We start from the raw sequence: 54453 nt of genomic DNA, 5'->3' as shown, positions 1-54453 counted from the left end.
CACCGGATCAACTTGACGCTCTACAAGCTGGATCAGGTCATGCAGGGGGACCTGGATGAGGTCATTGATGCGCTGACGGCAGATGCTCAGGCGCGGATGATGGCCGAAATGGGCACATGACGACCGCCGCTGAAGCCATGGTTGCCGCCACTGCGCGGCTGCGCGCTGCAGGTGTGCCGGACCCGGCGCGGGACGCGCGCATTTTGCTGGCGCACGCTGCACAGGTCGATGCGGCGCGGGTCACCCTGATTGCGCCCGAAGACATCGCGCCGGATATCGCAGACCGCTATGATCATTTGATCGCATTGCGCGCGGTGCGCGTGCCGGTCAGCCACCTGATTGGAGAGCGGGAGTTCTATGGTCGGCGGTTCAAGGTCAGCGCGGAGGTTCTGGATCCACGACCCGAGACTGAAACACTGGTCGAAGCCGCCCTGTCCGAGGATTTCGAACGCCTGCTTGACCTTGGCACCGGGTCTGGTTGTCTGCTGGTGACGCTGCTGGCAGAACGGAGCGATGCAAAGGGTGTCGGCATCGATTTGTCTGAGACGGCATGCCTGCAAGCCTCGGCCAATGCCGTGTTGCACAAGGTCGCGTCGCGCGCACAAATCCTGCAAGGCGACTGGTTTGATCCAGCCGAAGGTCGTTTTGATCTGATTGTCGCAAACCCACCTTACCTGTCGGCCTTCGAGATGGAGGAAGTGTCTCCTGAACTGCGTGACCATGAACCGCGCATGGCGCTGACAGACGAGGGGGATGGCCTGTCAGCTTACCGGATCATTGCGGATCAAGCCGGAAGTTACCTGACAGCCGAGGGCCGGGTCCTGTGCGAGATTGGCTCACAACAAGGGCCAGATGTTCGTGCGATTTTTGAACGTCGGGGATGGGGCACAGTGGACGTCATGCCCGACCTTGATGGCCGCGACCGTGTGGTTCTTGCGCGGAATCCGGCGTGATCTGATCAAAAATACCGAAAATGCCCCTTTAACCCTTGTCGTCGGGGCATGTCCGTGCTTATTCATTCCTCAGACGCCGATGTAGCGGCCCCGGCCAAGCGCCAGCGTCCCATCCACAAGATCGCCAAGAGACTGTGACACGCAACCAAGATGATGCGGCACGGGCGATCCAAAAGAATTATGCCAGAGAGCTGAACACATTCATGAAGTCTTCGAGATCACGGTCCCGGTCAAAGAACAACCGCAACCGCAATTCCGGTGGGGGTGGCGGTAACGTCGTCAACCGGGTGTTTGACAGTTCGGGTCCAGAGGGCAAGGTGCGCGGTACGCCGCAGCAAATCATAGACAAATACAACCAGTTGGCGCGTGATGCGCAATTGGCCGGGGATCGCGTCGCGACCGAGAACTTCCAGCAGCACGCGGAACATTACCTGCGCATGCTGAGCGAGGCGCAGCGCGAGATCGACGCGCGCCGGGAAGAACAGGACCGCCAGAACCGTGAACGTCAGGCTGAACGCGACCGTGAACGCGCGGCCCGGCAAGAACAGGAAGGCTCGCCGCGGCAGGAGCACGACGGCACTGCGGCTGATCCCGCTCAGGCCCCGCAGCCCGACGTGGTGGAAGCGGATGGGGACAGCGGTCTGGTGGAAACACCAGAGAGCCAGCCCAAGCCCAAACCAAAATCCACGCGCAGCCGGTCGCGCAAACCCAAGGCTGAGCCTGCACCCGAACAGGCCGATGCGCCGCAACCGGATGCTGATGGGTCTGCGCCGGAAGCTGCCGAATAAGATCAGTGCATTGCTGCGAACGGGCGTGCCAATGGCGCGCCCTTTTTCGTTCAGCCCTTCGCGACTTCACGTGCAAGGGCGCAGAAAGCTTCAATTGGAACCTGTTCGGCCCGGTCCGTGGGTTTGATGCCCGCGGCGATCAACCTGTCTTCGATATCGGGTGCCGTGCCTTTGAGCGCCGCCCGCAGCATCTTGCGGCGCTGATTGAATGCGGCAGCAACAACACGGCTGAGCACAGCCGGGTCAGCGTCAAACTTTGGTGCGGGAAGTGCTGTCAGATGCACAACCGCGCTTGATACCTTTGGCGGCGGCGTGAACGCGTCTGGCGGCAAGGACAGAACAATCCGCGCATCTGTACGCCATTGAGACAGCACGGCGAGGCGGCCATACGCCTTGGAGCCCGGCTGCGCCACGATGCGTTCTGCCACTTCGCGTTGGAACATCAGCGTCAGGGATTGCCAGAAGGGTGGCCATGTGGGCGGTGTCAGCCAGCGCACCAGCAATTCGGTTCCGACATTGTAGGGCAGGTTCGCTGCCACCCGGATCGGCGGTGTGAGGTGTTCCAGCGGGTCGATATCAAGCGCGTCCCCCTCGATGACCTGCAACTGACCCGGATAGCGGTCCGCGATCTCTGCCAGTGCGGGCAAGCAGCGCGCGTCTTTTTCGATGGCAAGCACCTTGCGTGCACCTTCGGACAAGAGGCCGCGTGTCAGACCGCCGGGGCCGGGGCCAATCTCCAGCACGTCCGTATCGCTCAGGTTGCCTGCTTGCCGTGCGATCTTGGCTGTCAGGTTCAGGTCCAACAGAAAGTTCTGGCCAAGCGATTTGCGTGCACTCAGCCCGTGCGCCGCAATGACGGCACGCAGAGGCGGCAGATCGTCGATGGCACTCATGTCTGCGTTGCCATCTTGTGCGCCAGCCTGATGGCTTCGATCATACTGGTCGGGTTGGCAATGCCACGTCCCGCAATGTCAAAGGCTGTGCCATGGTCCGGCGATGTGCGGATGATCGGTAATCCCAGGGTCACGTTCACGCCCCTGTCAAAGTCGAGGGTTTTGATCGGGATCAGCGCCTGGTCGTGATACATGCACACCGCGGCATCGTATCGGCTGCGAGCGGCGGCGTGGAACATCGTGTCCGCAGGCCATGGGCCGGTGACGTCCAGACCTTGTGCCGCCATGTCAGCGACAAGATCGGCAATCCATTCTGTCTCTTGTTTCCCCATGGCGCCCCCTTCGCCCGCATGGGGGTTCAAACCAGCGACGGCAATGCGGGGGGCGGACAGATGAAACTGGTCGCGTAATCCGTCTGCAGTAATCTCGATGGTCTCGCGCAGTAGGTCAGGGGTGAGCGTCGTAGAGACGTCTTCCAGCGCGATATGGATTGTTGTTGGCACGACCCGCAAGTTCTCTGACGCAAGCATCATCACGGCACGGGTCGCTTTGGTCAGCGCTGCGAGGTATTCGGTATGGCCGGGATAAGCAAAATCCGCTCCATCCATAAGCACTTTCTTGTGGATGGGGGCCGTGCAGAGCGCCGATGCCGCGCCCGTGCTTACGAGTTCTACGCCGCGCGCGATGACATCGATCACGCCTTGTGCATTTTCCGGGACAGGTTTTCCTGCTGTGACCGGCGCCGGGAAATCGTGGCGCAACACTGGCAGAGCATCGGCACCGATAGCATCGGCACAGTGTTCAACCTCGGTCCACGAAGTGCCATCCGGAAGATGCTTCGGGTCACCGATCCAGATCATGGGCACGTCGTGCCGCAACGCGTCCCACGCCTTTGCAGCGATTTCCGGGCCTATGCCCGCAGGTTCGCCACATGATATGGCGACGGGGGCTGCGGTCATTCGAAAATGCGCACGTCAGCTTCCGCGCGCAGATCCGCCAGCAGTGTTTCGGAGAATGCGTTCAGACGCTGGTTGCGCAGCTGGGTGGCGATGGCGTCCCGGTCGATGACCTGATCTTCCTCAAGCGCTGGCGTTCTGCCACACAGCATCAAAAGCACCAATGTGTTGCCGCCTGCACGGGTCAGCGCGGTCGACACCTCACCCGGATCCAGTTTTGCCAATTCGATGGCAATGTCGTCGGGAATTTCCTCTGGCGGCAGGCTGCCACGGTCCAGAACATTGTCGGGCTGACCCTTTGCAATTCCGAACAGGTCGTCGCAGCGGTCAACACGGGCCGAGATGGCGCGTGCACGTGCCAGCGCTTCGGGGGTGCGCCCGCCATCAATGTAGTAGGCCGCGTATTCAATAGCGGAAAAACTGCGCTGCGGCGCGGCCGTCTCGCGAATGTCGCGCAGCTGGAACAGGGCAACCGCATTCGGGATCTGCAATGGTGCAGTTACCTGACCCGGGCCAAGCGCCAGCAAAAGAGGGCGCAGGACCGGGGGCAATTCGCTGATCGGGGTCCACGGCAGCCGACCACCGGCACCACGAGATGCGGTGGCCGAAAAACGGCGCGCGAAATCCGAAAACTCGGCTTCTGTTGTGGCTTGTGAAATCGCTTCTGCTTGCTCAAGTACCTGCTCGGCCCGAGGGGGTGGGGCAGGGATGATAATCTCGGACACAAGCACTTCGATGCCCGAGTTGCCACGGGCGGAATCCACTGCGCGGTCCACTTCGCGATCATCGACGCGGACGCGGTTGCCGAAACGGGCACGGATGTAGTCGCGCCAAACAATCGAGACATTTACGAAATCTCGGAAGGTCTCTTCCGCGATGCCTTCGCTTGCCAACCCTTCGACGAACTCTTCGGTCGACAATTGCGCGCGGGCCGCAAAGTCACTGAGACCCTGCGCCAGTTCATCGGGGCCAAGTACGATGCCCGACTGTCGCGTTTCATCTTCACGCAAGCGGTCGCGGATCAATTCCTCTATCACCTCGCTCCGGCTTGAGCCGCTGGCACCGAGCACACGCAAAAAGCGCTGCCGCTGTTGCACTTCGAATTCAGTGATGATGCGCTGGTCAACTTGCGCAACGGGAGCAAAAAGATCCTGTGCCGAAACCTGAAACGAGCACAGCGCCAACGCGCATGCTGCGATCATGGTTTTTCTGAATGTCGTACCGCTCATTTCGCCTGCTTTCCGCATGATCGTGTTTCCACCCGGTCGCCGGTATTCACCGAAAACCCGCGCAAGGACACTGTTAACCCCAGACTGGTGGAGGGCTCAAGTGTTGTCGAGTCCGCGAAGCTGCGATTGACCGACAGACCCACGCGCACGCACTCGTTGCTATATGCAATCCCGGCGCCCGCTGTTGCTGCGCGCCCTTCTTCAAGGTCGTAGCGCCAGTTTGCGCTGGCTGTCCAGAACCGGTCGATCTTGTAGCTGCCGTCAAAGGTGAACTCACCAATAGGCGACGGCAATTCGATGGCCGGATCTTCGGAGATCCAGATATAGCTGCCGCTGATGTCCAGGCTTGCATTGCTCCAGTCTCCGCGCACTTCGGCTTTCGAAACGTCAAAGCTGTCGTTGAACAGGGTGCGTCCGGATACGGCAAGGCCGCCGTCAAATTCCAGTTGCCCTGCGAGAAGGAAGTCCGACGCCGTGCCCGACAGACCGGAGGTGTCATTGAAGTCCGGTTGCGCGTCCTGTCGCAAAACCTGCGCCACGGTCAGGCTGGCTGACCATCCATCGGGATCAAGCCGCGCCCACGTGCCACCATATGCAAACGCCCAGCCGCGTTCGCGTCGGTCCGGGGCTGGAAAACGGCTGAGCGACAGCAAATTGCCTTCGTCAAATTCGACGCGCGTGCTCTCGTCATTCGGTACATCCAGACCATCGCCGCCCGTCCACGCGAATTGCGCTATCGGCTCAATGAATTGCCGAACGCCGTTGTCGCCGCGCTTGACCAACGGATAGCGCAAGGTGATCCCGGCCTTCGGTGCAAGCCCGCTGTCACCGTCGTCAAATGTCGCATCATCGCTGACACGGATGACATCGCCTGCGATGCCCAGCTCAGTCTGCATCTGCAGCCCGCCGAATTGGAAGGTTCGCAGCCATCCCGCCTCCACATTGAAACGCAGGACGTCGCGCCCATCCACAACCCCGTCGCCATCGGCGTCAAAGTTCACGTTCGATTGGCGTTCATGAGCATGTGCTTCAGCGGACAAGCGGATTTCGCCACCAATCACGCTGGGGTGGAATCGCCGTTCGTACAGGGCATCGACAACGTCCGATGGCAAAAGGTCATCGTCTTCATCATCCCGCAGCGATTTGAAGTTGATGTACGACAACCGAATGAATTCGTCCCGGCGCGTGCGGCTTAACTGGATTGTACTGTCCAGGCGGTCTTTGCCGAAGAAGCCGTAATCATTCAAATATGCATCGTCCGAAACCGACTCGAGATCAAATTCGAGTACAAAACCACGGTTCAGTGCGAACTCCCCAGCGGCAAAAAGGTAGCCGCGGGTGTCATCCGGTTGCAGGTCATCATCGGAATAAGCGCCCTGTATGATGATCCGTCCCCGTTTGAAGGCCTGGCGATACCTGAACTCCAATGTCCGTGTGTCACCCGTTACGTAGGGGGTCAACGTCAGGTCCCGGTGGTCGCCGATCTTGATGAAATACGGCACGCGCAAGCCGGTGCCCAAACGCGAGTTCGACCGGATTTCAGGAATGAGAAACCCAGTGGCACGGTCGAGTGTCGGATCAGGAAGGCGAAGCCGGGGCAGATAAAGGATCGGAGTGTTTCGAATGCGCAGCTGTGCGCCGTCAAAGTAAAGCTGTCGCGCTTCGCGATCGTGCACGACGCGCTTGGCGCGAATCTGCCAGAGCGGCGGGCTCGGGTCGTTTTCGCATATGCGGCACGAGGTGACGGCTGTTTTGTAAAGCTGGGTGTAACGCCCCCCAACGCGGTTCATCTGCACAGATGCCAGTTGCAACTGATCGTTCAGCACCAAACGGGCACCGGTCAGCAGGCCGTCCTGAAGGTCTTGGCTCAGTTCGGCCTGGCTGGCCAGAATGACGATGCCTGCACCGTCATCGAGCACAATGGGACCGGTGATCGTCAGGGCACCGGTGTCTGGATTGTACTCGATGGCCTGCGCGCTTAGCCGCGTCGTGCCTTGAAACGCTTCAACGTTGCCGCGTGCCACCAAACGGCGGTCGCGCGTCACCTCGATATCGTCTGCAACCAAAACTGCGGGGGCTGGTTCATCTGGCGGTACATCGGGTTGCGCCTGCGCATGGGCATATCCCGTCCATACAATCGCGCAGGCAATAAAAAGTAGGTGTCGCAGGACCAGTCGCATGTCAGCCATCTTCTGCCTGCAACAAAAGTCCAAGTGCCAAGAGAATGGATGCAACCGGAGGCGCCCACGCGGCAAGCAGCACCGGAATCTGGCCGTTCTCGCCCAATATCTGTGCAAAGCTACGGATGAAATACAACCCAAACCCCAGCAACACTGCCGCCAGCACCGCCGTGCCGGTTCCCCCAAATCTGGTATGCCGCATCGTAAAGGCGGCGGCAACAAGAACCATCCCCATCAGAAAGATCGGGCGTGCCAATTCCGATTGCAGCCACACCACATGCTTGCGGGCCGAAAAACCGGCCTGCTCCAACTGCGTGATAAATTCTGGCATGTCCCAGATCGACACACCGGCGGGTGTACCCAGACGCTCTCGTATCCCGTCGAGCGTGAGGGTGGAGGGGATCTCCAGCACGTCATGTTGCACGGAATTGGCCTCAGGGTTCAGTCCGGTGGTCAACGGCCACGCCTTGGCGTTGCGCAGGGACCAGGCACCGTCCTGCAAGGCGGCACTGGCTGCTTCGATCCGGCGCACCGGGCCGCCATTTGGTGCGTAGGCAATAAAGGTGACGCCATAAAGAACCGAAGCGTCCGCGTTGGAACGCGTCGCCCGGATCACCGTTTGCCCGGTCTCACCTCCCTGACGAAGCCACAGCCCTTCTTCGGAAATGGACACCGCTGATACGCCACCGGAGCGGTAGGTCTCGGCCAGTGTTGCGTATTGCTTGGATGTCGCGGCCACGATGGGCCCAAGGGTGGTGGTCGCAAGAACACCCAAGACCAGCGACACCACGACAGGCCCCACCAGCGCACGAATGGCAGATCGTCCGGCGGCCCGCGTGACGACCAGTTCAGAGGACCGTGCAAGCGACACAAAAAGTGCGACTGTGCCGAGGATCATGATCAATGGCAGGATCTGGTTCAGCGTTTCGGGAACATTCAAAAGGGTCAGAACAACGCGCTGCCCGAACCCGACACCATAATCGGCGAACTTTCGGGTCTGATCGATGAGATCCACCAGCATGACCAGAGCCGCCAGGATCGCCGCGATTGACAGGATCGCGAGCGCAAACCGGCGCGCGAAATACATATGGAGGATCATGCCGCGCTCCTCCGCCATCGTCGCAGGCGAGCGCCGCCGCCAGAGGCATACCAGAGCAGCCCGGATGTCAGCAACAATCCTATGATCGACGGCAGATAGAGGATCGGCCACAGTCGCGCGTCCGCAAGAACTGGACCAGACAGCGCACTGCGCATGCCGTCCAGCGCGATAAGGATGAGAAATGCAATCACGACTTCGCGCCATACGCCAAAGCGGGAATAGCCCCCCACGAGCAGTGTGGCGAACCCGATCATCGCCGTGACAAAGCAAAAGGCCGCCCGCGCAAACCGGCTGTGCAACTCTTCGGCCACGGCGCCAACTGTTGAGCCAGTATCGCGCGCGACTTGCTCCCATTCCGTCATCAACGCATCGGTCCGCAGGTATTGCAAAGATGGCGCGATCTGATCGTCGGTTTCCATCAGAGGCGAAATATCGAAGGAAAAATCCTGAAACTTGCCGGTCGATAGCCGGTTGTCGGAAATCGCAAGGCGCTGCGCCAAGCCGTCAATCATAATGAGCGAGGTGCCGTCGCCATTGCGCACAAGGTATGCTTCGGCCGCCGTGTAGATGACCCGTTCTTCCGGCGCGCGACGATCGGCCAGAAACACGTCCTTCAAAACGCCGTCTTCACCAATTGCACGGGTATAGAACGTCACGCCTTTTGTGGGGCTGAGAAAGGTTCCCTCTGTCAGCAGGCGTGAGGTCACGTTGCGGGAGATTTCGACCTCTCGCTCTGACAGTTGCTCGCTGGCGGCAGGAACCAGAATGTGGCTCAGGACCGACATCATGAGCGCGGAGATGATCCCGAACACGGCAACGGGTCGCGCCAGACGCCACGGGGACGAGCCCGTGGACATCATCACTGTCAACTCGCTTTCATTGTTCAGCCTGTTTGTCACGTAAACGGCCGCTGCAAAGGTGGCGATAGGCAGGACCGTGGTGATCAGCCGTGGCAAGCCAAGCGCAGAGAATTCAAGAAACACCAACGCCGTTTGTCCGTCGCCGATCAGGCGGTCAAACAATTGCACAGCGCGATTGATCCAGAACACGGCAACCAGAACCAGTGCAAAGAACCCAAACAGCCACAGGAGCTGTGACAACATATAGCGGTCAAATCTGACCAATGGGCCCCCCGGTTGTGTCTTGCGTGCGATTTGGGACGCGGCAGCGTTGGTCGCGAACCTACCCCAAGGCGGGGCCGGGGAAAACTCCTAAACTGTCCAATGTGCTGGTCAGTTGGTCGGGGGCGCGTTACGTCTAGGCCAAACTGAACTCCGGAGCATGCCATGACCAACCTGACCCCCGTCACCTTCACTGCCACAGACCTTGATGCGCTTGCCGGGCACGAGGGCCGTGTGGCCGTGATCGTTTCGCCCGAGGGCAAGCTGGAACAGAGCGCACGCCGCGCGAACCGTCTGACAAAAGGGGCCGTACAGCGCTTTGTCGACAGCGAAGGGTTCGAAAAGGTGAAGGCCGGTCAGGTGACAACGTTCGCCTGGCCCGTTGGGATGGCGGCAGAAGCGCTTGATGTGATCTGTCTGCCGCGCAACCACTCGGTCGAGGATGCGCGCAAGGCGGGGGCCGCGTTGGGCAAGGTGCGGGGAGGCAAGGCGGTTCTGCTGGCCGCTGACGGTGCGCGGCGCATTGCCGACGTTGCCTTCGGCCTTGTGATGCGGGACTACGACTTTTCCGCTCATAAGACGGACGCGGAAGACAATGAGACCGGCGTGACGGTCATGTGCTCGAAACCCGAAGACGCTGAAATCGCTGCAGGCCCGTTGATGGCGATTGCTGACGGCGCTTTCATGACCCGCGATCTGGTGAATGAACCCGCCAACGTGTTGACCACGACCGAGTTCGCCAATCGTCTGGCCGAAATGAAGGATCTGGGCCTTGAGGTCGAAGTCCTGGAAGAGGCCGATCTGGAGAAGTTGGGCATGCGCACGCTGTTGTCCGTGGGGCAGGGATCGGACAGCCCGTCGAAGGTCGTCGTCATGCAGTGGAATGGCGGCGCCAAGGATGCGGCACCGTTGGCGCTGGTGGGCAAGGGTGTAGTCTTTGACACCGGCGGCATCAGCCTGAAGCCCGCAGGTGGCATGGAAGACATGACCATGGATATGGGCGGTGCCGGCGTTGTCGCGGGCACGATGCGCGCCATCGCCAAGCGCAAGGCAAAGGCGAATGTTGTGGGTCTTGTTGGACTTGTCGAGAATATGCCGTCCGGCAATGCGACCCGTCCGGGCGACGTGGTGACATCCATGAAGGGCGACACGGTCGAGATCATCAACACCGACGCCGAAGGGCGTTTGGTGCTGTGTGACGTGATGTGGTATGCGCAAGAGAGGTTCGAGCCTGCTGGAATGGTCGATCTGGCAACACTCACCGGCGCGATCATCATTGGTCTGGGGCACGAGAATGCGGGTGTGTTTTCCAATAATGACGACTTCTGCAATGCTTTCCTGAAGGCGGCAGAGAAAGAGCATGAGGGTGCATGGCGCATGCCGTTGGGCAAAGCCTATGACGATCTGCTCAAGTCACGGATTGCGGATATGAAGAATATTGGTGGCCGTCCGGCCGGGTCTGTGACGGCGGCACAGTTTTTGCAGCGCTTTGTAAAGGACGAAACGCCGTGGATCCATCTGGACATCGCTGGCGTGGCGTCGGTCAAGTCTTCGACCGCTCTTGCGCCTGCGGGCGCCACTGGGTGGGGTGTCATGGCCCTGAACCGGCTGGTGGCAGACGGATACGAGACGGAGTGACATGGGAGCCGCCTATTTTTACCATTTGACCCGGCGCCCGCTCGAAGACACGCTGACCATGCTGCTGGGCAAGGCCTTGCAGGCGGGTTGGCGCGTGGCCGTGCGTGGGCCGGATGCCGGACGGCTTGGTTGGCTCGACAAAAAGCTGTGGCTCGGTGCGGATGAGGGGTTTCTGCCGCATGGCATGGCCGGAGGTCCGCATGACGCGGACCAGCCTGTCTTGTTGACCACGGGCCCGGCCGCAAACGAAGCCACCTGCGTCATGACGATTGACGGGGCAGAGGTCACGGCGGAAGAAGTGGCCGCATTGGAACGGGTGTGCGTCTTGTTTGACGGCAATGACCCGGCTGCCTTGGATACGGCGCGGGCGCAATGGAAGGCGCTCAAAGACGCGGGCGCGTCGGCGCAATACTGGTCCGAAGAAAGTGGGCGGTGGGAGAAGAAGGCCGAAACCTAGCGGCTGAGCGTCATTTCCCCGCCCGCAATCTCGATCCGGCCCCAGCGTTGCAGATACCCCATGCCAAGCAGGGACTGATCCAGCGCGCCATCGTTCACGACGGCTGGCACATTCGTGTCCTCGTGTGGGCCAATCGCGACCGTATCCAAGCGGACGGGTGCGGTACGCACTTCGCCATTTGCGGTGGCTGCACGGCCCAGAAAGTTCAGGTTGGCCGGATCCAGGCCTGCCGTTTCCGCGTCGGATCGGTTCAGCACGATGTCGGTGGCACCGGTGTCCACGATAAAGTCCGTCGGTTCGCCGTTGATGTCGAGTGTCAGGTAGTAGTGTCCGTCAAAGCTGCGCGGGATGGTGATCGTGCCGCTGTCGTCGAACCGGGTCTGGTTCGCCATCAGGTCGCCCTGAATATCGTCCCAGAGGCCGACCACGGCGATGGCACCCAGAAAGATCAGGACCCAAGCCGATGCCATTTGCAGCGTTTTGCTGAGCTTGAGTTTGTTGGTCAGGAGAAACCCGCCGCCCAGCACCAGCGCGAAGGTTCCGAGATAGATCAGTTGTGCAATGTTATCGCTGCTCATGACGCTCATATAGGGCAATTGGGTTCGGGTTTCAGCCCGGCATCAGGCCAAAGTTGCGCAAACCGTCGAGAACGAACTGCACGGACAGGGCTGCGAGCAGCATGCCGAGAAGGCGGGTGACGACAGTGATGCCGGTCTTGCCCAACGCACGTTCGAGCAGGCTGGAGGCCAGAAACAGCACAAGGCAGACGCACAGGACCAGTGCTGTAATGGCGAGGACGAGGGCCAGACCTTCGACGCCCGGTTTCTGACCTGTCAGCAGGATCACGGACGCGATGGAGCCCGGGCCGGAGATCAGCGGGATGGCCAGCGGGAAGACGGACGGGTCGTCATGGTCTGTGTCCTCGGACTGATCCTCGCGCCGTTTGGTGCGCCGTTCGAACAGCATGTCGAGGGCAGTGAGGAAGAGCAGTATGCCGCCTGCGACCCGGAAGGCGGGCATGGAGATGCCGATGAAGCCAAGGACTGCTTCGCCGAAGAGGGCAAAGACGATCAGGATGATCATGCCGATGGCACAGGCGCGGACCGCGATGGCACGGCGCTGGCGTTCCGGCACACCTTGGGTGAGGGCCACGAACAGCGGGGCCAAGCCGATGGGGTCGATCACCACGAACATGGTCACGAAAGCGGTGATGAGGAAGGCGGTGTCGATCATGGCGTTTTCAGATTGAGCGCCTTTGGCGCATGCGATTCATTTTTGGGGTTGAGGGGCGCTGCCCCTCAATCTCCCCGGGATATTTTGAGCCGGAAGAAGGATCAGGCCCGTTCGGCGGTTTCGAGTTTTTCGAGGTCCTGCATCCACAGGCTTTCGGCGCGCCCCAGCGCATCCATGACTTCGGCGTATTTCTTTTGCCAGACCTCCATCTCGCCGATCTTGGTGTCTTCGTAGAGATCCGGGTCGGCCAGCTTGGTCGCGAGTTTGTCGCGCATCTGGTTCAGCTTTTCGACGCGGGCTTCGGATTTGCGCGCCTCGGACCGCAGGGCGAGGATGGCGTCGCGGCTGGGTTTCTTGGGTTTTGGCGCTGTTGGTTTGGCTTGTTTTGGCGCTTTGCCGTCGCTGAGCAGCAGCTTTCGGTAGGCTTCCAGATCGTCTTCGAACGGTTTGACTGTCCCGTTTGAGACGAGCCACAGCCGGTCGGCCACCAATTCCAGCAGGTGCATGTCGTGGCTGACCAGGATCACAGCACCGGTGTAGTTGGTGAGCGCTTCGACCAGAGCCTCGCGGGATTCGATATCGAGGTGGTTGGTGGGTTCGTCGAGGATCAGCATATGCGGGGCGTCGAGTGTCGCCAGCAGCAGCGAAAGCCTTGCTTTTTGGCCACCTGACAGCTTGCCCACGACTGTGTCGGCCTGATCCGCCATGAGCCCAAAGCCCGAGAGACGCGCACGCCATTTGGCGGGGCTTTCGGTGGGGCGTTCGCGGCGCAGGTGGTCGAGCGGGGTCTCGTCGATGTGCAGTTCGTCCACCTGGTGTTGGGCGAAGTAGCCGATGCGCAGCTTGGACGATTTGGTCATCTTGCCCGACATGGACGGCAGGCGATCCGACAGGAATTTGGACAGCGTGGACTTGCCTTGCCCGTTCTTGCCCAGAAGTGCGATGCGGTCGTCCTGATCAATTCGCAGGTTCAGCTTGGACAGCACCGTGGTGTCGCCGTAGCCGGTGCTGGAGCCGTCCATGTGGATGATGGGCGGCGACAGTTCCTCGGGGTTGGGGAAGTCAAACCGTTTGAGCCCAGCCTCTTGTGGGGTGGAGATGGGCTGCATTTTCGACAGCGCCTTGAGCCGGGATTGCGCCTGCCGGGCCTTGTCCGCCTTGTAGCGGAAGCGGTCCACATAGGATTGCAGGTGGGCGCGGCGGGCGTCCTGCTTTTTGGCCATGGCGGCGGCGTTCGCGAGCTTTTCGGCGCGTTGCCGGGCGAACTGGTCGTAGGGGCCCTGGTAATAGGTCAGCTTGCGGTCTTCGAGGTGCAGGATCGCACCGACGGCGCGGTTCAGCAGACCACGGTCGTGGCTGATGATGACCACCGTGTGAGGGTATTTGGCGAGGTACGATTCGAGCCAAAGCGCCCCTTCGAGGTCGAGATAGTTGGTGGGTTCATCAAGCAGCAGCAGATCAGGCTGCGCAAAGAGGACGGCGGCGAGGGCCACGCGCATGCGCCAGCCGCCGGAGAAATCGGCGCAGGGTTTGAGCTGTTCGTCGTCGTCAAAGCCCAGCCCCTTGAGGATCGTGGCGGCGCGGGCCTCCGCGGACCAAGCGTCGATATCGGCCAGGCGGGTCTGGATTTCGGCAATGCGGGCGGGGTCCTGGCTGTCATCGGCAAGCAGGGCTGCGCGTTCGGTGTCGGCGGCCAGCACCGTGTCGATGAGCGACGTCTGCGATGCGGGCACCTCTTGCGCCACACCGCCGATGCGCGCGCCGGAGGGCAGGGAGATGTCGCCTGATTCCAGTGCCAGTTCACCATAGATCAGGCGGAAGAGCGTGGTCTTGCCCGTGCCATTGCGCCCCACGAGGCCGACCTTGTGGCCTTCGGGAATGACGGCGCTGGCCCCTTCGAACAGGGGGCGGCCCGCAACGGCGTAGGTGATGTCTGAAATGCGCAACATGGGCGCGCTCTAGCAGAGGGGTGCGGGGCGTGCTAGCCCCTGCGGATGAGCAGACCCGCGCCCCATCTTGTGACCCTTGTTCTGTTGACGGCGCTGACGGTGCTGACGCTGAACATGTTCCTGCCGGCCTTGCCCGCGATGCGCGAAGCCTTTGGCGTGTCCGAGGCGGTCATGGGGCGGTCCATTTCGCTCTATATGCTGGCGGCGGCGGTGTTGCAGCTGGTGCTGGGGCCGCTGTCGGATCGGTTTGGGCGGCGGCCTGTGATCCTTGGGCTTTTGGCTTTGTATGTGGTGGCATCGGTTCTGTGTTTGCTGGCAGAGAACATCACGCTGTTTCTGATTGCGCGGACCGGGCAGGCGGTGGCCGTGGGGGGCGGTATTCTTTCCTCTGCCGTGGTGCGCGACATGTATGAGGGGCGCGTGGCGGCGGCGAAGCTGTCGCTGATTGCATCTGCCATGGCAGTCGCTCCGATGCTGGCGCCCATGGTGGGCGGGCTGCTGGAGACGGCCTTTGGCTGGCGGTCTGTGTTTGTCACCTATGCGCTGCTGGGGGCGGGCCTGTTGCTGTGGTGTCTGCGCGATCTGGGTGAGACGCATGAAGGTGGGCGCAGACAGCGATTTCAGATCGGGGCGCTGCTGCGAGCGCGGCTGTTCTGGGCCTATGTCGGGCTGCAAGCCCTTGGGGTCGGGACGTTTTATGTGTTTCTGACCGGCGCGCCCTTTGTCGCGGCGGATGTGTTTGGGATGGGTCCGGCGCAGATCGGCATTGCGCTGGGGACCACCACGGCGGGCTTCATGGTGGGGGCGGGATTGTCGGCGCGGCTGGTGCAACGGGTGGGTCCGATCCGGCTCATCCTGACGGGTCGCGCTTTGCCCATTGCCGGGCTGGGGGCCGCGTTTCTGTACTACAGTGCCGGTGGTCTTTGGGTTGTGCCGCTGTTTCTGAGCACGGTGACGGTCGGCATCGGGAACGGACTGTCGCTGGCCAATGCCAATGCCGGAGCGTTGTCGGTGCGGCCTGATCTGGCGGGCAGTGCGTCGGGCGTGAACGGGGCTGTGGCGCTCGGGCTGGGTGCGGCGCTGAGCTGGGCCACGACGGCGGTACTGGGCGCCTCTGCCACGCCGGTGGCCTTGTTGTCGCTGATGTTGATCACCTTGATGCTGGCGATGGTCATGGCGGTGCTGGCCGCCCTGTGGGACCGCGAAGAGACAGGGGTTTCCAACGTCAAAACCCCATGATAGTGGGCCGATGATTTTCGCGCACGGGACGGTCCCGCGCGCTGCTGACAGGAGATATCCATGGCTCTCGAGCGCACCTTTTCCATCATCAAACCCGATGCAACACGCCGCAACCTGACCGGTGCGATCAACAAGAAATTCGAGGACGCTGGCCTGCGGATCGTGGCGCAAAAGCGCATCCATCTGACCAAGGCGCAAGCCGGCGAGTTCTACAAGGTGCACGCCGAGCGTCCCTTCTATGACGAGCTGTGTGAGTTCATGGCGTCGGCGCCTATCGTGGCACAAGTTCTGGAAGGCGAAGGCGCCATTGCCAAGAACCGTGAAGTGATGGGTGCGACCAACCCCGCCGATGCGGACGCAGGCACCATCCGGGCCGAGTTTGCGGAGAGCGTGGGTGAGAATTCGGTCCACGGGTCCGACGCGCCTGAGACGGCTGCGGTTGAGATCGCGTACTTCTTCTCGGGTCTGGAGCTGGTGGGCTAAGCCAACCGCACCTTCCGTGCAGACATGATGAACCGGCGTGCCTTTCGGGCGCGCCGGTTTTTTGTTGGTTGATGAGTGGTAAACGGCACGTGCGCGCAACAGGTGGTTTTCTGACGGTTCGGCACGTTCACTCCGCCATTTAAGTCATTGAAAATAAGCCTGATAATTGCGCGTTTGCGGCTGTGACAGCCATGCACCCCCTGTGCACCCCCCGTACACCCCCTGTGCACCGGTCTGGTGGCCGCCTCAGCGCCAAACACAACATACGGGGGGCCCGCGACTGTTCAGCGTTTGGGTTAAGACTGCGTGACAGCAGCGCGCGGTGATGAACCGGGTTGCACTTCGAAGTGACGCTGTAACAAGGCGACGTTGCGGGTGTTGGCTTTCCAGCCGATGTCGAACAGATCGCCCACAAGTGGGATGGACCCGATCAATGCGTCGATGCCGATGTTGCCCAGCATGCGCGCCTTGAGCGCACCGGGCGTACCCATTCTATGCGCCTTCCATACGATGTAGCCCGCAGGCCCAAGTGTCAGGGCGTCGCCGATACCGGGGATCAGGCCCAGAATGCTGTCCCACCCGACGCGCACGCCCACAACGGGCAACCGCACCGCCCGGTCCATGGTCCGGGCGATGCGGTCAAGATGTTCAAGCTGATCCGTGTGATCAGGCATGTTCAGGTGTACGGGCAATGACCCACACGGCGTGCACGATGCCGGGGATGTAGCCAAGCAGGGTCAGCAGGATGTTGATCCAGAAATGTTTGCCGATGCCGACCTGCAGGAACACGCCCAGCGGGGGCAGGATAACGGCGAGAATGATGCGAATGAGGTCCATGACTTGGCCTTTCGTTTGCTGTCTGTTGAAGGACCAACCAGACAACCTGTGCGAAAGTTCCGAACACCTCAGGGTTTGGCGATCACGCCAATCTCGTTCAGGGCGCGTTCGAAATCGCTGAGACCTTTGTCAAAGGCGTGCGCCTTGATCGCGTCGAAGCGTTTGCGCAGGGCCTTTTTCTCATCACCCTTGCAGTCGTTCCACGGCCGACCCTGAAGGCCCATGACCAGCACATAATAGCCGATGAAGTGCGGCCGCATGCCGGTGCGCAACAGGCGGGCATAGGTTTCGTCAGCGCCCAGGGCGCGCAATGTGTCCGCATCGGGAATGCCCGCCGTTTTGCAGGCAGCGTCCATGGCGGGGCCAAGGTTGCGGATAGAAGAGACAGGATCGCCCATGGGCGTGTTTTATCGCGCCACCATGGCCATGTCACCCATCCTCAGATACTGGCGTAGTCCGTAATGATGGGCGCGGGTTTGGCGTCTTTTTTCGGTGGCACTTGTGGGGCCGGGGGGCGTTGTTTGCTCGACATTTCATCACCTTTTACATTTTGCGTTGGCCGCGAAACTCTGCGGCACGATCACCCCAGCACGACACTGTGCCGTGGGGGTGGCTGAAATGTGGCAATTATGTGGCGGACTGCACCTTGTACTCAGTTGTTTGTGAATACGGGTGATCGGGCGTGCAAATTACGCTGGGAAACTCGGGATTGTTGACGGCGTCCGGCCAGCCCTGCGGTTCAAGTGCGATGCCCGCGAGCGGTGCGACGTTGGTTGCAGGGATATCGGGCAGGAAGGCCCCGCTATAGGCCTGTAGCCCGGGTTCGGTGCTGGCGATGTGCAAGATATGGTCCCGGGTGATCAGCATGGCCACCGCGTGCGGTCGGTCGCGTCTGGCAGTTGCGATACAGAAATTGTGGTCTGTCGCCGTGTCGATGGCGCGGGGCATGCGATGGTCGAAAGGCGTGTCTGCCACGGGCGCAATCTGTCCGGTCGGCAGGTTCGTATCATCCGTGGTCAGGTAGTGCGCGGCGTTGATCTGCAGCAAATGGTCCGGGGTCACGCGCCAATACGGGTGATGCGCAATCGAGACCGGAGTTGGCGCATCCGTGGTCAGGGTGATCCGCAGCGTCAGGGTGTCGTTCATGACGTCACACCACAGATCGATGTCCCGATGTCCGGGCAGCCCGCCATATCCGTCGGGCAGCTGGTGGGTGAAGTGCAGGGCAGACCGATCTTGGGCCGCGACGGTCCACGTTGCGCGGTCCAACCCGTGCGGGCCACTGTGCAGGGCCGTGATCCCGTCTTCGTTGCAGGGCATCTGATAGGTTGCACCGTTCAACGGCACCGTGCCACCCCGCACGCGGTTGGCCAACGGCCCGACAATCGTACCAGCATATGCGTCGCGCAGTCTGCCGGAGACCGCATCATCCACGTCCAGCACCATGTTCGGCCCGCCATCAAGGGACAGGCTGCGCAATCGCGCGCCATCGGGGTCCCAAATAGCCGTCAGACGGTTCGAGCGGATCGTGTAGGTCTTGCCCATCCGTGCACCATGGCAAAGCGGTCGCAGCTGTGCAATTCATCTTCCCAAGGGAGAGACCTCATGACTGACACGCACGTTTCCACGCACGACGCCGCAGCTGACGACCGCAATGATCACATCCTGATTTATGTTGACGGACGCATCGTACCGCGCGCCGAGGCGGTGGTGTCGGTGTATGACAGCGGGTTCATGCTTGGCGACGGGATCTGGGAGGGGTTGCGCCTTTATGACGGGCACATTCCGTTCTTTGACGATCATCTGGATCGCCTGTTCGAAGCGTCGGCCTATACCGAGATTGACATTGGGTTGGATCGTGATGCGCTGAAGGAGGCGGTGTGGAAAACCTTGCAGGCCAACGACATGCAGACGGATGTTCATGTCAGGTTGATGGTGACGCGCGGGCGGAAGGCCAAGCCGTTCCAGCATCCGCATCTGAGCCTGTGGGGGTCGACAGTTGTCATTATTGCCGAGCATTCCAAGCCGGACGAGAGCGTGGTCGAGCGAGGCATAAGGCTGCATACGGTGCCGCATCATCGCGGGCTGCCGTTGACGCAGGATGCCAAGCTGAACTCGCATTCCAAGCTGAACTGTATCATCGCGCTGAACCATGCGGTTCGGGCCGGAGCGGACGAGGCGCTGATGCTGGACCCGTTCGGCTTTGTGAACACCACAAATGCCTGCAACTTCTTTGTCGTCAAGAAGGGAGCGGTTTGGACCTCGACCGGGGATTATTGCATGAACGGCATCACGCGGCAGAAGGTGATTGATCTGTGCCGGTCCGAAGGCATCCCTGTCTTTGAGCGGAACTATTCGCTGGTCGATACTTATGCTGCTGACGAGGCGTTCTTGACCGGTACGTTTGGCGCGCAGACACCGGTGTTCGACATCGATGGGCGCGTGATCGGTGGTGGTCGTGCGGGCCCGGTCTTTTTGCAGTTACGGGCCGCGTACAAGCGTTTGATCGAGGCGGATCGCGCGGACGGTTAGCGTCAGGCGCGTCTTTTGCGGAACGCAGCCTTGCCCAGAGCCGTTCCGCTTTGCAGGACAGTGCGCCACGCCGACATGGACGGGTCCGGGTTCTGGCCACGTGCCATGCGCCTGATCTGGGATTCGTAGTAAGAAATCGCGATCATGAACATCATGTCCAATGCGCGGAACCCTGTGCTGGGACGCCCGACGTCGCAGGTGTAGTCCGGATTGTCCGCGGCATGCTTTGGCAGATCGGGGTCAAGCGTGAGCGCACGCGCGATGCCGACAAAATCGGTGGCACCTGACGCGACGGCCGCTTCCATTGCGCGCACGGACCGGAACCCGCCGGTGACCGCAAGGGCGGCGTCAGTGTGGTTTCGGGCTTTGGAGGCAAACTCGAGGAAATACGCCTCCCGCTCCGTGGTGGATTGCTTGGCGCCCGTCATGGCCGGGCTTTCGTAGTTGCCACCGGAAATCTCGATCAGGTCGATGCCTTCGGCTGACAATGCGGCGATAAGTTCAAAGGCTTCGTCCCCTTCGAACCCGCCAGTTTGGAAATCGGCACTGTTCATCTTGATCGACACCGGAAAGTCGGGGCCAACGGCTGTGCGGACAGCGCGGTAAGTTTCCAAGGCAAAGCGCCGGCGGTTTTCGGGCGTGCCACCCCATTGATCTGTGCGGCGGTTGTGGTGAGGCGACAGGAACTGACTGACCAGATACCCGTGTGCGCCGTGGATTTGCACACCATCAAAGCCCGCTTTTTGCGCCAGCCCGGCAGAGGTGGCGAAGCGGCGGATCAGGCCCTCGATCTCTTCATGGTTCAGGGCGCGGGGTGGGGCAAAGGTGTTTTCCAACGCCTTGCCCAGAGGAACGGCGCTTGGGGCCACGGGGTGTGTGGTCAGAAATTTCGGTGTTTGCTTGCCGGGGTGATTGATCTGCATCCAGACATGCGCATCCGGGTTGGCCTGATGCACGGCATCGGCCCAAGCGGCAAAGCGATCTAGATGGGTGTCGTTTTCAAGCACGACATTTCCGGGCTCGCCCAAAGCGCTCGGGTCAATCATGACATTGCCCGTCACGATGATCCCCGTTCCGCCGCGCGCCCAACGCGCGTAGACGCGCAAGTGCCCATCGGTGGGCAGGTGCACGCCCTGAACGGCGAGCACTTCGCTCATGGCCGACTTGAAAAAACGGTTCGGAGCTATCGCTTTACCGTTCAGGTCATAAGGGCTGAACAGGTGTGTGGCGTGATCGGGAAGAGGTGCCGAAGAACTGTTCGTGGTGGTCATGGTGCGCGCCCTTGAAGAGATCCGCCCGGTTGGCGTGTCGATCCTTAGAGCAACAAAGACGGCGCGAGTTCAAGGCACGGGGACGGTCGAAGGGCGCTGACCGCGCGTCATAGGCGTCCGGCGCGTTGTGGCGTGGTTGTCTTTTCATCTTCGACAGAAGGTTGGTTTGAGCACTCGGTTCGTGCATTTTTGAGGGCGATGTGCGTACAGGGCTTGCGCTATCTGTGAAACATGTGCGCGACGTCTTTGCCGTGCACTTCGCCTGACCCGGGGCACGCGTTCTGAGCTATCATCCTGATTTCTAAGACAAGTCGCAAAAATAGTGTGCGAATGGAGGTCGTTGAGGTCTTTTGGAGTTCGTCTGCGGTAGACGAACTTTCCTTTGACGATGACCACGCACGGCGGCTTCGCAAGAGATGCCATCTTTCGATGTAGCCCTTACGGACACCGCAAGCCTGCGCCTCTCAGGCTTTCAACTGGATAGAAAGAGGAAAATGGCTCCGGCGGTAGGGATCGAACCTACGACCAATTGATTAACAGTCTGCGATTGCGAGTAAATCATGGTCCATTTGGCCTCATTCAGGGCGTACGACCCCTTGAAAACATAGCAATATCATCCCGGTAGCACCATCCAGGCCCACCTGGATCAATCGCAAACGCTGTACTCGGGACTGTACTTTCCATGACCATATTCAAATTCACCGAGGCCCGTATCAGGGACCTCTCACTTGGCTCGGGCATCCATCGGGATACCGATGTGAAGGGGCTGATGTGCATCTGCCATAAGACCTGCAAGACCTTTGCCGTTCAAAGCGACGTCCGCCGGGAAAAGCGGCACGTTCGAACTGTAAGGGTCAAGATCGGACGGGCTGACCATATCCGTTTGGCTGAGGCCAGGAACGAGGCTCGAAAACTCATGGCCACGATCCAGTCTGGCGTCGATCCCACGGCGGGGCCGGAGCCCACCGGCATCACGTTGGAACAAGCCCTGAAAGAGCACTTGAAGGAACGTGAACTGTCCGACGCCACGGTCAGGAATTACCAGTACCATATGGACAACTACCTCGGGCGTCTTCGGCGTCGTGCCGTGGCTGACATTACGCGTCAGGAATGCCGAGAGCTTATGGACCAGCTCACAAAGCGTCACGGCAAGACCACGGGTGGTTCAGTCATGCGCACTGTCCGAGCTCTTGTGAATACGGCCCGCCGCCATGACGAAACGATTGGGGCAAACCCCGTTGATGCCCTTCGTGTCCCTGCAACCCCGAAACGGGAAGTCGGGGAATTGGACATGGCCGATTTCTGGTCCACGACCGAAGCCATGTCTCCCCTGATGCGTGACATGCAACGGACGTTCCTTTTGACGGGTGCACGGAGAACGTCTCTGCTTGGCGTGAAATGTGCCGACTTCGATGCCGAGGCGGGCGTGCTGACTTTCACCCACATGAAAACGGGTGGAGCTTGGTCCTTCCCAACCGGTCGCTGGTTGACCGAAACCTTGAAGGCCAGAATGAAGGAAGACGAGCCTCTTAACTCGCCCTGGCTTTGGCCGTCACCTAGGTCAGCCACAGGCCACGTTGCCGAGCCAAAGCGGGCTGGTGTTCCGTCTCCGCATGCACTTCGCCACCATGCCAGAACGATGATGATTGCTGCTGGTGTGCCATATGCAGAAGGGGCGCTTCTGTTGGGTCAACGGCTTCCAGGAGCTTCTGGCGGGTATGTGCATCAGACGCATTTGGTGGAAGCCCTTCGGCCCCATTCTCAAGCCTTAGAGGATTTGGTCTTGGCCAAGGCAGGCGTTGCGTAAATGATGGTACGATGCCTTAACTCGTTGGCATATCAAGACGTTGCAAGCTGATAACCTGATTTCATCGCTGTCCATTTGGACGCATTTGGATTTTGGAGTTATCAGCATGAGCAACCCACAAACTGACACCCCTTGGATGACAACCGAGGCCGCTGCCAAATACCTTTCAGTCTCGCCTGGCACCATGCACAATTGGCGTAGCAAAGGCACTGGTCCGTCTTACCGAACCGTTGGCCGGATTGTTCGTTACCACCGTGACGACCTTGACGCTTTCATGATGTCGGGGGCCGCATGACCCACCAGACAGAAATGGATGATTGGCAAGGAAAGGGCGTATCGCCCGAACAAGCTGCCAAGATAGAGCTTGCGGTTCTCAAGGCCTGCGAACTGGAAACGACCGGCATTTTCCACCGTGATCTGACGGAAGGCTGTGCCTCGGTCGGCTGGGGACCGTTCGACCCAATGACACTTTGGACCATCGCTGTCCACGCTGACGTCTACCCGATTGGCTACACGCCGCGTGAAATCGAAGCTTCTGATGGACCGCTGTTATTCTCGCAGCCGGGATTTGCGCTGGAACATTCGACGCTCGGTCTCTTTTGGAATGACCGTGACCTCATCAATCTTGCAAAGAAACGGGCGATCCAGCCGGGTCAGCCACATCGGCCAACGGGACGACGCCCTGGTCTTCGGCCATACAGAGGCGACTGGTAAAGCCCACGGTCAGCTTTGAAGGTCAGCCTATAGAATTCCTTACACTAGCGTTCGTTGCGTGCGGGTCAAGTGTTGGTATGCGGGGGGATTTGGGCGCGGTATTGTTCTGATCAATAGACCGGATTGCCATGCTGAGCGGCTGAGGCAATCCGGTCGATACTTTAGCACATAGGAGGCCTGCCATGCCTAAGAACGAAGATAACGCCCCCAAGCCTTTTGGCACACCATTGAAAGACCTTCTGACGACGAAGGAAGCCGCGGCCATGACCGGGCATCCTGCAACTTCGCTGATGGCCTTTCGCAACCGCCGCAACAACACCAAATACAAGAATGCCGGTCCTGATTACGTGAAGATCGGAACAGCCGTTTTCTATGAACGTTCTGTGATCGAGGCCTACAACGCCAAACGTGCGGGGGCTTGAAATGGGTGTTCATACCGATGCGTCACAACTGATGCCCTTGCTGGCCAGCGGATACCAGCTTCTGCCTTTGCATAGGTTCTCGGCTGAAGATGAGGTCAAGGGCAAGAAACGCAAACGGGGCAAATCGCCGATCGACAGCAACTGGATGAAGCGTCCCTATCAATCCGAGGACCAAATCAAACACATGGACGCGGGGAACAACGTCGGCGTTCGTCTGCGTCCCTTTGAATTGGTCTTGGATGTGGACCCACGGGCGTTTCCTGACGGCCAAACTTTGGCGTCCCCAATCAATCCGTTTGTCGAACTGGTTCTTTGGACTGGCATGGACCCGGACCTCTATTCGACCGTTGAAACAGGCTCGGGTGGCTTGCATATCTACATGACTAAGCCAAAGGACGTTTCCACCAGAGACAGCCTGAACGATCAGTTTCCCGGCATTGAGTTCAAGACGGTTGGTCGTCAGGTCGTTGCCCCTGGTTCGATCCATCCCGATAGCCAGAAAACCTACACCTGGAAAGCCGACACGCCCGAGCTTGACGCTTTCGGTGCCGAGGCTGCTCCCAAGGCCCTTGTCGATCTGATCCGAAGACCATCAGGCAGCGTGGCAACTGGCGGGGGTGAGCATGATCAGGAGGAATTGGCGCAGATGCTTGTGCACCTTGATCCTGCCGACTTTTCTGACCACGACAATTGGCTGACTTTGATGCAGGCCTGCCACCATGCAACGGCGGGGGACGGTCGTCAGGAGTTTGTGGACTGGTGCACCCAAGACCCCGCATATGCGGATGATGGCAATCTGATCGGGTTGCGTTGGGATAGCTTGCACGCTGACGCCAAGGGCCCTCGTGTGACGTATCGTACCCTTCACAAGCTGCTGCGAGACGCAGGCGTCGAGGATGCCATTCCGAGGACACCCGCTGCGGAGGACTTCGAAGACGACCTGGAAGACCTTTCTACAAACGCAATAACCGTTCCCAAAAGACGGCCAGTGCATGAAGGTGGTTTGGCCGTCAATAAGAATACTGGCGTTGCACCCGACACGGCCAAGAACGCCCTCAAGGCAATCAACGGCTCCAAGCTTGATCCTCGATTTGATGAACTCAAGCAGCGTGTCGTCCTGATGGGCGAACTGCCTTGGGGTGAAGACTATGGCCGTGTGCTGACTGACAAGCTGCTCTTGTTGGCTCGCACATGGTTGATGGAACAGCACCAACGTAAGGACTACCAGCCGTCAAAGGAAAACGTTCAGGACGCAATCACAACTGTTGCCTATTTCTTCAAATTCAACCCGATCCTTGATTATCTGGATAGCTTGACCTGGGATGGAACCAGCCGGGTAAAGGACCTCTTCACAGACGCCTTTCAGTGTCGCCGGGACGACTACACAGAAGCTGTCTCACAGTGCTTTATGGTCGGTGCCGTGGCTCGTCAAAGGCAATCGGGCTGCAAGCTGGACACGATGCCAGTCATCAAGGGGCCTCAAGGTTCTCTGAAATCTACCGGCATTCGGGACCTGTTTTCACCGGATTGGTTCAGTGACGCAGAGCTTGGCGATCTTCGGAACAAAGATGCAGCCATGAACCTTGAAGGTGTCTGGGTCCACGAGTTTGCCGAATTGGCCGGTCTTCGGGCAAGTGACATGGACGTTCTCAAAGCGTTTATGTCCCGAGCCACAGACAGGTATCGGACGCCCTATGGTCGCAACACCGAGGATCATCAACGCCGTGTGGTATTTGCGGGCACTGTAAACGAAGGCGGATACTTGAGTGACCCCACTGGCGCTCGGCGTTTTTGGCCTTTGGAGATGGCACCGGGTTCCAGGGTTGATCTGGACTGGATTGATGAGCACCGGGACCAACTTTGGGCTGAGGCTGACTCATTGTTCAAGTCGGGCGTTGGTCACGTTTTGCCCGAGCAGTTGTGGTCGATGGCCGCAGAGCGTCAAGCTGACGAAACCGTTGATGATCCTTGGGTCGATAAACTGGCCGACATGCTCAGCAACCGAAAAGCGGAACGGCAGGCCTTTGAGAACGGTACGGGTGACTATGCTGAGGAAATGATCGAAGGGGGGCAGGTTGCCTCGCCGTTGCGTGAGCCTCCTCTAGCAGACAAAGTGCATACCCAAGACCTGCTCAGCTACCTTGGCCTAGAGAGCGACCGGCAGAATAAGGGCCATGCGCAGCGTCTAAGGCGGGCTATGGAAGTTCTGGGGTGGAAATACAGCAGGGGCGTCAGGCTTGGTGGCCGTGTATCAGCAGGGTATCATTCTCCTGATGAGTAGTGCTCTGCATATCGGAGCGCAGTATTTCGGTCACGGCGTTGACGATGTTGAGTTTCGTTGATCTAAGCGCGACGCGCCTAAGGCCTTGTTTCGGAACACTTGTTGACGATGTTGAGCATGTTGAGCTTAAAGTAATTTATCTTGGTAGAATAAGCCGATCAGGCATAGGGCACTGACCAGGACACAGGGCCAAGTGCAATCCGGATATATATAGCGAAAACGTTCAACGACGCTCAACATCGTCAACAAGTCAATAAAAACAATATGTTACATATGGCTCCGAAAACGCCTTGTTGACGTAGAACTCTTCCAGCTTGGAAGAACGGGACTGCGCAACGTTGTGAGCCGGCACACTCCCTTGTAAATCGCTGGCATACGGCTCCAACGGAACATGACATTCTGACCTCGAACGGCAACGAGGATGCTGTCCGTGGAAAAATCCGAAGTCGTCAACCCGCACAGACAGGCCGTCCCATTGATACCGAGTTGGGCGTTCTGGCGTCTGGGGCATGAATGACTTCAAGGGCTTAATCGGCGCCTACCTCAGCCAAGCACAGTGACGAAGACAGAATAGGCACCACAATGAGCTTGATGAGGATGAACCGGATCAAACCGGCCAGCGACCCGCGGATGCCTTCCAAGATTGCAGCGATTACCCGCCCGATCTACGGCGAGAAGGGCGACGAGTTTCTGCTCTATCTCCGTCAGTTCGGTCACATCACTTATGCGGCGAACATGACTGGCCTGACCCGGCGAACCTTCTATGACCGGCGTGCGAAGCATCCTGACTTTGCAGAAGCATGGGACGAGGCCCTGGCAGCTTTCGAAGAAGAATTGACCATGCGGGTGGTCCAGACGGCCTTGGAGATGGGGACTGGCAAATGGGTTCAGTGCTTCGATCCTGAAACGGGTGAACCTGAGTTGGATGACGACTTCGAGTCGGTTTACCGTTTCGAGACGGCGAGCGTCGATCCCCGTGTCTTGAACAAGCTCCTATCTCTGCGGATGAGTTCTGTGGATGGACCCGCCCAGACCAATGTCCAGATCAACAATTCTACGAGCGTTCAAACCTCCTTGCCAGCCAAACCCAAGCTGGTTCAGCCGGAAGGGGCTGTACGGAAGCCCGTGGTAACCGAAATGGTCTCGGATAAACGACACGACACGATTGACGCCGAAGTCGTCCAGGGGACGCCACAGGAGACCGGGGGAACATCTGATGACTGATCCGATTAATCAGATAAACCTGGTACGACCTGGCGGCGTTGCCACCGTGGTATTTGCCGATGGCGGCGTGACCATGCGCATCTGCTTGGGCTATCTGCATGACCCAGACGATGGGGTGCTGGCCGAGATGAGTGCCGGACATGATCCCGTTCCCTGGCAATCCGCAAAGGTGAGAGACGAAGCAATCGGGGCAGTCGAAAGACGCAAGGACCTTGACGATGAAACCCGCACTCAATTGGTGGAATGGATCGTGGCCACGCCCTATTTTGAGGACCAATAACTATCGAACGCAAGTCGGACCTTCCTTCGATTAGAACTTTGATCTAACTTGGAAAATAGGGTGTGCTGCGGGGCGAAGTGAAAGATCGCTAGTAGCCCAGACCAGGTGATGTTGCGAGATGTGCAAAAGTTCATTTTGCCCTAGTGATTGCAATGTGTTGAGAGCCATTAGGCCCTGTGCGATGGTCTCTACTAAAAAATGTGGGTTCTTTTAGATGAGCACTTCAACCAACGAGGACCTTAAGTCCCAGTATCTCAGCTTGCTTGACGAGCAGCACAAAGAGCAAGTTTATCAAGACTTTATTGAGCAACATACGGGATTGATTCCGCGGATGTTCGTGCAAAATCACGGCGTTCATTTTGGACTCGTTCTTCGAAAATTGCCATTTGGTGCCGATTACAAATCAGATTTCTTCTTTTTCTCGAAAAGCAGCATCGATTGGCACGCTGTCCTCATTGAGATAGAGAAGCCATCTTCCCGCTATTTTAAGCCCAATAGCAACGAAATCAGTTCGGAATTTCAGAAAGCCATCCACCAGATAAAGACTTGGGAGGCTTGGTTAAACGACCAAGCCAACGCGGCTGGATTTCTAGCATCGTTGAGCACACTGCAGGTTCCAGCACACATGGCAAGACACCCCACTACGTTCAAGTTCATATTAGTACATGGGCGTAGGGCCGAAATAGAAAATAGTCCACAGCGAAAGCAACTGGTTAAGTCGTATGAAACCCCTAACTTCAAGATCATGTCATTCGACAGTCTGGCGGAAAACTTGAACGGAAATTGCGCTTTGAATATCGGGGTGCGACACAACGAGTTTATCGATGTTCTTGGTGATGAAATCTGTGATGGCCAAATGGTAGCATGGATGGAACCTACGCATTTACGGGTGAGCAAGGCATTGCATGACGTTCTGAAGGCAGGTTCTGTCGCGCCAAAACAAGTGTCGATGCAAAACGGAAAACGCGTTGATTCTTGGGTCAAGGCATCTGAAACGATTAGGGTACGGAAGTGAGCGTCAAGACAACGATCAGTATCGGGCGGTAGCTACAGTCGATTCAGTTCCCGGTACTGTACTTGATGTCGCCGCTGGAATCCAAGTATTTGATTTCAAATTTATCTTTAGGGAAAGCTCCATTGATCGAATGTCAGATGGACGGCTTGCTGGCTTACCTTTTGAAGCCCGCACGGCATCATGCTGTTGAACAGCAACAATCTGGAGAACCTGGATGCAAGCGCAAGAGAGCAGCACCCGGCCAGTCCCGCCTTTGCCCGCGCATCAGTATTCCAAAACTCAGGAACTTGCAGAGGAACTGGTGGCCGAAGCACTGGATGACTTTCCGCCGCTTCCAAATCTTACCATGAGATCAAACACTGTCCGCCTTTTGGCTGGTATGTATTACGTTCACGGCAGCATGGCCTTTCCCCGCGGATGGGTGACACCGGCAATGCGGGCATTTATCGAAAGAGATGTTGATTGCCCCAACGCAAAATGTTGGCGCTCTTACCGGTCTGACCTGAAAGATAACCCTGGCCAATTTCTGAATAATCCCGGCGTTCCAACCGATCTTATCCGGCAAATGGAACTCGACCTGATGGGCGAAGCCTGAGCCAGCATTTCACGTTCGGTAGTCAAACGCTGGTTCACCAGGCCGCGCCGACGCGGCATCGTGTGATTGTGCCAGGCAATCACCTCCTTTTCTTGTCTGGGCAAAATGCGGACGGTTGAGGCGCTTTGGCGGTTTCGACCTTAGCCGTCCGCTCCCCGACGACAACGAACCGAGGATGATATGGACAAGAATGAATTGGGCAAACGGATTGCCGACCTACAATCCGAGCGGGAACGCCTAACCGGTGAACTCCAAAATGCCCGCGCCGAAGCCCGTGACGCCATAATTGCCGGAAAGAAACCGGGTGGAACTGCTGCCGCATTGGCCGAGCGCATCTCTATCGTTGACGATGCCCTTGTTGAACTGAACGAGCGCCAGTGCGCCGCAAATGCCAGCGCTGAACGGAACAACCGCCGGCGTCGCGCCGAGACTGCGCTTGATGCCACCTCCAAGAGGGCCAAGCTCGCTGTTGCGGTGGACGAAGCCCTCAATGCCCTAACGTCCTCGTGGGATGCCTATGCGGATGCGTTGCGGAAAGACGTTGGGCAGGTTTCGGGTGCCGGTGGCGATCTGACTGCCGTGGAGCGGGCACTTACGAACAATCGGGCTGCCGAACCCCTGGTGAAAGCTCTGATCCAGTCAGGCGGCGTCAAGCTCGCCCGCACCTTTGGCATCGATACCCCGATCCGGGAACGCCACGCCGTTTCTCTTGCCGATGCTGAGGAACGGGTGGCCGAAAGCCTCCGGGTGGAATTGCTCCGCATCAAGGCATCGTCCCCGCAACCCTACGTGTCCCGCGAGGCGCAAGCCGAATTGAAAGAGATGGAGGCCACACGATGAGCCAAGAAGGACAACGCCACGCCGCTGAATTGGCACGGCTGGAAGCACGCAAGAAAGACTTGGAAGACGCTTTGATGCGGCTGGCCCGTGATGAAGCAGAAGCCCAGGAAGTCGCTGAACTGGCCTAGGAGGTCGAACAGCTTGAAAACCAAGTGGAGACCGCCCGAGCGACGGCCAAACGGGCGAACTCGCCCATTGAGGAGAAGACCATGACTAAAGATGTGCGGAAGGCCGCAGGACAAAATCGTGAAGCCGCAGAGGCGGAACTGGATAAGCTGGCAAAGTCGATGCAGCAGGACGGGGAAACCTTCGAGAAGGCCTATTTGCGGGCGCTTGATACCGACATGGGTAAGGTGCTGATGCAAATTCGCAATGACGCCCAGGAGCTTGAACGCGGCGGCATCACCAGCATGGATGTGGCCGACTCACACGAACGCCTGAACGCCTAAACACCAATAAAGTCAGAATACTATCGGCCCTCATCAGAAATTGGCTGGGGGCCTTCTTCTGTTTCGGTGTTGCGTAAACTTTTGCACACCGCACGGAGTAAAAGGCTTAACTTTGAAGGATCACACATAGGGCTCCTATCAATCAAAAGGAGACTACCTATGGAACTCGTATCCGAAAACACCATTCGCACCGCTAAGCTGAAGGACGCCATTTGTGAAGCGCGTTCAGAACTTGGGTATCGGCGCCCCCATGTTCGCGCGGCCATGGACCTAGCGGCGGTTATAGCCGATGATCCAAACCTATCTGATGATCCAGCCAACGCATTCAAAGTCGTCTTGCTGGCTTCTCATATCTTAGCTAAAGCCCAAAGAAAGTTGCCCAGCGGTCTGGCCCAATTTGCCAAGTTGGCAACCAACGCGTCTGCCTTCAATAATATGGCTTTCTCTGAAAACGGTGGAGAATATGCTGTTCGTGGCAGGTATCGCAGCTAACTCATTGCCCGTGTTTTCGCAGAACCAGCCTAGATGCGACGATCCCGCCCGGCGTAAATGCTGGGCGGGGCCAATTCGGTCCATTAAGCAGTACTAGACGCAGTGTTTTTTGAGCCGATTTCACAAAATATCAGAGCAGGTCAATAAGTTATGATGCTCGACCCATCTGACTAAATATCAGATATGAGAGAATGTTCTACTCGTCTTCGCCAGCCTCAGCATCTGAAGCGGGCTTTTGAATGAGCTCCAACGCAACGGGAATGCCGAACTCTTCCAGTCGTTTGACGGCGGCTTGCAGACTGACCTTGGAGAAAAACGGCAAACCCAATGATCCGTCTTTGTATGGTTTCCTCATTATGCCGTACACTACCTTGAAGTCTGTTCGAATGGGCTTTTGAGCCGCCATCGGCAAAAGTTCCTCAAACACCGTGCCGCCTGCCTTTTTGTCGCTCTCACTTTTGACAATTCTACGAAGTTTCACCTTAAAATCGTGATCGGTCAAAAACGCTTCAGCACTCACAACTCCCTGAGACCACAGATGGCTTATTGATCCGGACGAATGTCCGTCTTTGAGGTGGATGAATTCGCGCGATGCGGAGAAGAAATCGCATGGCTCCAAGTTGCCGTATTTTACACCTTTCGGGTTGATCTTCTGTTGGTCCAGTTTCAGAAGATCGTCACGGGTATTCACAAGCTCTTCGATTAGAGTTCGTTCGTTCAAGCACGTGGTCGGCCCCACGATATTAACTTTCTCGAGGGCGTCGTAAGCCTCATCTACTTCGGCCTTGAAGTCCTGATCGACACAATACCAGCACCCTGCAAACAGCACGTAGTGTTTTTCGTTGCCGTTTTCCCCAAGAGAGGTTTCGAAAATGAAGCAGTCATAAACTTTCCATTTCTGATCGAACTTCTCTTCGTTGTCTTTCTTTGCCGAGATGTAGTGCTTTTCTTTGAGTTCGATCACCTCACCGTCAAACTCGCACCGATTAAGCTCAGCAACGTAATCCTCTATCGAGAGGCTTTCAAAATCGGAGCCATTACTTCCGAAGCCATTGTAGTGAAGCTGATTCCCCTCAGTGTAATCGACGATTTCTGGGGGCGACATGTGCAGGTCGGCGTTCTCTCCCGCTCGCAATTTGTCCAGCGCTTCAAATAGCTTTTCGTCTAACTGGGCGATCACGTCCTTTTCGGAGACCATCTGCATACGATCAACCCAAGAAAAATCTGCCTTGTAATCCTCTAGGAGATACATAGCCAGCATTCGGTCACAAAGCGCTTGCACTTGGTCAGGTTTGTCCTTTGCAATTACTTTCAGGGCATCCTTGCCAGCTACAAATTGTGCGAAGTCCTTGTTTCTAGGCGTGCCTGCCGCAACCCTTGCAAGGTCTCGATACATATCGACACCGAATGCTTGTAGGTCGCTATCCTTGCTGGTTTGAACCCGCTTTTGAACAGTCACGGCATCAGGTGTTGCCGTGTCCAAACTGCGTAGTTTCTCGCGTGAAACTGCATTGAGTGTGACTTTCAGGCCGAATTGCCTAACGAATGCGTCATCATTTAATGCGATGTGCACATGACCGAAACAGATCGCTAGTATCCTTCCCCCACTTGGCACAAACAGAACGGCACCAGCACCACTGGCAAACAGGTCGCCAGGAAGATCAGGGCTGCCGGTTCGAATAAAGTCTGTCCAGCCTGGCGGGTTATTGTAAATTTGACCAACATAGAGGGTCGCGCCGTCAATACTTTCCCAAGGCCGTTGTTCAAGTTCGCGGGGTTCTCCCGGTGCAAAGCTTGGTCCAAATGCGGTTGCGGCGGTTCGTCCTGCTCGGAGTAGGCGCATGTTGAATTGGTAGTGTTTTACTCGCGGCAAAGGAGGCCTCCAAATGCTTCGATGGTACCTCGTTGTGCGAAGAATACAATGTGAGTTTGAGCAAATTCTGCCTGAGAATTAACAATGGCATTTTTCCATATTTTCAGGGGGTTCGCGGGGAGTCTGCTTCCCGACAACATAGGATCATCAAAGCTGAAAAGGAGACCTGCGATGACCACCTATGTTGCAATTGCCCCAGACGGATCAGAACACACCCGCAAGACGGACCGAACCTACTCCCATGCAGTCCTTCAAGAAGGCAAAGAGGGTTGGACCGCCGTGGGCTTCTGCGGGCGTATTGACCTCGCACAAAAGAAGCAAGGCGAGCATCCGGGCAGTGTCTTTGTCGAAGTCAGAGAGCTCGGTGCGACCGAAGCCGACGAGACCAAGGCCGAGGCTACCAAAGACGCCGAGCAAGCGAACCATGAGGCTGAGGGTGCAGCCGAGACCGGCACGCCAAAGCTGACGATCAGCCGCCTCACTGAGAAGCTGCTGATGGACGAGAATTTGGGCTATGCGGCGATTGTGGATCAGGTCGTGGCCGAGTTCCCCGACGCTAAGACCAATACGCGTTCAGTCGCATCTGTTGCGGCTGTTATGCGAAAAAAAGGTGTGGATGTCCCGATGCGCAAGAAATCAAAGGACTAGGCCTTTCTGCAGTTGGCGGCCTTCGAGGTCGCCGACCCCAGCAGTTTCTTAGGCGGCTTTTCGTGGTGTGATCGTGGCGTGCATCCGCTTTGCCATAAACGATGGAATTCTTTGGCTCAACCTTCGAAGATCATCGCTGTGACAGTCCCTAAGGCGTTTTCCGCTACCGCAAGGACACAAAGCGTGTCCCTTTAATTTCTGGCGAGACAGCAGGTGAAGATAGTCTGTGATAATTTTTGCGTCGGGGGGCACCCCGAGAAGATCAGCATAGCTTTCTAAAACGCCGAGAATGCCATGTGATCTTTCACCATAGGGCCATGTGCCATTGACTTCAAAGTGGGTCTGGCTGACGAAATAGTCGTGCATCGGTCCAGTCAGAAAGGTCTCAAACCGATGATCCGGAGCCATCAATAACCACTCCTCCCATACGCCTAGGCAGCAGTTCCCATCCTCTGGAAAAACATGGCGATCAGCGATCTGCGGAATACGCCCTCCGGTCTCGAAAACGACTGGTTCCTCAGTAGGAAATCCCGCGGTCACTCCCGCCTTAATTTTGCAGGAATCGAAGACCCCATCCGGCGTATCGACCGGTCCATCGGGTCCACAAACAAGGAACTGACCCTCAAGAACAATTAGACTTTCTGTTCGTGAAACGCTCAGCTCTGGCTGATGCTGAGCTACGGCCTCTTGCACCTCAGAATAGAGGGCGTTCGGTATTGTCACTCCGCCCAAGGTTTGCCACCACTCCCGCTCTCTTTCCGGGCGCTGACCGCCGACTCCATTCGCGATTGCTTTTCGCTATCTGAGAGTGCGGCGGCTGCTTTCGAGGCTAGGAACGGTGCGGCCAGACCCGCACCACCAAGAGCGCTCTTGGTTTCAAGGGGAGCACTGGAGCTGTTTGCTGCATTCTTTGAAGCATCGTCAAAAAGGCTATGTCGGAAGACGGTCTTCCAAATCTTGTTGGCGTCTGAATCTGTGGTGTCGTCCGCGTCGAGCTTGTCGAGTTCCTTTACGGAGTCCTTTGCTTGGTCGATCAGCCTCCCAATGCGGTCGGTATCCTTGTCGTCGGATACTTGGTCTCCGTTGGCATAAACGGGCGTGTATTTCGAACGCAGTGACAGGTTGCGAAGGGTTTCACGGAAGGACCTGTCGTCACGGCCGTCGTCTGCCGCGTAACACTCGATGAATAGCGCGGTAGCGACCAAACCGCCGGGAAAAGACCTATTGAGCCTTTTGGCATGGGTCTTCGAGAAGAACTTACCAAATCGGATGACGCGTCGTAGCTGGTAGCTGCCCGAAGTCTCCGGGCTTTTCCAATACACCTCTCGCTCAATCCACTGGTTCATGGCGGCAGGGTCGGAGGCAACCCACTCGTCGCCCGAAGACAGTTCGTAGCGCCAGCCTGCATCGGTCCAGCGCCTACGGAATACGGGAAAATCACACTGATACCCGTCCGCATAAACAACCCGGACACACTTTTTCTTGGTCACCGGATCGTTCTTCATATTCGTCGCCTTGCGGGCGATTGCTTGGCGAACCCAATCACGGGTGGTTCTCGGTCCCTTGGCATCGTCCTGATCGAAAACGATGCCAAGGTCGATGTCGTACCGGCTTTCCTGATCGGATTCCGGCGCTTGGGTCATGGTCTTTTGAGCGTAACCGCCTTGATTGATGGTCTCTTTGAAGGCTGGCTTTTCCAGTTCTTCTAGGCCCTTCTCGATTCGGTCGAGATTGGTTTCGCGTCTGCGTTTCATGTCCGCGCGCTGGTCGTTGCTAAGCCGGACGTGTTGGTTATGAAAGCTGGAAATCTGCTTCGAGAAATCATACATTTTGCGCACCTGCGTCTGTCGTTCCCCTCTATCTGGTGGGGGCGCCGACGAAATTCAAGGGAATTGGGCCAGAAAAGAATCGGAGAACGAATCGTGTATGCACTGTTGCCTTGGAGATGGATTGGTTCCGCTGTCGCGTTGGTTGTGGCGGCCTCGCTTTACGCCGACGACATTGGTCTGCTGTTGGGCTTTATGATGACCGATCAGCACCTCATCCGATACCTTCCTCCCGTGCTCTTGGGTTTCCTCGCCGGTTTTTTCGGACCCACCGGCTACTGGGCACCTTGGCGGATTGTGTGGCGCTGGATACCCGCTCTCAACAGATGGCTACCTGACCTGAATGGAGTATGGCTTGGGACAACTGGCTCCAACTGGCCGACTATCAAGAAGATGCTGGATGGGGCACAGGCTTACTCGGTCATTGACAAAGATGAGTTGCACTCAACGCAAGAACAGGTGGATGCTATGGCCGTTCAGGTAACGGCCTCCTTGTTCCGATTGAAGGTCGAGGCTGGCCTCAGTTCGACTGACGGGCGTTCGCATTCGATTACCGCGAAGCCCCACCGGGATCAGCACTCTGGGCGGATACATCTTACCTACGTCTATGAACAGACTTCGCCAAATCCGGCCATCACAGACGAGGAACGGCATATGGGTGCTGCCGACCTGACTATCGACCCTGACAACCTCGACGTAGCCGAAGGAGTGTATTGGACCCGAAGGAATTGGCAGATCGGGCTCAATACTGCCGGACGTCTTGAACTGCACCGATCCACTCAGCGCAAGGAAAAGGGAAAATCTCTACGACAATATGCTGCGGAGGAGAAAAAGCGTTTAGAGACTGATAGTTAGCGCAAGCACAAGCCAACGGGTCACAAGCGATCCACAAACACCGATCCGGGCAGTATTTTCTGTACTTATTCTGTGCTCAGAAAGAAAAAGGACTTAGCGGGTGAGCGCTAAGTCCTTGAATTCTTTGGCTCCGGCGGTAGGGATCGAACCTACGACCAATTGATTAACAGTCAACTGCTCTACCGCTGAGCTACGCCGGAACGGTTTGCGCCGTATAGCAAGGGCGATTCAGGTCGTCCAGAGGGATTTCGGTGCCTGCGCACAAAAAAATTATGGGCGTTCAAGTGCGTGTAAAACGCGTGTCTGCGCCAAGCTGATCAAGCGGACGAACCGCAGATTTGCCCAGAAGATCAATCAAGTGGGCCAAAACGTTGCGCGTGGCGGCTGGCAACAAGGCGGACGGCGTGTCGGTATAGACTGCCGATGCAATCTGTTCAGCCGTGGCCGGGCCAGCGTCCAAAGCGGCGAGAATGGCAGCTTCGCGTTCCCGCCGGTGCTTTATCAGCCACGTGAGCCGGGCTGCCGGGTCGAGGATCGGCGCACCGTGGCCGGGATAGAACACGCGCCAGTCCCGCGCGGCGAGTTTCTCGCAAGAGGCCATGAAGTCCGTGAGGTCGCCGTCAGGTGGCGACACCAGCGAGCTGGCCCATCCCATGACGTGATCCGCCGTCAGGCATGCAGTGCCCCAGCCAAGGCAAATGTGATTGCCAAGGTGGCCGGGCGTGTGGACGACATCCAGTGACCAATCCGGTCCCGCAACGATATCGCCGTCGGCGAGATGGATATCGGGTTGAAACTGCGCATCGATGCCTTCGCCCCCATCGGCCAAGCCACCAGAGGCCAGCGCCTGCATCACCGCGCTGCGTCCCGCAGTGGCAGCGCCAAAGGCCAGGACCGGAGCTCCCGTGGCCGCTGCCAGCGGTCCGGCAAGCGGTGCATGGTCAAGATGCGCGTGCGTGACGACAATATGCGACACAGTCTGACCCGGCCCGAGCGCACCCAGAATTGCATCAAGATGCGCGTCATGCGCAGGGCCGGGATCAACCACGGCAAGCGCTGTGGTGCCTAGGAGATAGGTATTCGTGCCACGATAGGTCATGGGCGACGGGTTGGGCGCCACGATGCGGCGCAGGCCGGGTTCAAGCACTTCGGCCACACCGACGGGCGGATCAAAATCATCTGGTGGCAGCATGGTGGTCTTTCGTCCCGGATCGTGGCTCGTTAGGGTCTAGCGCATGTCCTTTGCCTGGCTCAAACAGTATATGCCGCGCGGTATCTATGCGCGGGCCGCCTTGATCCTGCTGCTGCCGGTCATCGTGGTGCAGTTGGTCGTGTCGGTGGTCTTTATCCAGCGCCATTTCGAGCAGGTGACGCGGCAGATGTCGTCGGCGGCGGCCCGGGAAGTTCGGCTTGTTCTGAGTGTCATCGAAAATGCGCCTTCGCGGACGGCGATTGAATCTGCTGCAGCGCAACTTGCTCCACTGGCCATAACCGTGACACCGGTGTCCGCTCAGGCGCTGAGCGAAGGCAACCAACGCATCTGGTACGACTTTTCGGGTATTATTGTCATCGACAGGCTGATGTCGGCTGTGCCGGAGATCAAGACTGTGGATCTGTCATTTGATCGGCGCGTGCGGCTGGTTCTAGATACCGCGCTTGGGGCTGTGCAAGTCACGTTTGATCGCAGACGCGTGTCGGCGGTGGCCCCGCATCAGTTGCTGGTCAACATGGTGTTTTTCAGTGTCATCATCACTGTCATTGCCTTTATCTACATGCGCAATCAGTTGCGCCCCATCAAGCGGCTTGCGGTGGCAGCCGAAGCCTTTGGTCGGGGGCGGGCGGTGCCTTACTCACCTGCCGGAGCGACGGAAGTGCGGGCGGCGGGCACTGCGTTTGTGGACATGCGCAATCGCATCGAACGGCAGATAGAGACGCGGACGTTGATGCTGTCCGGGGTCAGCCACGATCTGCGCACGCCTCTGACCCGCATGCGTTTGTCCCTGTCCATGCTGGATGATGATGAACGTGAAGCGCTCGAACAGGATGTGGACGACATGCAGCGCATGATCGATGCGTTTCTGAGCTTTGCGAAGGGCGAGAGCGAGGGCGAGCCGGAATGCGTGGATCCCGTGGCGTTGACGAAAACCATCGTCGAAGATGCTCAGCGGGCCGGGCAGCCGGTGACTTTGAACGAGGTGGAAGGCGAGGGGACCGCCATGTTGCGGCCTTTGGCCATGCGTCGCGCCCTTGATAACCTTGTGTCGAACGCTGTGCGCTATGGAGGCAGGGCCGAGGTCTCCATTCGGGTCACCGAAAAGTCATTGCGGTTTCGCGTGGAAGACGACGGCCCGGGCATCCCGGAAGAGCAGCGCGCAGACGCACAGCGCCCGTTCATCCGGCTTGATCCGGCGCGAAATCAGGATCAGGGATCAGGTGTAGGTCTGGGCCTTGCCATCGCAACGGACATTGCGCGCGCGCATGGTGGTACGTTGCGCTTGGGTCGCAGCAGCCGCATGGGTGGCTTGCGCGCGGACATCGTGATTGCCCGCTGACGTGCCGCAGCGGCACGCTTGCTGCACCGTGCGGATCGGTTTCTACTTTGCACGAACCCTGACTGGAGGCGCAAGATGACCCAATACGAGATGATCCGTTCCCAATTGAGCCAGGCGGTGCCTTTCGCGAACTATGTCGGCATCGAGGTGATCGAAGTCGGGGACGGCGTTGGCGTAACCGCGCTCGACCAGCGAGACGAAACGTCAAACCACATTCAAAGCCAGCATGCGGGCGCGATGTTCACCTTGGGCGAAGCGGCCTCGGGTGCCGCCCTTGCGGGTGCGTTTGGCCCAATGATCTTTCAGGCGCGGCCTGTGGCCTCGGGCGCCAGCATTTCTTACGTCAAGATCGCGAAGGGACGCCTTGAAGCGCATGCCAAAACCGAACGGCCCGGTCCCGAGTTGGTCAAGGAATTCGAAGAGGTGGGCAAGTCAGCCTTCGACATCACTGTCGATATCCGCGATGGCAACGGTGATACAGTTGTCACCATGACGGTCGGCTGGCACGTGCGGAAGGCGTGAAAGGCGGTTGGTAGGCCCGGCAGGACTTGAACCCGCAACCAAAGCGTTATGAGCGCTCTGCTCTAACCAATTGAGCTACAGGCCCGCCATGGGTGTGGGATACCATCGCCGGGCCGCGTGTCAATACGGCCCGCGCCTTAGAATTTGTAGCGCGCGCCGATGAAGATCGTGTCGATATCCCGGAAAGACTCCGTGGGCGTGGCGGCATCGAAGGTGCGGAAGCCCGCGTAGACCTCGGTGTCGATCTTGTCGATCTTTTGGACAGCAAAGATGCTGTAGCTTTCAGAGGTGCTTCCGTTCACGGCCTGATCGCTGCCGTCATAGTAATCCACCGCGAAGGAGGTGCTTCCCCAAGGCAGCAGGTCCTTCTTCTGATAGCCAAGCTTGAAGTAGTAGTATCCGGGATCATCACGCCCGGCCACGTTCAGGTCATCCTGGCCTGACGCGAAGGTAAAGTTGATACCGGTGGGATCGTGAAAAGCGGATACAGACCCGGCAATCCGGTCCGTATCATCAAGCTCTGCGTAGGTGATGCCGCTGCGCACGCGTATGTCGCCAAATTTGCCACTGTAGCGCAATGCGATGTCGTTCTGATTGTCTTCGCCAAACGACACCGACGCGGTAAATCCGCCGCCAAACTTGGGTGTGTCATAGCGAAACCGTTCAATCCGCGTAATCCCGTCGAAGTTTGAAAAGAAATCACCCACAGTGTTGCTGCTGAAACCACCGGCGGCGGTGCGGAATATCTGCCCGCCGGAAATCAATCCGACGGCTGAATTGTTGCCGATGAAGGTGCCGGACAGGTCAATCTCCGCAATCCCGTTCGAGGCGGCATCGCCTTGACCATAGGCAAAGTTGCCGAACGGGGTGCGGGTGAACAGCTCGAATTTGCGTTCATTGGACACCGACGTCCCGATGTCAGAATTGAGCTGGCTGATGGAGTTGGAGGAGGAAAACTCGAATTCGTACTCGATCAACGCCCCGAAAACATAGTCGCCGAATTCGTAGGCCGCGCGCGCTGTAAGACGGGTCGACGAATTGTCGTTGTCGACGAAGAAATCGTTACTTTCGACCCCGTCATCCGTGAAAATGATGCCCCGGTTGATCTGGCCGCCGAAGGTGAAAGTAAAGCCGCCATCCTTGATGTTGACCACCTGTGCCTGAGCGTATGGCGCGGACAATGCGGCAGCGGCCACAGACGATGAAAGCAGAATGCGGCGAATCAACATGAGCGGGCCTTTCGATTGGGTAGAAGCCCACCGTCGCACCAAATCACAATTCTGAATATGCCCATAACAAAACCGTGAATCGGCGTTACTCGCAGGTGAACGGAGTTCTTCGTCGGCTGCAAAACATTTCCTTTTGCAACAGCACCTGTCTTCACGATAAGGGGCACGCAAGTCGCGGTGGAGTAGACGCATGACCAGCAAGAAGAACGGACTGACCTATGCCGAATCAGGTGTCGATATCGACGCAGGCAACGCCTTGGTCGAGCGGATCAAACCGGCGGCAGCGGCCACCAAGCGGTCGGGCGTCGCTTCGGGGCTTGGCGGTTTCGGCGGATTGTTCGATCTGAAAGCCGCTGGTTTCGTCGATCCGGTATTGGTGGCGGCCACTGACGGTGTCGGCACGAAGCTCCGCATCGCAATTGACACCGGCAACGTCGATGGCGTGGGTGTCGATCTGGTGGCCATGTGCGTCAATGACCTTGTCTGTCAAGGCGCTGAGCCACTGTTTTTCCTCGATTATTTCGCGACGGGCAAGCTGGAGCTGGATCAGGCGGCTCGGATCATCGAAGGGATCGCGCGCGGGTGCGAAGCATCGGGCTGTGCATTGATCGGTGGCGAGACCGCAGAGATGCCCGGTATGTACCCCGCTGGTGATTTTGATCTTGCAGGATTTTCCGTGGGCGCGATGGAGCGTGGGACGGCCTTGCCGTCGCAGGTGGCTGCGGGCGATGTTCTGTTGGGGCTCGCATCGGATGGCGTGCATTCCAACGGCTACTCGCTGGTCCGCAAAATTGTCGAAAGTTCCGGCCTGGGTTGGGGCGACGCATGCCCTTGGGCCGACGGAACGCTGGGCGAGGCTTTGCTGACGCCCACACGGCTTTATGTCAAAGCGGCACTTGCGGCCATCAAGGCGGGTGGTGTGCATGGTTTTGCGCACATCACTGGCGGGGGTTTGACCGAAAACCTGCCGCGCGTTCTGCCCGAAGGTCTGGGGACTACCATTGACCTGAATGCATGGTCTTTGCCCCCTGTATTCCAATGGCTTGCTGAGCAGGGTGGGTTGGCGGAACCCGAGATGCTCAAGACGTTCAACTCCGGCTTGGGCATGGTGGTGGTCGTGGCACAGGATGCCGAGGCTGAGGTGACCGCCGCATTGCAAGCCGAAGGTCAGGCCGTGACACGCATTGGAACGGTCGAAGTTGGGCAGGGCGTATCGTACACCGGAGCCCTTCTTTGAAAAAACGCGTCGGGATCTTTGTCTCGGGCGGCGGATCGAACATGCGTGCGCTTGTCGAGGACATGGATGCATCCCATCCCGCAGAGCCAGTTGTCGTTGTGTCGAACAATGCTGATGCAGGCGGGATCGCCTGGGCAAAGGATGCGGGGCTTGGCACGATCGTTGTGGATCACCGGCCGTTTGGGCGGGACCGTCCAGCCTTTGAGGCGGCCATCACCGCCGCGCTTGAACCATTTGAGTTGGACCTGATTTGTCTGGCGGGCTTCATGCGCGTCTTGACCGCCGGGTTCGTGACGCCGTGGCGCGGTCGCATGCTGAATATCCATCCGTCTCTTTTGCCCAAGTACAGGGGCCTGAACACACATGCGCGGGCGCTGGACGCAGGCGACGCGGAACACGGGTGTACCGTCCATCTGGTTACGCCCGAACTGGATGATGGACCGATCCTCGGGCAGGCGCGTGTGCCAGTTCTCGAGGGTGACACGCCCGACGATCTGGCTGCCCGCGTCCTGACGCAGGAGCACCGTCTTTACCCTGCAGTGTTGCGCCGTTTCGCCGCTGGTGATGAGACGCCTCTGATGCTCTAGCCAGCGCGTGCTTGTTGGTGTAGGACCAGACAACCAGACGGTGAAAAGCAACAAAAAGAACCGCATATGAGAACCATCACTACGACGGATGCGCTGGCCAAATACTGTAGCGAAGCCCGTGCGCACCCGTATGTGACCGTTGACACAGAATTCCTGCGCGAACGGACCTACTATTCCAAATTATGTCTTGTGCAGCTGGCAATGCCCGGCACGGATGACAGCAACGCCGTGTTGGTCGACCCTCTGGCCAAGGACCTGTCACTGGAACCGCTTTACGAGCTGTTCCGTGACACGTCAGTGGTCAAGGTGTTTCACGCGGCACGTCAGGATCTGGAGATTTTCTACGTCGACGCGCAGGTGTTTCCCGAACCCTTGTTCGACACGCAAGTCGCGGCCATGGTTTGCGGTTTTGGCGAGCAGGTCGGATACGAGACGTTGGTCCGCAAAATCGCGAAACAACCGCTCGACAAGACGTCGCGTTTTACGGACTGGTCACGTCGTCCGCTGACGGATGCGCAAAAGACCTATGCCATCGCGGACGTGACCCATCTGCGGCAGATCTACGAGTTTCTGGCGGGCAAACTGTCAGAAAGCGGGCGGGCACGGTGGGTGTCGGAAGAACTGCAAACACTGCTGAGCCCCGAAACATACATCATCAAACCCGAAGACGCGTGGAAACGGGTCAAGACGCGCACGAACTCGTCGAAGTTTCTGGCCGTGGTCAAGGAATTGGCCGCGTTCCGTGAAAACCACGCGCAAACACGCAATATCCCTCGCAACCGGGTGTTCAAGGATGATGCGTTGGTGGAACTGGCCAGCAACAAGCCGAAATCCTTCGAGGATCTGGGACGATCCCGGTTGCTGCTGCGCGAAGCCCGCAAGGGCGACATCGCGGATGGTATCCTTGCGGCGGTGGCACGTGGCGTTGACATGAACCCGGATGCCATGCCGCGCCCGGACCGGTCGCGCGAAAAGCTGCAGGTGAACCCGGCCCTGGCCGATCTGTTGCGTGTGTTGCTCAAGGCGAAAACCGAAAGCGCAGGCGTCGCTGCCAAGCTGATCGCGTCGGCATCCGATCTTGACGCGCTTGCGGCAGGAATGCGCGATGTTCCCGCGCTCAAGGGATGGCGTTCGGAAGTGTTTGGCACGGATGCGCTGCGGTTGTGCGACGGACGGGTAGCCCTGACCGCCAAAGGTGCCGACGTTCAGATCATTCCACTGGATTGAGTTAACCGCTAGCGGCGGGTCGTGGATTGCGCGTTGCGCAGGCCTTCGACGCGGATCACACTGATTTCCGCCAATTCCTGATCGGTCAACCGACGTGCTGCCGTTACAGTGCGCACCCGTTGACTGAGGGTGCGCGTGGCGCGCTCTTCGTGGATGCCGCGCAGTTGGTATGTCAGAACACCGTCAACCGGCACGTTTTCATCATTGTCTGTGGTCAGGCGCACGTCATAGACGCGGTCCTGCCCTGCAATTCCCGTGGCTCGCACGATGGCGCCACCTGGCACCCGCTCGATCACCAGATCAGTCACCTGATCTATCGGGGTGCCGACGTAGATTTCGGCTTGGTCACGCAGGTTCGCAAACAACCCGGCGCGGGTGTTTTGCGGGATAAGGGGATTGGTCTCGGCGGGGGCGTCGACTTGCACGGGTTCCGATCGGCTGTTGCCGAACCAATTCATCGGGTTCGCACGGCTGTCGCGCATGGCGCTGCACGCCGACAGGGTCAAGGTCGCAACCAGAAGGGAAGGTAGGATCAGGCGCATTGTCCGCTCGCACTTTGCTTTTGGCCCATGTGGTAACGGATGCGGGCGCGGTTGAAAAGCGTCCTTTGTCGCACTGGACCTTTGGAGCCGGGACCCCTAGGTCAGGCACAACACCACAGACGGGGCAAAAGATGGCAACGGAAAGCTTTGAAGAGATTGTCGAGGATTTCGAGTTCCTTGAGGATTGGGAAGATCGCTACCGCTATGTCATCGAACAAGGCAAGGCGATGGAGCCACTTCCAGACGCTCTCAAGGTGCCCGCAACCAAGGTGGACGGTTGCGCCAGTCAGGTCTGGTTGCATCCGCAGGTCGAGGATGGGGTGTTTCGGTTTGACGGGGACAGTGATGCGATGATCGTCAAAGGACTGATCGCGGTGCTGCGGCGGCTGTATAATGGGCTGCCCTTGGCTGAGGTGATGGCCGTTGATGCCCGCGCGGAAATGGGGCGCTTGGGGTTGAACGATCACCTGTCAGCGCAACGCTCAAACGGGCTGCGTGCGATGATCGAACGTATTCAACTGGTGGCCGCCGGTTGATCCAAATGACGCCGTATGGCGACGCGATTCATGCATGTGATTGGGGGCATCGCCATTGTCTCTCGGACCAATGGCGTTCCAATGACGATCCCCAAACCCCCGGGATATTTTCAGCCAAGAGAATGTTGGATTAAAGCTGCTTGAGCGTGGTTTCGAGATCGCCATAGCCCGTGAGGCGGCGTTCGAATGCCAAGCCAAGCGTGTCGGCAGCCCTGCGCGCCTTTTCGGTCAGGGCTGGGTCATCGGTTTGGGCCTGATAGACCAGCTTTTCGTAATTGCCGAAATACATGTCCCGCAGTTCGGGGTGGCGGTCGAGCCCCATGGGTTTGAGGATAAAGGCTTCGAACTGCCGAACGAGGAAATCCGTCAGGTAGAAGGTGGTAATTTCACTTTCGCTTTGACTGGCAAAGCGTTCATTTCCTTCGAAAAAGCTGTAGCAATGCGGGCCTGATACCAATTCGACACCCATGTCCTTGCAGGCGGCCTGCAGCAGCCCGCCTGTGCCGCAGTCGGCATAGACCACAAAGATCGTGTCGTAGGTGGCGCGGTGTTTGGCAACAGCCGTGCGCACCGCATCCGTGATCTGGTCGGGATAGAGGTGCAATTTCGCGGGCAGACAGGTCAGGTCCATGTGATCCCAGCCATTGGCCGCTTTCAGGTCGATGATTTCGCGCGCAAGCGCCCCGCAGGCGATCAACAGGATGCGGCCTGTGCCCGTGGCGGCCAACCCCTGTTCCGTCAGCTCGGCGTCGTTCAGCGCCATTTTATGGAACAGCCCATACTGGGCATCTGGTCTGAGGGCCCTAGTCCGGTGTCTGCGATCATGCGCATCGCGATCAACAGTTCAGGGGTCCGTTGCGTGGCATCCCCCATGCGCGCATCGTCCAGCCGCCCGCGGTATTGCAAGCGGCCCGTACCGTCGAAACCAAAAAAGTCAGGTGTGCAGACAGCCCCATACGCGCGGGCCACCGATTGGTCCGCATCGACAAGATATGGAAAATCGAACCCGTATTTGTCGGCAAAGGCGATCATCTTGTCCGGCGCATCCGCCGGGTAGCTGTCGTAGTCGTTCGACATGATGGCCAGAACGCCTACACCGTCACGTTCAAGGCATTTTGCATCCGCGGCCAAACGCTCTGCTATGGCGATGACATATGGGCAGTGATTGCAGATGAATGCGATCAGCAGGCCCTTGTCACCCAAATGGTCGTTCAGGTCATGCTGGACCCCATTGGCGTCAGGCAATCGAAAATGCGGCGCTGGTGCACCGAAGTCCGGAGTGGGTGTGTCAAGCAGCATATGTCGTCCCCCGAAACACAGCGGGCGACCGGGGCGCTTACCCCGCCGCCATCTGGTTGTGTTTGCGCGCCACGAATTCTTTCGCCGTTTCCACAGCGACAGCCGCATCGCGGCAATAGGCGTCTGCGCCAATGGCCTTGCCAAATTCCTCGTTCAACGGCGCGCCTCCGACCAGCACGATATAGTCATCGCGAATGCCCTGTTCGACCATCGTGTCGATCACGACCTTCATATAAGGCATCGTGGTTGTCAGCAGAGCGGACATACCAAGAATGTCGGGACCTTCGTTTTCGATGGCTTCCAGATAGTTTTCGACAGGGTTGTTGATACCAAGATCGACCACCTCGAACCCGGCCCCTTCCATCATCATCGACACAAGGTTCTTGCCGATGTCGTGGATGTCGCCCTTCACTGTGCCGATCACCATTTTGCCCACGCGCGGTGCACCGGTTTCGGCCAGAAGAGGCTTGAGGATGAACATGCCACCTTTCATCGCGTTGGCGGCCAGCAACACTTCGGGCACGAACAGGATGCCGTCCCGGAAGTCGTGGCCCACGATCGTCATGCCGCCCACGAGCGCCTTTGTGAGGATGTCATACGGGGCCCAGCCGCGCTCCAGCAGGATGTTGACCGCTTCTTCGATCTCTTCCTTGAGACCGTCATAGAGGTCGTCGAACATCTGCTGAACCAGTTCTTCGTCATCGAGCTCGGACAGGATGATATCGTCTTCGTCTGACATGTGGCTTCCTCTTGCGTGGGTGCTGGACCCGGTGCCTATTTTTCAATGTATCGTCCAGAATGTCGCACCCGGACTGTCCGGATTGCGACATGGGTGGCTGCTACTGCGACGCTGCTGCTCACTTTTGTGTGCCTCGGCATAGGGTGGAATGGCTGATTTCGAAGTCTTTTCTGGTGTATGTTCTTGTTGTGTTCTAAGCTTGTGACATGAAGCCCGACCTGCAATCCAGCACGCCCAAGGCCCGTGGCGCGGTCTCCAATGTGACCCACCGCTACGATCCGGTGTCCCGTCATTCGGAGGCGGACGGATGGGATATCGAAGAGGACTTGCCCACGCTCCGCACTGAAGTCATTGTTGAGCGCCCACGCAGTTTGATCAGTTACAACCGCTCGCCGGATCTGCCGTTCGATCGTTCGATAAACCCGTATCGAGGATGTGAGCATGGATGCGTCTATTGCTTTGCCAGACCAAGCCACGCCTATCTGGGTCTCTCGCCCGGTCTTGATTTTGAAACGCGGCTGGTGGCGCGGCCAGATGCGCCAGAGGTGTTGCGCGCGGAGCTGGGGCGAAACAGCTACAAGGTCGCGCCGCTTGCAATCGGAACCAACACGGACCCCTACCAACCCATAGAGAAAGAATACGGTATCATGCGGCAGTGCCTTGAGGTGCTGGACACGTGTGGACATCCGGTTGCCATTGTGACCAAGGGCGCATTGATCGAACGCGACATCGACATTCTGGCGCGTATGGCCAAACGTGGTCTGATGCGTGTTGGCGTGTCGGTTACAACGCTCGACCCGAGACTGTCGCGCGCGATGGAGCCGCGGGCGCCTTTGCCGAAACGCCGTCTTGCGACCATCCGAAAGTTGGCAGCCGCGGGCATCCCGGTGCGCATCATGGCATCGCCCATGGTCCCGGCGCTGACCGATTCCGAACTTGAGGCAATCCTTGAGGCGGGCAGGGACGCAGGTGCACGCAGCGCCAGTTGGATTATGTTGCGCCTTCCGAAAGAGGTGTCGCCACTTTGGCAGGAATGGCTTGCTGTGCACTACCCGGACCGCGCAAAGCGGATCATGGCGCGTTTGCGTGAAATGCACGGAGGACGCGATTATGACGCGCGTTGGGGCCACCGAATGCGGGGCGAGGGGGCCTATGCCGAATTGATCCAACATCGGTACAAAGTCGCGCTCAAACGGTTGGGGTTAAGGGAAAAGACGCAGCCAATGCGCACCGACCTGTTCCAGCCGCCACGGAAGGACAGCGCACAACTCAGCCTGTTCTAGGCGGCGCGTCGGCCACGGCGTTTGCGGGGCGGGCGGGTTGCATCATCTCCGGTGCCGTCGCCAGCAGACGAAAACGCGCCCAAAGCCTCGACAATCGCCTCCAGCGACGGTGCTGCCTGCCGGGGGCGTGTGTCCAGTGCTTTGCGCATCGTCTCCAGATGGGCAGGAGTTGTCCCACAGCACCCACCGATGATGCTTGCGCCGCAATCACGGGCAAGTGCCGCATAGTCCGCCATCAGTTCCGGGGTTCCGTCATAATGAATGTGACCATCGTGGTATTTGGGAATGCCGGCATTGCCCTTGGCAATGATGGGCAATTCTGTTCCCGTGGCGGCAAAGCCCAGCACCGTGCGCAGCAGGTCGGATGCGCCAGTGCCACAGTTTGCTCCAAACGCTAATGGTGCAAAGTCCAACCCTGCCACAAGGTTCACCATATCGGTGCTGGTCACGCCCATCATGGTGCGACCGGCGGTGTCAAAACTCATCGTGCCGACCCAAGGCAGGTCTGCAAGCGCGAACCCTTCTGCCGCGGCCGTGTACTCTTCGGGCGCTGAGATGGTTTCGAGCCAGCCGATATCTGCACCTCCGGCCTTCAGGCCTGCGGCGGTCTCATGAAACATCTCGACTGCGTCTGCATGGGTCAGGCTGCCAACCGGTTCCATGATATCCCCTGTCGGGCCGACGGACCCGGCGACAATGACTTTCCTTCCGGCGGCATCGGCCACGTCCCGCCCCAGTTCAGCGGCGATCCGGCTTAATTCGAAGGCACGATGGCCCGCGTCGTGCAGCTTCAGCCGCGAAGCGTTGGCGCCAAAGGAGTTTGTGAGAAACACGTCACTGCCTGCATCAACCGCCCCTTTGTACAAGGCTTTGATCTTGGCGGGCTCTTGCTCGTTCCAAAGCTCGGGCGCGTCGCCTGACATCAGGCCCATAGCGAACAGGTTTGTGCCTGTCGCACCATCGGCCAGTAAGGTGCCTTTTTCGGCAAGCAGTGTTGTCAAAGCGTCGGACATCGGGATCCCTTTCGCGCGCGATATTCTGACTGTTTCTCACGCGGCTGAATGTGAAGCCAGTTCATAATTTTCATCTTGATGATGAGCGGGACTTGTTTTTGGCGCCGCCAGCGGGATCGGATTTCTGATCACGCGGGCGATATCCGCCATCCCAATGATCATGGACAACCACGTCGGGGCTGCTGCGTAGCGGGGGACCCAGCGTGGTGCAAAAGCCGATTTGAATTGTCGTAATCCACTACCGCCCGCCGCGATTAGAGCCTTCTGTGCGGCCCATCGCCAAAACGCGCTCGATCCATTCGGGCAGGCGATGACCGAGGCAAGGCTGACCCGTGTGAACCCTTCGGCATGCGCGTCCTGAATGGCGTGATGCACCAAGGCATGCATTGTGCCGTCCGGTGCGTCCGGTGCATGGCGCATGATATCGAGGCACCAGTCAGATGCCCCCCGGTGAAAGCTGGCAAAGCCAATCAATTCGGTATCTGAATATGCGCTTACAACCCATTGATCAGAAACGTAATCGGGGCAGTACCTCCCCATGCTGCCGCCTCGTGCAGACCCGCACTGCGCCTGCCATTGTGCATCAAGCCTTTCCGCGTCTTTCAGCGGCGGAGCACAGCCAGACCTTAAGGTAACACCCGCGCTTGTAACGGCGCGCAGCTTGCGCCTTAACCGCCGACGGGCCGGGACATCCAGCGTATAGTCCTTCACATCGATAATCGCATCGTCTGCAATATGCAAAACCGCCCACTGTGCGCGGCGCGCTGCATGTGCAAGCCTCGCGCCTGATTTGTAGATCAGTGGAATGCGACCCTGCGACCGTGCACGGCGTTGCAACCAAGATAACATCCTGGCATTCGCACGGTTTCCAGGGTCCGTGAACAGCGTCCGGGTCTGCGATGTCGACCAAATGGCCACGGGGCCACCTGCGGCACTGACTTCGACGCATCCGTCATTTTGGCGCAGCGCCTGCGCTTCACTGCTGGGCAAATCATGCCAGTGCGCGGGGTGTGATGTCATGCTTTTGGGTTTTGTCAGTGGCCTCAGCATTGCCAACATCGCACACAGAGCGGGCAGGGCGTAGTACACGGCTCGGAAAGCAAGGATGCCTGCCAAAACCTCAGCCTCTGTTCCAACCGGTATTGCGGTCACGAGGACCAGTTCGAACGGACCGACACCGCCCGGTGTGTTTGACATCAAACCGCAGCCAAGTGCGATCATGAACAGGGGGAGCAATGTAACAAAGGGCATTGTTCCCGCAGGAAGCAGAACCCAAAGCGTTGCTGCCGCCATCGCCATGTCCACAAGAGCCCACCCAAGAATGGATGCAGAAATTCGTAGGCTCGGAAGATGAATTGCGCGGGATCCGAATGTGAGCGTTGGTCGGAAAAACAAAAGTGCCGCGAGGCCGGGGACAAGCACCAAAGCACCAACAGACAATGCGCTGGTCCAGACCGGTGCGGGCAACACAAGGCACACCAAACCGGTCAGGCAGGCCCACGCAATCACGAATGACAACGAGACCATCGTCGATAGCTTCAACGCCTGCCCAACGTTCAATTCCGGCAACATGCGCCAGCGGGCGAGGGCACCTGATACCAAGCCGAATCCCACTGTCTGACCAATGGCAATTCCGACCGCACCAGTAATCCGTGCGCGCCCGTCCGGTACCTTTGTTCCGAGTGCCCGGTGCGCCTGCACGTCATATTGAGCGACTGCGAAAAAGCTCCCCGCCGTAAAGACTGCCGCCAAACCCCATTGCCAGCTTGCAATACCAGCAAGCTGCGCAGGCAGCGTAAGTAGAATGTCAGAGGGGACCTGACGCGACAAAATCATCGCGCATCCAAGAAAAATGACAATTGGCACGCCGACCCGCGCACCCACTTGGGCAACTGACAGCGCCCGCGAACTTGGCATGACCACACCCCCTCAACTCATAACCCCGGTCAACGGCTACCGATGACAGATGAGCCAAGTGTTAATCTGGGCGGGTGAAGTGAAGAGGATACAAATAAAAAGGTGCACATCCTTGCGGGTGCGCACCTTTCCACAATCATTCAAGGGCCCTAAGGCCTTCGAATCAATCTATTTCCTTCATCAGCTGTGCTTTGGCCTCTGCCATCAACTCAGCCATCTTTGCCCTGATCGTTTCTTCATCCGCTTTGTCGCCCAGATCGCCGGACACCTTGCGATAGACGTCCTCGTCGCCGGCCTCTTCAAAGTCGGACTTTACAACTTCGCGGGCATATTCTGCTGCCGCGTCACCGGATTTGCCCATCAGCTCGGCGGCCCAAAGACCCAGCAGTTTATTGCGGCGTGCATCCGCCTTGAATTGCATTTCCGCATCATGGGCGAACTTGTTCTCAAACGCGTGTTCGCGATCGTCAAAGGTGCTCATCGGCCAACCCCTCTCTGGCAATGTCTTGTATCAGATAGGCAGGCGATGATGGCTCATGCAACCCCATTGCTTGCGGCATTTGGGTCGATTGCTTATGAGGTGCGCAATGGCGGGCAGACTCACATGGCCCGCACACGCGAAAGGACGCCCATGGCGCGACGCAAGAAGATTTACGAAGGCAAGGCCAAGATTTTATATGAAGGTCCTGAGCCCGGCACCATTGTTCAGTATTTCAAGGATGATGCCACCGCCTTCAATGCCCAGAAAAAAGACGTGATCGAAGGCAAGGGCGTGTTGAACAACCGCCTGAGCGAGTTTTTCATGACGGGCCTTGGTCAGATCGGGGTGCCCACGCACTTCATGAAGCGCCTGAACATGCGCGAACAGCTTGTGCGCGCCTGCGAGATCGTGCCGCTGGAAATCATCGTGCGGAACTATGCAGCCGGCACCATGAGCGAGCGATTGGGGATCGAAGAGGGCACGCAATTGCCGCGCCCCATCGTCGAATATTGCTACAAGGACGACAAACTGGGTGATCCGCTGGTCACCGAAGAACACATTGCCGCCTTTGGCTGGGCCAGCCAGCAGGACATGGATGATATCCTGTCGCTTGCGCTGCGCGTAAATGACTTCCTGTCAGGCGTCATGTTGGCCGTCGGTATCCGCCTTGTCGACTTCAAGATCGAGATCGGCCGGATCTATGATGGTGATTTCATGCGTTTGATCATCGCGGATGAGATCAGCCCGGACAGCTGCCGCCTTTGGGACATCGAGACGGGCGAAAAGCTCGACAAGGACGTGTTTCGTCGCGATCTGGGAAATCTGGCAGATGCCTATACCGAAGTGGCGCGGCGCTTGGGTGTGATGCCCAAGAACGCAGCACCCATCACCAAACCGACATTGATCAACTGAAGGATCACCCCGACATGAAAGCGACCGTGCATGTGATGCTCAAGAATGGCGTGCTTGACCCTCAGGGCGAAGCTGTGCGCCACGCATTGGGGGCTTTGGGCTTTGACGGGGTCAACGGGGTCCGGCAGGGAAAGGTGATCGAACTGGACTTGGCCGATGGCACGACCGAGGCGGATGTAAACGCCATGTGTGAAAAGCTGCTCGCCAACACGGTCATCGAAAGCTACCGGGTCGAAATGCCATGAAGGCCGCCGTTGTCGTTTTTCCCGGATCGAATTGTGACCGGGACCTTGCGGTGGCCTTTCGGGCAGCCGGAGCGGACGTGCAGATGGTCTGGCACAAGGACACTGACCTGCCCAACGACGTCGATATTGTTGGTGTGCCGGGTGGTTTTTCATTTGGGGACTATTTGCGCTGCGGGGCCATCGCGGCCAATTCGCCGATTTGCAAGGCGGTCAAGGCGCACGCTGATCGGGGTGGCTACGTCTTTGGTGTTTGCAATGGCTTCCAGGTGCTGGCCGAGACCGGCATGTTGCCCGGTGCACTCCTGCGCAATGCCGGCCTCAAATATATCTGCAAAACGGTGGGTCTTCGGATCGAAACGTCGCAATCTGCATACACAGAGGGCTACAACGCTGGCGACGTAATCGACATTCCGATTGCGCACCATGACGGCAATTATTTCTCCGATGAGGCGACGTTGGATGCGCTTGAGGGCGAAGACCGGGTTGCCTTCCGTTACACTGACAATCCAAACGGATCACAGCGCGATATCGCAGGTATCCTGTCGGGAAACCGGCGCGTCCTGGGCATGATGCCGCACCCGGAACGGGCGGCAGATGTCGGCCATGGTGGGACGGATGGACAGGCGCTCTTCCGCGCAGTGGTCGGGCAGCTAACGTCCGCGTGACTTGAGCCGAACCCACCGAAGCCGTAGGTTCGCGGTTATGTCAGCCGCCGCTCGCACCCCTGCGCCACGCACACCAGCCACAAGTTGGCGCGTTCGCGTGGCTCTCGTTGTCTTGACGATCGCTGCGGTCAGCACCGTCTTTTTCACAAACCGCTTGCTGACAGACCGTTTCACCGAAACCACACGGAACCGGGCGGAACTTCGTCTGGCGCTGTATTCAGGCAACTTGCTAAGCGAGTTGCGTCAGAACCAGATCGTGCCGCAGCTTTTGGCGCGCGACCCCACGCTGATCGGCGCTCTGAACAGCCAGGATTATCAGCAATCGACGCAGCGGTTGATCTCCTTCGTGGAGGAGATCGGTGCCGCCAACCTGATCCTGTTGGACCGGGATGGGCGGGCGGTTGCGGCGACCGATCGCAACCGCTTGGGCTCAAATCACAGGACGGAACCCTACTTCATCGATGCTTTGCGCGCCAGCGACACGATCTTTACCGTGGCAGAGCGCGAGGCGGGCGGCTTCACCTTCACCTACTCTCGCCGGGTGATGGCCGGGGGTGACGTGCTTGGTGTCATCGCGGTTGAGGTCGATTTGCAGAAATTCGAACGGGCGTGGTCCGGGATTTCGGCTGCTGTTCTTGTTACGGACAGCGCCGGACAGATCATTCTTGCGACCGAACCGCGCTGGCGCGGACGCACGGAAGAGGCGGCACTCGCCCGGCAAACCCCACAAAGCGCTATTGAGCGTGCGATTCGTGCGACAGCGGATTGGACTGCGTTGCCTCCCGATGCCTATCTGCAGGGCGAAGGTGTGATGCGGCTTGAGGCGCGCATCGCGTTCCGCGGCTGGCGGATGACATCCTTTACCACCTACGCGTCAGTGCGAGAGCGGGTTAATGGCGTGCTTGCGCTTGAGATCATGGGATTCGCCATCTTGCTGGCATTGGCGTTCTATGCGCTGAGCCGGAGGTCGGCCCTCCGCGTCGCGCTGTTTGCGCGCGAGTCGGCAGAGCTTCGCCATCTGAACATCCAGTTGCAGCGAGAAATTGCCGAGCGGAAGCGAGTCCAGGAGGACCTTGCGCAGGCAGAGCAAACCCTTGAGCAATCATCGAAATTGGCTGCTTTGGGCGAGATGTCTGCGGCCGTCAGCCACGAGCTGAACCAACCGCTTGCGGCGATGAAAACCTATCTGGCCGGGGCGCGTTTGCTGCTGCGCCGCAACCGCCCGGACGAAGCACTGGTCAGCTTTGGCCGCATTGATGACCTGATCGAACGAATGGGTGCGATCACG

General features: G+C 58.4%; 60 protein-coding genes and 2 tRNA genes (2 of these 62 cut by a window edge). 34 read left to right on the top strand and 28 right to left on the bottom strand.

The window, feature by feature from the left end; genetic code table 11:
• The 3 genes from prfA to Q1A32_RS11670 all read left to right on the top strand — a co-directional run.
• Nucleotides 1-120, top strand: partial view of a peptide chain release factor 1 gene (gene prfA, locus Q1A32_RS11680; RefSeq protein WP_299653218.1) — the 3' portion only. 930 nt of this gene lie to the left of the window's left edge; only the last 120 of its 1050 coding nucleotides appear in the window; its start codon lies off the left edge, out of view; its stop codon occupies nt 118-120.
• Nucleotides 117-953 (top strand): peptide chain release factor N(5)-glutamine methyltransferase, encoded by an 837-nt coding sequence (gene prmC, locus Q1A32_RS11675; RefSeq protein ID WP_299653215.1) that lies wholly within the window; start codon nt 117-119, stop codon nt 951-953. The genes prfA and prmC overlap by 4 nt, the downstream gene beginning before the upstream one ends.
• 203 nt (nt 954-1156) lie before the next feature.
• A complete protein-coding gene (locus Q1A32_RS11670) occupies nt 1157-1741 on the top strand; it encodes a DUF4167 domain-containing protein (RefSeq protein ID WP_299614570.1) in 585 nt (194 codons plus the stop codon).
• Between the two features lie 50 nt (nt 1742-1791).
• Here the strand turns inward: Q1A32_RS11670 and rsmA are convergent, their stop codons facing one another.
• Genes rsmA through lptF form a run of 6 tightly spaced genes read right to left on the bottom strand, consistent with a single transcriptional unit; the run spans nt 1792 to nt 9201 of the window.
• Nucleotides 1792-2634, bottom strand: a complete 843-nt coding sequence (rsmA, locus tag Q1A32_RS11665; protein ID WP_299653212.1) for a 16S rRNA (adenine(1518)-N(6)/adenine(1519)-N(6))-dimethyltransferase RsmA — start codon at nt 2632-2634, stop codon at nt 1792-1794.
• Nucleotides 2631-3593 carry a 4-hydroxythreonine-4-phosphate dehydrogenase PdxA gene (gene pdxA / locus Q1A32_RS11660; protein ID WP_299653209.1) on the bottom strand — a complete coding sequence of 321 codons (963 nt, stop codon included), beginning with the start codon at nt 3591-3593 and terminating at the stop codon, nt 2631-2633. The genes rsmA and pdxA overlap by 4 nt, the downstream gene beginning before the upstream one ends.
• The gene (locus tag Q1A32_RS11655; RefSeq protein WP_299653206.1) at nt 3590-4819 is read right to left on the bottom strand and encodes a peptidylprolyl isomerase; all 1230 of its coding nucleotides are present in this window, start codon (nt 4817-4819) and stop codon (nt 3590-3592) included. Before Q1A32_RS11655 ends, pdxA begins: the two co-directional genes overlap by 4 nt.
• Nucleotides 4816-7008, bottom strand: coding sequence for an LPS-assembly protein LptD (locus tag Q1A32_RS11650; protein ID WP_299653202.1), 2193 nt, complete (start codon nt 7006-7008; stop codon nt 4816-4818). The genes Q1A32_RS11655 and Q1A32_RS11650 overlap by 4 nt, the downstream gene beginning before the upstream one ends.
• On the bottom strand, nt 7001-8098 hold the full coding sequence (lptG, locus tag Q1A32_RS11645) for an LPS export ABC transporter permease LptG (protein ID WP_299614454.1): 1098 nt from the start codon (nt 8096-8098) through the stop codon (nt 7001-7003). The genes Q1A32_RS11650 and lptG overlap by 8 nt, the downstream gene beginning before the upstream one ends.
• Nucleotides 8095-9201 carry an LPS export ABC transporter permease LptF gene (gene lptF / locus Q1A32_RS11640; RefSeq protein ID WP_366141229.1) on the bottom strand — a complete coding sequence of 369 codons (1107 nt, stop codon included), beginning with the start codon at nt 9199-9201 and terminating at the stop codon, nt 8095-8097. The genes lptG and lptF overlap by 4 nt, the downstream gene beginning before the upstream one ends.
• 183 nt (nt 9202-9384) lie before the next feature.
• On the opposite strand from lptF, the gene Q1A32_RS11635 reads away from it, so the two are divergent.
• Nucleotides 9385-10857 carry a leucyl aminopeptidase gene (locus tag Q1A32_RS11635; protein ID WP_299653196.1) on the top strand — a complete coding sequence of 491 codons (1473 nt, stop codon included), beginning with the start codon at nt 9385-9387 and terminating at the stop codon, nt 10855-10857.
• A 1-nt stretch (nt 10858) separates the two neighbouring features.
• Entirely contained in the window at nt 10859-11314 is a 456-nt protein-coding gene (locus Q1A32_RS11630) for a DNA polymerase III subunit chi (protein ID WP_299653193.1), read from the top strand.
• Here Q1A32_RS11630 and Q1A32_RS11625 read toward each other — a convergent pair.
• The 3 genes from Q1A32_RS11625 to Q1A32_RS11615 all read right to left on the bottom strand — a co-directional run bounded on the left by Q1A32_RS11625 (nt 11311) and on the right by Q1A32_RS11615 (nt 14496).
• On the bottom strand, nt 11311-11892 hold the full coding sequence (locus tag Q1A32_RS11625; protein ID WP_299614458.1) for a TIGR02281 family clan AA aspartic protease: 582 nt from the start codon (nt 11890-11892) through the stop codon (nt 11311-11313). The two genes, Q1A32_RS11630 and Q1A32_RS11625, sit on opposite strands and share 4 nt — an antisense overlap.
• 31 nt (nt 11893-11923) lie before the next feature.
• Entirely contained in the window at nt 11924-12547 is a 624-nt protein-coding gene (locus Q1A32_RS11620; RefSeq protein WP_299653190.1) for a MarC family protein, read from the bottom strand.
• Nucleotides 12548-12648: 101 nt separating this feature from the next.
• A complete protein-coding gene (locus tag Q1A32_RS11615) occupies nt 12649-14496 on the bottom strand; it encodes an ABC-F family ATP-binding cassette domain-containing protein (RefSeq protein WP_299653187.1) in 1848 nt (615 codons plus the stop codon).
• 45 nt (nt 14497-14541) lie between these two features.
• Between Q1A32_RS11615 and Q1A32_RS11610 the strand changes: the two genes are divergently transcribed.
• Entirely contained in the window at nt 14542-15735 is a 1194-nt protein-coding gene (locus Q1A32_RS11610) for a multidrug effflux MFS transporter (protein ID WP_299653184.1), read from the top strand.
• Between the two features lie 60 nt (nt 15736-15795).
• A complete protein-coding gene (ndk, locus tag Q1A32_RS11605) occupies nt 15796-16218 on the top strand; it encodes a nucleoside-diphosphate kinase (protein ID WP_299614462.1) in 423 nt (140 codons plus the stop codon).
• A 296-nt stretch (nt 16219-16514) separates the two neighbouring features.
• On the opposite strand, the gene Q1A32_RS11600 is transcribed toward ndk, so the two are convergent.
• The 4 genes from Q1A32_RS11600 to Q1A32_RS11585 form a co-directional block, all read right to left on the bottom strand.
• Nucleotides 16515-16892, bottom strand: coding sequence for a DUF4112 domain-containing protein (locus tag Q1A32_RS11600; RefSeq protein WP_299653181.1), 378 nt, complete (start codon nt 16890-16892; stop codon nt 16515-16517).
• Nucleotides 16885-17055: a YqaE/Pmp3 family membrane protein gene (locus tag Q1A32_RS11595; RefSeq protein ID WP_076627211.1), complete on the bottom strand. Its 171-nt coding sequence runs from the start codon at nt 17053-17055 to the stop codon at nt 16885-16887. The genes Q1A32_RS11600 and Q1A32_RS11595 overlap by 8 nt, the downstream gene beginning before the upstream one ends.
• A 68-nt stretch (nt 17056-17123) precedes the next feature.
• The gene (locus tag Q1A32_RS11590) at nt 17124-17453 is read right to left on the bottom strand and encodes a TfoX/Sxy family DNA transformation protein (RefSeq protein ID WP_299653178.1); all 330 of its coding nucleotides are present in this window, start codon (nt 17451-17453) and stop codon (nt 17124-17126) included.
• Nucleotides 17454-17682: 229 nt separating this feature from the next.
• Entirely contained in the window at nt 17683-18600 is a 918-nt protein-coding gene (locus Q1A32_RS11585; protein ID WP_299653175.1) for a galactose mutarotase, read from the bottom strand.
• A 60-nt stretch (nt 18601-18660) separates the two neighbouring features.
• Here Q1A32_RS11585 and Q1A32_RS11580 point away from each other — a divergent pair, with 60 nt between their 5' ends.
• Nucleotides 18661-19587, top strand: a complete 927-nt coding sequence (locus tag Q1A32_RS11580) for an aminotransferase class IV (RefSeq protein WP_299653172.1) — start codon at nt 18661-18663, stop codon at nt 19585-19587.
• 2 nt (nt 19588-19589) lie between these two features.
• On the opposite strand, the gene Q1A32_RS11575 is transcribed toward Q1A32_RS11580, so the two are convergent.
• A complete protein-coding gene (locus Q1A32_RS11575) occupies nt 19590-20858 on the bottom strand; it encodes an NADH:flavin oxidoreductase/NADH oxidase family protein (protein WP_299653169.1) in 1269 nt (422 codons plus the stop codon).
• Between the two features lie 682 nt (nt 20859-21540).
• Between Q1A32_RS11575 and Q1A32_RS11570 the strand changes: the two genes are divergently transcribed.
• The 13 genes from Q1A32_RS11570 (at nt 21541) to Q1A32_RS11515 (ending at nt 30977) form a co-directional block, all read left to right on the top strand.
• Nucleotides 21541-22665, top strand: coding sequence for an integrase arm-type DNA-binding domain-containing protein (locus Q1A32_RS11570; protein WP_299653166.1), 1125 nt, complete (start codon nt 21541-21543; stop codon nt 22663-22665).
• Between the two features lie 106 nt (nt 22666-22771).
• Complete coding sequence (locus Q1A32_RS24040) at nt 22772-22960, top strand: helix-turn-helix domain-containing protein (RefSeq protein WP_065327152.1); 189 nt, start codon at nt 22772-22774, stop codon at nt 22958-22960.
• On the top strand, nt 22957-23379 hold the full coding sequence (locus tag Q1A32_RS11565; RefSeq protein WP_299653164.1) for a hypothetical protein: 423 nt from the start codon (nt 22957-22959) through the stop codon (nt 23377-23379). Before Q1A32_RS24040 ends, Q1A32_RS11565 begins: the two co-directional genes overlap by 4 nt.
• 182 nt (nt 23380-23561) lie before the next feature.
• On the top strand, nt 23562-23801 hold the full coding sequence (locus Q1A32_RS11560; RefSeq protein ID WP_299653161.1) for an AlpA family transcriptional regulator: 240 nt from the start codon (nt 23562-23564) through the stop codon (nt 23799-23801).
• A gap of 1 nt (nt 23802) precedes the next feature.
• On the top strand, nt 23803-26082 hold the full coding sequence (locus Q1A32_RS11555) for a VapE domain-containing protein (protein WP_299653158.1): 2280 nt from the start codon (nt 23803-23805) through the stop codon (nt 26080-26082).
• 597 nt (nt 26083-26679) lie between these two features.
• Nucleotides 26680-27306, top strand: a complete 627-nt coding sequence (locus Q1A32_RS11550) for a hypothetical protein (protein WP_299653156.1) — start codon at nt 26680-26682, stop codon at nt 27304-27306.
• On the top strand, nt 27299-27586 hold the full coding sequence (locus Q1A32_RS11545) for a hypothetical protein (RefSeq protein WP_299653153.1): 288 nt from the start codon (nt 27299-27301) through the stop codon (nt 27584-27586). Before Q1A32_RS11550 ends, Q1A32_RS11545 begins: the two co-directional genes overlap by 8 nt.
• 214 nt (nt 27587-27800) lie before the next feature.
• Nucleotides 27801-28601, top strand: a complete 801-nt coding sequence (locus tag Q1A32_RS11540; protein WP_299653150.1) for a Shedu anti-phage system protein SduA domain-containing protein — start codon at nt 27801-27803, stop codon at nt 28599-28601.
• A 214-nt stretch (nt 28602-28815) separates the two neighbouring features.
• Nucleotides 28816-29196 (top strand): hypothetical protein, encoded by a 381-nt coding sequence (locus Q1A32_RS11535; protein WP_299653147.1) that lies wholly within the window; start codon nt 28816-28818, stop codon nt 29194-29196.
• A gap of 180 nt (nt 29197-29376) precedes the next feature.
• Complete coding sequence (locus tag Q1A32_RS11530) at nt 29377-30036, top strand: hypothetical protein (RefSeq protein WP_299653144.1); 660 nt, start codon at nt 29377-29379, stop codon at nt 30034-30036.
• The gene (locus Q1A32_RS11525; protein ID WP_299653141.1) at nt 30033-30164 is read left to right on the top strand and encodes a hypothetical protein; all 132 of its coding nucleotides are present in this window, start codon (nt 30033-30035) and stop codon (nt 30162-30164) included. The genes Q1A32_RS11530 and Q1A32_RS11525 overlap by 4 nt, the downstream gene beginning before the upstream one ends.
• A gap of 81 nt (nt 30165-30245) precedes the next feature.
• Nucleotides 30246-30485, top strand: coding sequence for a hypothetical protein (locus Q1A32_RS11520; protein WP_299653138.1), 240 nt, complete (start codon nt 30246-30248; stop codon nt 30483-30485).
• 159 nt (nt 30486-30644) lie between these two features.
• On the top strand, nt 30645-30977 hold the full coding sequence (locus Q1A32_RS11515) for a hypothetical protein (protein WP_299653135.1): 333 nt from the start codon (nt 30645-30647) through the stop codon (nt 30975-30977).
• 196 nt (nt 30978-31173) lie between these two features.
• On the opposite strand, the gene Q1A32_RS11510 is transcribed toward Q1A32_RS11515, so the two are convergent.
• Nucleotides 31174-32850 carry a DUF6119 family protein gene (locus Q1A32_RS11510; RefSeq protein WP_299653132.1) on the bottom strand — a complete coding sequence of 559 codons (1677 nt, stop codon included), beginning with the start codon at nt 32848-32850 and terminating at the stop codon, nt 31174-31176.
• A 171-nt stretch (nt 32851-33021) separates the two neighbouring features.
• Here Q1A32_RS11510 and Q1A32_RS11505 point away from each other — a divergent pair, with 171 nt between their 5' ends.
• On the top strand, nt 33022-33498 hold the full coding sequence (locus Q1A32_RS11505) for a hypothetical protein (protein ID WP_299653129.1): 477 nt from the start codon (nt 33022-33024) through the stop codon (nt 33496-33498).
• Nucleotides 33499-33546: 48 nt separating this feature from the next.
• Here the strand turns inward: Q1A32_RS11505 and Q1A32_RS11500 are convergent, their stop codons facing one another.
• Nucleotides 33547-34221 carry an SEC-C metal-binding domain-containing protein gene (locus Q1A32_RS11500; RefSeq protein WP_299655566.1) on the bottom strand — a complete coding sequence of 225 codons (675 nt, stop codon included), beginning with the start codon at nt 34219-34221 and terminating at the stop codon, nt 33547-33549.
• Nucleotides 34218-35327 carry a cyclic GMP-AMP synthase DncV-like nucleotidyltransferase gene (locus tag Q1A32_RS11495; protein ID WP_299653126.1) on the bottom strand — a complete coding sequence of 370 codons (1110 nt, stop codon included), beginning with the start codon at nt 35325-35327 and terminating at the stop codon, nt 34218-34220. The genes Q1A32_RS11500 and Q1A32_RS11495 overlap by 4 nt, the downstream gene beginning before the upstream one ends.
• A gap of 93 nt (nt 35328-35420) precedes the next feature.
• Here Q1A32_RS11495 and Q1A32_RS11490 point away from each other — a divergent pair, with 93 nt between their 5' ends.
• Nucleotides 35421-36179 carry a hypothetical protein gene (locus Q1A32_RS11490; RefSeq protein ID WP_299653123.1) on the top strand — a complete coding sequence of 253 codons (759 nt, stop codon included), beginning with the start codon at nt 35421-35423 and terminating at the stop codon, nt 36177-36179.
• A 125-nt stretch (nt 36180-36304) separates the two neighbouring features.
• On the opposite strand, the gene Q1A32_RS11485 is transcribed toward Q1A32_RS11490, so the two are convergent.
• Both Q1A32_RS11485 and Q1A32_RS11480 read right to left on the bottom strand, forming a co-directional pair.
• A tRNA-Asn gene (locus Q1A32_RS11485) sits at nt 36305-36379 on the bottom strand.
• An 80-nt stretch (nt 36380-36459) separates the two neighbouring features.
• A complete protein-coding gene (locus Q1A32_RS11480; RefSeq protein WP_299653120.1) occupies nt 36460-37371 on the bottom strand; it encodes an MBL fold metallo-hydrolase in 912 nt (303 codons plus the stop codon).
• Nucleotides 37372-37414: 43 nt separating this feature from the next.
• Between Q1A32_RS11480 and Q1A32_RS11475 the strand changes: the two genes are divergently transcribed.
• Entirely contained in the window at nt 37415-38731 is a 1317-nt protein-coding gene (locus Q1A32_RS11475) for an ATP-binding protein (protein ID WP_299653117.1), read from the top strand.
• Between the two features lie 75 nt (nt 38732-38806).
• Nucleotides 38807-39253 carry a DUF4442 domain-containing protein gene (locus tag Q1A32_RS11470; RefSeq protein ID WP_299653114.1) on the top strand — a complete coding sequence of 149 codons (447 nt, stop codon included), beginning with the start codon at nt 38807-38809 and terminating at the stop codon, nt 39251-39253.
• 8 nt (nt 39254-39261) lie between these two features.
• On the opposite strand, the gene Q1A32_RS11465 is transcribed toward Q1A32_RS11470, so the two are convergent.
• Together Q1A32_RS11465 and Q1A32_RS11460 are read right to left on the bottom strand one after the other, a co-directional pair.
• Nucleotides 39262-39338, bottom strand: a tRNA-Ile gene (locus Q1A32_RS11465).
• A gap of 52 nt (nt 39339-39390) precedes the next feature.
• The gene (locus tag Q1A32_RS11460; protein ID WP_299653111.1) at nt 39391-40482 is read right to left on the bottom strand and encodes a hypothetical protein; all 1092 of its coding nucleotides are present in this window, start codon (nt 40480-40482) and stop codon (nt 39391-39393) included.
• 190 nt (nt 40483-40672) lie between these two features.
• Here Q1A32_RS11460 and purM point away from each other — a divergent pair, with 190 nt between their 5' ends.
• The 3 genes from purM to rnd all read left to right on the top strand — a co-directional run bounded on the left by purM (nt 40673) and on the right by rnd (nt 43533).
• A complete protein-coding gene (gene purM / locus Q1A32_RS11455; RefSeq protein ID WP_299653108.1) occupies nt 40673-41719 on the top strand; it encodes a phosphoribosylformylglycinamidine cyclo-ligase in 1047 nt (348 codons plus the stop codon).
• Complete coding sequence (purN, locus tag Q1A32_RS11450; RefSeq protein ID WP_299653105.1) at nt 41716-42306, top strand: phosphoribosylglycinamide formyltransferase; 591 nt, start codon at nt 41716-41718, stop codon at nt 42304-42306. The genes purM and purN overlap by 4 nt, the downstream gene beginning before the upstream one ends.
• A 66-nt stretch (nt 42307-42372) precedes the next feature.
• Nucleotides 42373-43533 (top strand): ribonuclease D, encoded by a 1161-nt coding sequence (gene rnd, locus Q1A32_RS11445; RefSeq protein ID WP_299653102.1) that lies wholly within the window; start codon nt 42373-42375, stop codon nt 43531-43533.
• 8 nt (nt 43534-43541) lie between these two features.
• Here rnd and Q1A32_RS11440 read toward each other — a convergent pair whose 3' ends face one another.
• Complete coding sequence (locus Q1A32_RS11440) at nt 43542-44075, bottom strand: hypothetical protein (RefSeq protein WP_299614475.1); 534 nt, start codon at nt 44073-44075, stop codon at nt 43542-43544.
• Nucleotides 44076-44206: 131 nt separating this feature from the next.
• Between Q1A32_RS11440 and Q1A32_RS11435 the strand changes: the two genes are divergently transcribed.
• Entirely contained in the window at nt 44207-44611 is a 405-nt protein-coding gene (locus Q1A32_RS11435; protein ID WP_299653099.1) for a SufE family protein, read from the top strand.
• 130 nt (nt 44612-44741) lie between these two features.
• Here Q1A32_RS11435 and Q1A32_RS11430 read toward each other — a convergent pair whose 3' ends face one another.
• From Q1A32_RS11430 to Q1A32_RS11420, 3 genes are read right to left on the bottom strand one after another with little or no spacing between them, the layout of a single operon-like run.
• Nucleotides 44742-45374, bottom strand: a complete 633-nt coding sequence (locus Q1A32_RS11430; RefSeq protein WP_299653097.1) for a DUF1638 domain-containing protein — start codon at nt 45372-45374, stop codon at nt 44742-44744.
• Complete coding sequence (locus Q1A32_RS11425; protein WP_299653095.1) at nt 45365-45910, bottom strand: thioredoxin family protein; 546 nt, start codon at nt 45908-45910, stop codon at nt 45365-45367. Before Q1A32_RS11425 ends, Q1A32_RS11430 begins: the two co-directional genes overlap by 10 nt.
• Nucleotides 45911-45947: 37 nt before the next feature.
• Nucleotides 45948-46649 (bottom strand): B12-binding domain-containing protein, encoded by a 702-nt coding sequence (locus Q1A32_RS11420; protein WP_299614479.1) that lies wholly within the window; start codon nt 46647-46649, stop codon nt 45948-45950.
• A gap of 206 nt (nt 46650-46855) precedes the next feature.
• Here Q1A32_RS11420 and Q1A32_RS11415 point away from each other — a divergent pair, with 206 nt between their 5' ends.
• Nucleotides 46856-47932, top strand: a complete 1077-nt coding sequence (locus Q1A32_RS11415) for a PA0069 family radical SAM protein (protein ID WP_299653092.1) — start codon at nt 46856-46858, stop codon at nt 47930-47932.
• Here Q1A32_RS11415 and bmt read toward each other — a convergent pair.
• From bmt to Q1A32_RS11400, 3 genes are all read right to left on the bottom strand, one after another.
• On the bottom strand, nt 47929-48945 hold the full coding sequence (gene bmt, locus Q1A32_RS11410; protein ID WP_299653088.1) for a betaine--homocysteine S-methyltransferase: 1017 nt from the start codon (nt 48943-48945) through the stop codon (nt 47929-47931). The genes Q1A32_RS11415 and bmt overlap by 4 nt on opposite strands.
• Nucleotides 48946-48981: 36 nt before the next feature.
• The gene (locus Q1A32_RS11405) at nt 48982-50862 is read right to left on the bottom strand and encodes a phosphatidylglycerol lysyltransferase domain-containing protein (RefSeq protein WP_299653085.1); all 1881 of its coding nucleotides are present in this window, start codon (nt 50860-50862) and stop codon (nt 48982-48984) included.
• Nucleotides 50863-51025: 163 nt separating this feature from the next.
• Complete coding sequence (locus Q1A32_RS11400; protein WP_299614483.1) at nt 51026-51343, bottom strand: DUF1476 domain-containing protein; 318 nt, start codon at nt 51341-51343, stop codon at nt 51026-51028.
• Between the two features lie 150 nt (nt 51344-51493).
• Between Q1A32_RS11400 and purC the strand changes: the two genes are divergently transcribed.
• The 4 genes in view from purC to Q1A32_RS11380 are tightly spaced (at most 37 nt apart) and all read left to right on the top strand, a layout consistent with a single transcriptional unit that may run on beyond the window.
• Nucleotides 51494-52255 carry a phosphoribosylaminoimidazolesuccinocarboxamide synthase gene (gene purC, locus Q1A32_RS11395; RefSeq protein ID WP_299614571.1) on the top strand — a complete coding sequence of 254 codons (762 nt, stop codon included), beginning with the start codon at nt 51494-51496 and terminating at the stop codon, nt 52253-52255.
• A gap of 14 nt (nt 52256-52269) precedes the next feature.
• The gene (purS, locus tag Q1A32_RS11390) at nt 52270-52500 is read left to right on the top strand and encodes a phosphoribosylformylglycinamidine synthase subunit PurS (RefSeq protein ID WP_299614484.1); all 231 of its coding nucleotides are present in this window, start codon (nt 52270-52272) and stop codon (nt 52498-52500) included.
• Complete coding sequence (gene purQ / locus Q1A32_RS11385; protein WP_299653082.1) at nt 52497-53165, top strand: phosphoribosylformylglycinamidine synthase subunit PurQ; 669 nt, start codon at nt 52497-52499, stop codon at nt 53163-53165. The genes purS and purQ overlap by 4 nt, the downstream gene beginning before the upstream one ends.
• A 37-nt stretch (nt 53166-53202) precedes the next feature.
• Nucleotides 53203-54453, top strand: partial view of an ATP-binding protein gene (locus Q1A32_RS11380; protein WP_299614486.1) — the 5' portion only. Its footprint extends 531 nt past the window's final position; 1251 of the gene's 1782 nt are visible here — the first part of the coding sequence; it begins with the start codon at nt 53203-53205; its stop codon lies off the right edge, out of view.

This window comes from uncultured Tateyamaria sp. (assembly GCF_947503415.1).
Taxonomy (GTDB): domain Bacteria; phylum Pseudomonadota; class Alphaproteobacteria; order Rhodobacterales; family Rhodobacteraceae; genus Tateyamaria.
Note: the sequence above shows the minus strand (reverse complement) of the source record. Positions and strands in the feature narration are given on the sequence as shown.

What these genes read in the sequence shown, in the direction of transcription:
- Q1A32_RS11565 (WP_299653164.1), top strand. Translation starts at nt 22,957, where the DNA reads ATGACCCACCAGACAGAAATGGATGATTGGCAAGGAAAGGGCGTATCG.
- lptG (WP_299614454.1), bottom strand. Translation starts at nt 8,098, where the DNA reads ATGATCCTCCATATGTATTTCGCGCGCCGGTTTGCGCTCGCGATCCTG.
- Q1A32_RS11625 (WP_299614458.1), bottom strand. Translation starts at nt 11,892, where the DNA reads ATGAGCAGCGATAACATTGCACAACTGATCTATCTCGGAACCTTCGCG.
- prmC (WP_299653215.1), top strand. Translation starts at nt 117, where the DNA reads ATGACGACCGCCGCTGAAGCCATGGTTGCCGCCACTGCGCGGCTGCGC.
- Q1A32_RS11610 (WP_299653184.1), top strand. Translation starts at nt 14,542, where the DNA reads ATGAGCAGACCCGCGCCCCATCTTGTGACCCTTGTTCTGTTGACGGCG.
- Q1A32_RS11530 (WP_299653144.1), top strand. Translation starts at nt 29,377, where the DNA reads ATGGACAAGAATGAATTGGGCAAACGGATTGCCGACCTACAATCCGAG.
- pdxA (WP_299653209.1), bottom strand. Translation starts at nt 3,593, where the DNA reads ATGACCGCAGCCCCCGTCGCCATATCATGTGGCGAACCTGCGGGCATA.
- Q1A32_RS11650 (WP_299653202.1), bottom strand. Translation starts at nt 7,008, where the DNA reads ATGGCTGACATGCGACTGGTCCTGCGACACCTACTTTTTATTGCCTGC.
- Q1A32_RS11480 (WP_299653120.1), bottom strand. Translation starts at nt 37,371, where the DNA reads ATGCTGCCACCAGATGATTTTGATCCGCCCGTCGGTGTGGCCGAAGTG.
- Q1A32_RS11525 (WP_299653141.1), top strand. Translation starts at nt 30,033, where the DNA reads ATGAGCCAAGAAGGACAACGCCACGCCGCTGAATTGGCACGGCTGGAA.
- Q1A32_RS11460 (WP_299653111.1), bottom strand. Translation starts at nt 40,482, where the DNA reads ATGTTGATTCGCCGCATTCTGCTTTCATCGTCTGTGGCCGCTGCCGCA.
- Q1A32_RS11575 (WP_299653169.1), bottom strand. Translation starts at nt 20,858, where the DNA reads ATGACCACCACGAACAGTTCTTCGGCACCTCTTCCCGATCACGCCACA.
- Q1A32_RS11550 (WP_299653156.1), top strand. Translation starts at nt 26,680, where the DNA reads ATGAACCGGATCAAACCGGCCAGCGACCCGCGGATGCCTTCCAAGATT.
- purQ (WP_299653082.1), top strand. Translation starts at nt 52,497, where the DNA reads ATGAAGGCCGCCGTTGTCGTTTTTCCCGGATCGAATTGTGACCGGGAC.
- lptF (WP_366141229.1), bottom strand. Translation starts at nt 9,201, where the DNA reads ATGTTGTCACAGCTCCTGTGGCTGTTTGGGTTCTTTGCACTGGTTCTG.
- rnd (WP_299653102.1), top strand. Translation starts at nt 42,373, where the DNA reads ATGAGAACCATCACTACGACGGATGCGCTGGCCAAATACTGTAGCGAA.
- Q1A32_RS11545 (WP_299653153.1), top strand. Translation starts at nt 27,299, where the DNA reads ATGACTGATCCGATTAATCAGATAAACCTGGTACGACCTGGCGGCGTT.
- Q1A32_RS11420 (WP_299614479.1), bottom strand. Translation starts at nt 46,649, where the DNA reads ATGTCAGACGAAGACGATATCATCCTGTCCGAGCTCGATGACGAAGAA.
- Q1A32_RS11520 (WP_299653138.1), top strand. Translation starts at nt 30,246, where the DNA reads ATGACTAAAGATGTGCGGAAGGCCGCAGGACAAAATCGTGAAGCCGCA.
- Q1A32_RS11415 (WP_299653092.1), top strand. Translation starts at nt 46,856, where the DNA reads ATGAAGCCCGACCTGCAATCCAGCACGCCCAAGGCCCGTGGCGCGGTC.
- Q1A32_RS11535 (WP_299653147.1), top strand. Translation starts at nt 28,816, where the DNA reads ATGCAAGCGCAAGAGAGCAGCACCCGGCCAGTCCCGCCTTTGCCCGCG.
- Q1A32_RS11475 (WP_299653117.1), top strand. Translation starts at nt 37,415, where the DNA reads ATGTCCTTTGCCTGGCTCAAACAGTATATGCCGCGCGGTATCTATGCG.
- Q1A32_RS11405 (WP_299653085.1), bottom strand. Translation starts at nt 50,862, where the DNA reads ATGCCAAGTTCGCGGGCGCTGTCAGTTGCCCAAGTGGGTGCGCGGGTC.
- Q1A32_RS11570 (WP_299653166.1), top strand. Translation starts at nt 21,541, where the DNA reads ATGACCATATTCAAATTCACCGAGGCCCGTATCAGGGACCTCTCACTT.
- Q1A32_RS11630 (WP_299653193.1), top strand. Translation starts at nt 10,859, where the DNA reads ATGGGAGCCGCCTATTTTTACCATTTGACCCGGCGCCCGCTCGAAGAC.
- Q1A32_RS11400 (WP_299614483.1), bottom strand. Translation starts at nt 51,343, where the DNA reads ATGAGCACCTTTGACGATCGCGAACACGCGTTTGAGAACAAGTTCGCC.
- Q1A32_RS11440 (WP_299614475.1), bottom strand. Translation starts at nt 44,075, where the DNA reads ATGCGCCTGATCCTACCTTCCCTTCTGGTTGCGACCTTGACCCTGTCG.
- Q1A32_RS11435 (WP_299653099.1), top strand. Translation starts at nt 44,207, where the DNA reads ATGGCAACGGAAAGCTTTGAAGAGATTGTCGAGGATTTCGAGTTCCTT.
- Q1A32_RS11655 (WP_299653206.1), bottom strand. Translation starts at nt 4,819, where the DNA reads ATGAGCGGTACGACATTCAGAAAAACCATGATCGCAGCATGCGCGTTG.
- Q1A32_RS11540 (WP_299653150.1), top strand. Translation starts at nt 27,801, where the DNA reads ATGAGCACTTCAACCAACGAGGACCTTAAGTCCCAGTATCTCAGCTTG.
- Q1A32_RS11505 (WP_299653129.1), top strand. Translation starts at nt 33,022, where the DNA reads ATGACCACCTATGTTGCAATTGCCCCAGACGGATCAGAACACACCCGC.
- Q1A32_RS11590 (WP_299653178.1), bottom strand. Translation starts at nt 17,453, where the DNA reads ATGGGCGATCCTGTCTCTTCTATCCGCAACCTTGGCCCCGCCATGGAC.
- Q1A32_RS11555 (WP_299653158.1), top strand. Translation starts at nt 23,803, where the DNA reads ATGGGTGTTCATACCGATGCGTCACAACTGATGCCCTTGCTGGCCAGC.
- Q1A32_RS11620 (WP_299653190.1), bottom strand. Translation starts at nt 12,547, where the DNA reads ATGATCGACACCGCCTTCCTCATCACCGCTTTCGTGACCATGTTCGTG.
- Q1A32_RS11560 (WP_299653161.1), top strand. Translation starts at nt 23,562, where the DNA reads ATGCCTAAGAACGAAGATAACGCCCCCAAGCCTTTTGGCACACCATTG.
- Q1A32_RS11635 (WP_299653196.1), top strand. Translation starts at nt 9,385, where the DNA reads ATGACCAACCTGACCCCCGTCACCTTCACTGCCACAGACCTTGATGCG.
- purM (WP_299653108.1), top strand. Translation starts at nt 40,673, where the DNA reads ATGACCAGCAAGAAGAACGGACTGACCTATGCCGAATCAGGTGTCGAT.
- Q1A32_RS11515 (WP_299653135.1), top strand. Translation starts at nt 30,645, where the DNA reads ATGGAACTCGTATCCGAAAACACCATTCGCACCGCTAAGCTGAAGGAC.
- Q1A32_RS11595 (WP_076627211.1), bottom strand. Translation starts at nt 17,055, where the DNA reads ATGGACCTCATTCGCATCATTCTCGCCGTTATCCTGCCCCCGCTGGGC.
- Q1A32_RS11585 (WP_299653175.1), bottom strand. Translation starts at nt 18,600, where the DNA reads ATGGGCAAGACCTACACGATCCGCTCGAACCGTCTGACGGCTATTTGG.
- bmt (WP_299653088.1), bottom strand. Translation starts at nt 48,945, where the DNA reads ATGTCCGACGCTTTGACAACACTGCTTGCCGAAAAAGGCACCTTACTG.
- rsmA (WP_299653212.1), bottom strand. Translation starts at nt 2,634, where the DNA reads ATGAGTGCCATCGACGATCTGCCGCCTCTGCGTGCCGTCATTGCGGCG.
- Q1A32_RS11495 (WP_299653126.1), bottom strand. Translation starts at nt 35,327, where the DNA reads ATGTATGATTTCTCGAAGCAGATTTCCAGCTTTCATAACCAACACGTC.
- Q1A32_RS11580 (WP_299653172.1), top strand. Translation starts at nt 18,661, where the DNA reads ATGACTGACACGCACGTTTCCACGCACGACGCCGCAGCTGACGACCGC.
- Q1A32_RS11430 (WP_299653097.1), bottom strand. Translation starts at nt 45,374, where the DNA reads ATGGCGCTGAACGACGCCGAGCTGACGGAACAGGGGTTGGCCGCCACG.
- Q1A32_RS11615 (WP_299653187.1), bottom strand. Translation starts at nt 14,496, where the DNA reads ATGTTGCGCATTTCAGACATCACCTACGCCGTTGCGGGCCGCCCCCTG.
- ndk (WP_299614462.1), top strand. Translation starts at nt 15,796, where the DNA reads ATGGCTCTCGAGCGCACCTTTTCCATCATCAAACCCGATGCAACACGC.
- purS (WP_299614484.1), top strand. Translation starts at nt 52,270, where the DNA reads ATGAAAGCGACCGTGCATGTGATGCTCAAGAATGGCGTGCTTGACCCT.
- Q1A32_RS11670 (WP_299614570.1), top strand. Translation starts at nt 1,157, where the DNA reads ATGAAGTCTTCGAGATCACGGTCCCGGTCAAAGAACAACCGCAACCGC.
- Q1A32_RS11470 (WP_299653114.1), top strand. Translation starts at nt 38,807, where the DNA reads ATGACCCAATACGAGATGATCCGTTCCCAATTGAGCCAGGCGGTGCCT.
- Q1A32_RS24040 (WP_065327152.1), top strand. Translation starts at nt 22,772, where the DNA reads ATGAGCAACCCACAAACTGACACCCCTTGGATGACAACCGAGGCCGCT.
- purC (WP_299614571.1), top strand. Translation starts at nt 51,494, where the DNA reads ATGGCGCGACGCAAGAAGATTTACGAAGGCAAGGCCAAGATTTTATAT.
- Q1A32_RS11425 (WP_299653095.1), bottom strand. Translation starts at nt 45,910, where the DNA reads ATGCTGCTTGACACACCCACTCCGGACTTCGGTGCACCAGCGCCGCAT.
- Q1A32_RS11600 (WP_299653181.1), bottom strand. Translation starts at nt 16,892, where the DNA reads ATGCCTGATCACACGGATCAGCTTGAACATCTTGACCGCATCGCCCGG.